Origin of the sequence: Saccharothrix sp. CB00851, from assembly GCF_001905065.1 — a bacterium.
In the GTDB taxonomy this organism is placed as follows: Bacteria; Actinomycetota; Actinomycetes; order Mycobacteriales; family Pseudonocardiaceae; genus Actinosynnema.
In genome coordinates this window covers 1-57,671 of the sequence record NZ_LWLC01000024.1, presented here as the reverse complement: position 1 = coordinate 57,671, position 57,671 = coordinate 1, and the positions used below count along the sequence as shown (strand labels likewise).

Genomic DNA, 57,671 nt, shown 5'->3' with positions numbered 1-57,671 from the left:
GCAGGTGCTGGAGCGCGGCGACACGCCGTCGCTGGCCGAGCTGCGGCTGCACAACGGCACGATCTACCGCTGGAACCGGCCGGTGTACGACGTGGTGCGCGACCAGCCGCACCTGCGGGTGGAGAACCGGACCCTGCCGTCCGGGCCGACCGTGGTCGACATGCTGGCCAACGGCGCGTTCTACTACGGCCTGGTGCGCGTGCTGGCCGAGGAGGAACGGCCGCTGTGGTCGCAGATGTCGTTCAGCGCGGCGGAGGAGAACTTCACCGCGGGCGCCCGGTCCGGGATCGACGCGCAGGTCTACTGGCCGGGTCTGGGCACGGTGCCGGTGGCGGAACTGGTGCTGCGCCGACTGCTGCCGATGGCGCACGAGGGCCTGGTGCGGCTGAAGGTGGACCAGGCCGAACGCGACCGCCTGCTCGGCGTGATCGAGCAGCGCTGCCTGACCGGCGTGAACGGGGCGACGTGGCAGGCACGTGCCTTCCACCGGCACTACGACCACACCGCCCTGGACCGGCCCGAGGCGCTGCGCCGGATGCTGCGCACCTACCGCGACCTGATGCACAGCAACGAACCGGTGCACACCTGGCCGGTGTCCTGACCGGGTCAGGTGGGCTTGCCCAGCGCCATGACCGCGTCGGGGTGGCCGAGTTCGGCGGCTCGGGCGAACCACGGCCGGGGGACGTCAGCGGGCGACGGGATCGCCCGACCGGGTCGGTGTGGCTCCTTCGCCTGTGCACGAGCGGTCGCGCCGCCCCACCTCGTCAGCAGCATCCCCAGCTCGTACATGGCCTGCGCGTCACCGGCGTCGGCCGCGCGCCGGAAGCAGTGCTCGGCCCGGTCGACGTCACCGCGCCGTGCGGCCAGCACACCCAGGACGACCAGCACCCGGCGCCGGCCCGCGCCCGCGGCGTCGCGTTCCCGGAGGTCGAGTTCACCGGCGTCCGGTTCGGGCAGCGCGGCCCACAGCTGCCCGTCCACGTCGACGCCACGCGCGTCCGACGCCTCGGCCAGCCGGCGCTCGGCCTCGGCGGTCTCGCCGCGGTGGACGAGGAGCAGTGCGAGGTCGACCATCGCGGGCCTGCTCCCGAACCCGGCCGCCAGCCGGTACCACTGTTCGGCCTCACCGGTCCGGCCGGTCGCCACGAGCAGCGCACCGAGGTGGCTCATCGCGGTGACGTGACCGCCGTCCGCGGCCCGGCGGTACCAGTACTCGGCCTCTTCCAGCTCGCCCCGGGCGGCGAGCAGCTCACCCAGTTCGACCAGGAAGAACGGCACGTCGCCCGCTTCCACGGCCCGCCGCAGCCACCGTTCGGCCTCGGCGTCCTCGCCCCGCACCCGCAGCCGGGTGGTGATGACCGCGAGAGCACGGGGGTGACCCACTTCGGCCGCCGAGCGGTACCACCGCTCGTCCTCTTCGCCGGCCGGGCCGCCGGACGAGATCAGGTCGGCCAGCGCGACCATGGCCTCCGCGTCACCGCGGTCGGCGGCACGGCGCAGCTCCGCCTCCCGCCGCCCGGCCGAACGATCCTTGCGCAACCACCGCACGCTTGCCCCTTCCCCCTTGGTGGAACGAGCCGGTACCGACGATCGTTCCATGAAGGTGCGGCGTACGCTCAAGTACGCGTACGCCGCACCTTCATGGGATCGAGTCAGCTGGTCGGGAAGTTGTCCGGGGTCCGCATGCGGTCGCGGATCCAGACGCCGGCGGGCTTCAGCACGCCCGTGCCGGTGAAGGCGGAACCGGCGCAGGTGCCCTGCTTGAACACCGCGCCCGAGCGGAAGTCGTCGGAGAAGTTCCAGTTCGTCCAGCCGATCTTGTTGGCGGCCAGGAAGTCCAGGTACTTCTGGCTGTACGCGAAGTCGTTGGCACCGTCACCGGTGTAGGTCTGGGTGCCGAACTCGGTCACGAAGATCGGCAGCCGCGCCGCCGCCCGCTGCAGCGCGGCGAAGTACTCGTCCTGGTGCGAGGCCGCGTAGAAGTGGAACGTGTACATGAAATTCGTGGCCCTGATGGGATTGGCGATGATGTCCTGCTCGCTGCGCCCGTCGGAGATGCCCAGCGACCCCCAGCCGTGCGTGCCGACGAACACCACGCCGTCCGGGTCCTGCGCCCGGATCACCGGGATCATCTGCTCGGCGTAGGACTTGATGCCCGCCCACGACACGTTGTTCGGCTCGTTGGCGATGTCGTAGATGATGTTGGTCTTGTCCCGGTGCCGCTGCGCGATCTCGGTGAAGAACGTGCGCGCCAACGAGATGTTCGCGTTCGGGTCGCCCGGGTCGAGCTGGTGCCAGTCGACCAGCGCGTACAGGCCGCGCCGCGTCGCCTCCTCGATGTAGCCGTGCACCAGGTCGGTGAACTTGCGCGGGTTGGTCTCGTACCCGCCCTCCTGCACGTACAGCGAGATCCGCAGGACGTCGGCGCCCCAGTCTCCCGCCAACGCGTCCAGGGACGCGGGCTTCACGCAGTGCGCGTACCACTGGATGCCGTGCGTGCTCATGCCGCGCAGCTGGATCGGCTTGCCGTACCGGTTGCACAGCTTCAGGCCGCACACGCGCAGCTGGCCGTTGATGTCGGCGGGCCTGCCGGCGGCGTTGGCGGTGGCGAGTCGGTGCTCCGGAACGGCCGACGTGCCGACGTCGGCAGATGCCGTCGGCACGGACAGGACTGCCGCGACGAGCGGCACCAGCAGGGTCAAGGCGGGCCATCGGGTTGCCACGGGGCGCCTCCCACGGTTCAGGGGTGAGGTGGAGCACGGCGGCGGCGGTTCGGTGCGGATCAGTTAGGAAAGTTTCCTATCTGTTGATGGATCACAGCACCCCGGCCGGCTCGCTGTCAACGGTTCGAGCGACCGGAACCCGGACACCGGCGCGGCGCGCGCAAGTGGGTGCTCGCGCTCCACGCCGACGTCAACCCACTAGTAGTCGTCGCCGCCGAAGAACGTTTCCTCCAGCCGGTCCGCCGTGCCCGCGAGCAGCGCCAGCGGCTCGGTGAACTCGTGGATGTCCAGGTCCGACAACGGCAACGAGTGCCGCAGCACGACGTGCTCGCCCATGATCGCCGCGCCGCACGCGATGGTCGAGTTGCCCACCTCGGACAGGAACGCGTGCAGGTCGACGTCCACCGCCAGCCCGATCGGCGACGCGATCTGCACCCACTCGTGCAGCTTGTCGAGCACCTCGCGGACCAGGATGACCACCTGGGTCCGCTCGTCGTCCTCGTCGTACTGCTCGAAGTTGAACAGGATCCGGATCTCGCCCTCGTTCTCCGCGATCACGTCATAGGTGTCGTGCACGTACGCGGCTAGGTCGCCCCAAGTGGCCATGGTGATCACCCTACGGGCGAGACCGACGCCCACACCGCATCACCGACCAGATCGCGGGCCGCGGCCAGGTCGAGCGCACCCATCAGGTAGCGGCGGGCGCACTCGTGCGCGGGTCCCATCACCACGGGGTCCAACGCCCACAACGGGATCTCGCGCAGCTCGCCCGCCGCCATCCGGGCCGCGAACCAACGTGCGACCGGCTTGAACACCTCGGATTTCACCACCGGGTCGGCGGTGGACGGCGCGGCGTAGAGGAACCTGGCCCGGCCGGGGTGATCGGCGACCCAGCCGAGGTAGCGGGCCACGAGGGCGCGCACGGCCTTCTCCGCGTCACCGAGGTCCAGCGCCGGGACCACCGCCGCCACGCAGTGCGCGAAGCTCTCCCCGTACAGCACCGCGAACAGGCCCGCCCGGCTGCCGAAGTGGTGGTAGACGCTGCCGTTGGACACCCCGGAACGGGCGGTCAGGGCGCTGATCGTGACCGCGTCCAGCCCGCCCTCCTCGACCAGCGCGAGGGCCGCGTCGAGCACTGCCCGCTGACCGGTCGCTCTCACGGGGCTAGAGTACCGCTCTAGAGCGCCGCTCCCCTGGAGGTCACCGTGGCCCGTTCCATCCCCGATCTGCTCCGCGAACGCGTGCGCGAGACCCCGGACGCCGAGGCGCTGCGCCACCGCACCGGCGACACCTGGACGTCGTTGACCTGGGCCGAGGTCGGCGAGCACGTGCGCAGGCGGGCGCTGGGCTTTCGCGAGCTCGGCGTGCGGGACGAGGCACGGGTCGCGATCATGGCCGCCACCAGCGTGGACTGGATCCTCACCGACCTGGCCGTGCTCGCCGCCGGCGGTGTCACGACGACCATCTACCCCAGCAGCACGCCGGACGTCGTGGCGCACATCGTGCGTGATTCGCAGAGCGTGCTCGTGGTCGCCGACCCGGGGTTGGCGGACGAGGTCGACGCGAAGGTCATCACGCCCGACTGGGAGCCGGACGAGGTCGGTGGGGGTGACTACGACGCGATGGTGGACGAGCTGACGCCCGACCGGCTGGCCACGTTGATCTACACGTCGGGGACCACTGGCACGCCCAAGGGCGTGGAGCTGACGCACGACAACTGGCTCCACACGGCCGAGGCGATCCGCGAGCTGGGCGTGCTGACGCCGGACGAACTGCACTTCCTGTGGCTGCCCATGTCGCACGCGTTCGGCAAGGTGCTGCAGGTCGGGATGCTGGCGACCGGTGTGCCCACCGCCGTGGACGGTGACGTGGACCGGATCGCGGCCAACCTGCTCGAACTGCGGCCGACCGTGGTGGCCGCCGCGCCGAGGATCTTCGAGAAGATCCACCAGCGGGTGGTGGCGTCCATGCGTGAAGCGGGCGGGGTGAAGGCGAAGCTGTTCGACTGGGCGTTGTCCGTGTCCGAGCACCCCGAGTGGAAGGTGCGCCGCAAGATCGCCGACAAGCTCGTGTTCAGCAAGCTGCGGGACCGGGTGGGCGGCCGGATCAAGTACTTCGTGTCCGGCTCGGCGCCGCTGTCCCGGCCGGTGGGCGAGTTCTTCGACCGGGCGGGCATCACGATCCTGGAGGGCTACGGGCTGACCGAGTCGTCGGCGGCGTCGTTCGTGAACCGGCCCGGCGCGAACAAGCTCGGCACGGTCGGCAAGCCGTTGGTGGGCACCGAGGTGCGCATCGCCGACGACGGCGAGGTGTTGATCGGCGGGCGCGGGATCATGCGCGGCTACCACGGGCTGCCCGAGGAGACCGCCGCGACGTTGCGGGACGGCTGGCTGCACACCGGTGACATCGGGGAGCTGGACGAGGCGGGCCGGTTGCGGATCACCGACCGGAAGAAGGAGCTGATCAAGACCTCCGGCGGCAAGTACGTCGCGCCGCAGGCGGTGGAGGGCCTGGTCAAGGCGGGCAGCCCGTACATCGGCAACGTGCTCGTGCACGGCGACGGCCGCAACTACTGCGTCGCCCTGGTCACCATCGACGCCGACCTCGCACCCGACGGGTTGGACGCGGAGGCCGAGGTCGGGCGTGCCGTCGAGGAGGCGAACCGGAAGTTGGCGCGGCACGAGACGATCAAGAAGTTCGCCGTGCTGCCGAAGGACTTCTCGGTCGAGGACGAGACGTTGACGGCCAGCCTGAAGATGCGCCGCAAGGAGATCGAGTCGCGTTACAAGGACGTGCTGGACGGCTTGTACACCTGATCGGGTGTTGCCGGCCGGTGTGCCACTGCTATGGCCCACGCGCCGGCCACGAGCACGGCGACCACCTCGGTCAGGACCAGGACCCGCTCCACGTAGCCGAGCGGGATGACGCGCCACCAGGACGTGCCCACGACCGCGTTCACGCCGATCGCGTACAGGATCGGCGTGAACGCCAGGGCCGACAGCAGGCCGAACCGGAACGTCCAGCGTGCGTGCGCGCCCCACACCGGGTCGCGTCGCCACGGTCGGGCCAGCAGCGTCGCGGCGATCGGCAGCGCGATGAACGCGAGCAGGCTGCCGAAGCGGTGGATGCTGCCGCTCATGCTCGGCCCGATCGCCCAGTTGTTCTTGGGGAAGATCACGACCAGCGTCAACCCGACCGACCACGCCCCGAACGCCACCGCGCCCACCGAGTTCCACTTCGCCACGCCGTGGCGGACCAGCACGGCCAGGATCGCGACCGACCCCGCGACGAGCAGCAGCACCCCGGTGTCGAACACCCAGCGGTACGGGCCGAGGGCGTATTCGCTGATGGTGCGGCGCAGGTGCCTGGTGGACTCGCCGAGCCGGTAGAGGTCGAGGCCGCCGACGAGGGCGACGGTCAGCACGACGGCGGCAGCGCCCGCGAGGGCGACGAAGCGGGTCGGGGTGCGGGTCGGAGTGGGTTCAGCGGTCAGCACAACGGGCAGAACGGACGGCACCCCGGGTGTTGTTCCTGCGTTGGGCGAATCGACAGGTTGTCGACAGGGGGCGGGTTCTCAGCTGGACTGGCGGATCACCAGGGTCGGGGCGAACACGACGGAGCTGACCGGGCGGTCGGGGCGGTCGACCCGGTCCACCAGCAGGCGGGCCATTTCGGCGGCCATGTCCTCCACTGGTTGGCGCACCGTGGTCAGTGGTGGGTCGCACTCGACGGCGGGGCTGCTGTCGTCGAAGCCGACCACCTTGAGGTCTTCCGGTACCCGCCGACCGCCTTGGCGCAGCACCGGCAGTGCGCCGGTCGCCATCAGGTCGGAGGCGACGAACAGGCCGTCGACGTCCACCGCCGCCAGCAGTTCCTGGGCGGCTTTGGCGCCGCCCTCGCGGGAGAAGTCGCCCTCGACCACGACGGGTTCGGGCAGGCCGTGGCGGGCCGCCGCTTCGAGGAAGCCGCGCAGCCGGTCCTGGCCGGCGGGGGTTTCCAGTGGACCGGTGATGGTGGCCAGGTGGCGGCAGCCCGACGAGATCAAGTGGTCGGCGGCGAGGGCGGCGCCGGCGGCTTGGTCGACGTCGACGTAGGTGATCGACATCGGGCGGACCGGGCGGGCGGCCAGGACGACCGGGAGGTTGGCCTCGATCAGCTGGCGAGGGAGGGGGTCGGTGCCGTGGGTGTGGATCAGGATCACGCCGTCGAGCCTGCGTTGGCGGATGTCGTCCACGACCTCGCGGTGGTCGCCGGTGGTCAGCACGAGTTGCACGCCCAGTGGCCGGATCACCGGCAGGACGCCGCTCACCACCCGGCCGAAGTACGGGTCGTGCACGGTCCGGCCCTCTTCCGGCAGGACGAGGCCGATGGCTCCCGCCCGGCGGGTGACGAGCGAACGCGCCGCGCGGTTGGGTGTGTACCCGGTCGTGGAGATCGCCTTCTCCACGACTTGGCGCAGCTCACGGTCCACCGTGGCGACCCCGTTGACGACCCGGGACACCGTGGCCCGGGAAACCCCCGCGATCCGCGCGACCTCTTCCAACGTGACTGGTCTGCGGTCCACGTCAGCCTTTATACCGGGAGGTGCGGCCACGCCGAGGCGTGACCGCACCCACCCTTCACTGGTAGACGCGGACGTAGTCGACCAGCATTCGCTGCGGGAAGACCGTGGTGGCGTCCGGCGGACCGGGCCAGTCACCGCCCACCGCGTTGTTGAGCAGGATGAAGAACGGCTTGTCGAACACCCACGGGCCGCGGGTCGCCTCCACCGTCGCCTTGTCGATGGTGAGCACGGTCACGTCGTCGATGCTGAACACCATGCCCCTGCTGTTCCAGTCGACCCGGAACACGTGGAACGCGTTGGCGTAGTCCTGGCCGATGTCGTGCATCTTCCCGATGCCACCGCCGCCGAAGTACGCCGGGCCGTGGATCGTCTGGTAAGCGGTGTTCGGCTCACGGCCCAGGTGCTCCATGATGTCGATCTCACCGCTCGCGGGCCACGGGGTGCCCTTGAAGATGTCCGTGCCGAGCATCCAGAACGCGGGCCACAGGCCCTTGGTGCCCGAGACCTTGACGCGCGCCTCGAACCGGCCGTAGGTCCACGACGCCTTGCCCTCGGTGATGAGCCGGGCCGACGTGTACTGGCACGTGCCGGAACCGCTGACCGGGTCGACCGGGCACGCCGAGCCCGGCGTGACCTCCCGCCTGGCCTCCAGCACCATGTTCCCGGCGCCGTCGGTGAACGCGTTGCGGTTGTCGGTGTAGTACTGCAGCTCCGCGTTCTGCCCGGTGCCGATCTCCGGGCGCCACTTGGTCGAGTCCGGCCGGGTGCCCGCGGCGGCGTTGAACTCGTCGCTCCACACCAGCCGCAACGGGTTGCCCGGGTCCGGTGCCTGCGGCGGTGGCGGTGTGGGGCTGCCGCCGGTGCCGTAGACCTGGAACTCCCACAGCGAGTAGCCGTACTGGCTGCTGCGCTTGGTCAGGTTCACCCGCACGTACCGGCCCGTACCGTTCACGGTGAACGTCTGCTTGAACCCGGTACCCGCCGTGACGGTGTGGATCGTGGTCCAGCTCGACGCGTTCGCCGAGGTCTGGATCTCGAACCCGGTGGCGAACGCCGGGTCCCACTGCAGCACGACCTTGCTGACCTGCGCGGTGGCGCCCAGGTCGACGTAGATCCAGCCCGGGTCGACCCAGCCGGTGGTGGCGCTGGTGGCCCACCGGGTGGCCGGGTTGAAGTCCAGCGCCTTGGCCGGCGTGCAGGCCGGGCACGCGCCGTCGTCCTGGAACGACGAGGCGAACGCGGGCTTGTTGTAGGACAGCAGGCCCTCGGTGGGCGTCGAGTTCGTGCCCGTGCGGACGGCGAACTCCCACAACGACACGCCGTACTGCGTGGCGCGGGCCGTGGTGTAGAGGCGGAGGTAGCGGCCCGTGCCGGTGAAGGTGACGTTCTGCGTGCCGCCGGTGCCGGTGGTGGTCTGGTGGACCGTGGTCCACGTCGAGCCGTCCGCCGAGACCTGGAGCTGGAACGCCGTCGCGTACGCGGCCTCCCACTGCAGGGTCGCACCGCACACCTCGCGGTTCGCGCCCAGGTCGACGCGCAGCCACTGCGGGTCGCTGAACGCGCTGGACCAGCGAGTGCCGGCGTTGCCGTCCACCGCCGAGGCGGCCACGAACGGGCTGCCCGTCTCGACCGACGACGCGGTGACCGGTGCGTTGAGCGCCGCGTTGGCCGTGCCGCACTCGGCCGCCTGGGCGGTGCCGGTGGGCACGGCGGGCGCGACCAGCGCGCCGAGCAGGGCGACCGCGGTGATCAGGCGCTTCACGGGCGGCCGTCCGCGCCGCACTTGATGATCGGGTTGATGCAGTCGCGCACCCGGCGGGCGAGTTCCGCCTCCGGCCACGCGTTGAAGAAGTCGCCGTGCATGGTGAAGCCGGGCCCGGACGCCAGCCGGAACCGCGACGGGTCGCCGTTCACCGGGTAGCGCAGCACCTGGCGCAGCTTCGGCACGGGCACCGGGTGGGTCGACGGGCAGTCCGCGTTGACCGGGTACGCCATGTGGCTCTTGTGGTCCGGCGAGTCGAGGTCGCGGCCGTTCCAGCACTGCGGGAAGTCCAGGTAGGACTCCAGCATGGTGCCTGCCGGGCAGTTCACGAAGTCCTTGGACGCGCCCACGTGCCCGGCGTGCAGGCAGGACCAGCGCGAGATCGTGCTGGCGTCGGGCTGGGTGGCCTTGGCGTTGCCCGCCACGATCCGCAGGCCCAGCGGGAACGGCTGGATGCGGGCGATCACGTCGTCGCGCACGCCTTCGCCCAGGTAGTAGAACGTGGTGCCGGTGGGCTCGACGGGCTGGTTGTCCGCGTACAGCGTCGGCACCCAGTACGACGACAGGTCGGTGCCCGGGTTGCAGTTGCTCGTGCCGGCCAGCAGGGACTGCACGGTGGAGTGGGCGTTGGTCGTGCGGTTGCCGAAGAAGCTGTGCATGTGCGAGCCGCCGGGCAGGTTCGGCGCGACGATCGGGTCGTCCGGCAGGCGGTGGCTGTAGGGGCAGTCCGCGAGGAACTCGGCGACGCGCACGATCGGGCCGCTGGAGTTGGGGACGCCGAACACCTGGAACTCCCACAGCGACACGCCCCACTGGGTGGCGCGGGCGGTCGTGTAGACGCGGACGTACCGGGCGGTGGCCGAGACGGTCACGTTCTGCACGCCGACGTTGCCGGACGCGGTGGCGACGGTGGTCCAGGCGTTGCCGTCGGCCGAGGTCTGGAGCTGGAAGGAGCGCGCGTAGGCGGCCTCCCAGTTCAGCGTGACCTGGCTGATCGCGGTGGACGTGCCGAGGTCCACGCGGAGCCACTGCGGGTCGGCCGCGGCGCTGGACCAGCGGGTGCCGGTGTTGCCGTCGACGGCGGCGGAGGCGGGCGTGCCGCCGTTCTCGGTGGAGGAGGCGGTCACCGGCTTGCCCTGGGAGAGCAGTTCCGGCGCCGCGGAGGCGGGAGAGGTGACGAAGGACAGGGCGGACGCGGTCAGCACCGCGACGGTGGTGGCGGTGACCAGTCGACGCCATCGGCGAATGGTGGGGATCACGACTCCCCTTTCGGAGGGCGTTGCAGGGAGGGTGTCAGAGAGCGCTCTCACAGCGGAACGTAAGCCCGACCACCAGGGCAGTCAAGGAAAGCGACGAGTTACGGTCATCCCGCAACACCAGCGAGAGAGCGCTCTCTGACCTGAGCGTTGAATTCGGGGTACGCGAACGTAGGACACACGCGTTCTGAACGTAGGACTCGCGCGTGTGTCCTACGTTCGGAACGCGTGTGTCCTACGTTCGGGACGGGTGAGGTGAGCGTTCAGGAGAGGCGGGCGGCGGTGGGAAGGGCGGTCGGGGAGGCCGTCGGCCAGGCCAGCGGGTCGGGGCCCAGCTCCCACAGCTCGGCGACCTGGAGGGCGCACCACGGGGAGACGGGGCGGGCGCCGGCCAGGACGGCGGGGGCGAACTCGGACCACGGGACCCACTCGAACGAGTCCACCTCGTCCGGGTTCGGGTGCGGGTCACCGGAGACGCGGCCGCGGAAGACCGGGCACATCTCGTTCTCCGTGACGCCGTTCTCCATCACCGCCCGGTAGCGGAACGCGGGCAGCACCAGGTCCAGCGTCACGTCACCGAGCCCCAGCTCGTCGACCAGCCGCCGCGCCACCGCAGCCACCATCGGCTCGTCGGGCGCCGGGTGGCCGCAGCACGAGTTGGTCCAGACACCCGGCCACGTCTTCTTGTGCAGCGCACGCCTGGTCAGCAGCAGCCTGCCCGCCGCGTCGAACAGGTACGACGAGAACGCCAGGTGCAGCGGGGTGGACGCGTGGTGCACGGAAGCCTTGTCGGCCACGCCGATCCCGGCACCGGACTCGTCCAGGAGCACGACTTGTTCCACGCCTCCACCCTGCCACACCCGCGATCACCGCGCTTCGGCGAGCACCCTGGGGTTGCGCACCAGCTTGCCTGCGGCCGTGCGCGGCAACGCCCGCAGCACGTGCACCCGCTGCGGCTGCTTGAACTCGGCCAACCGCTCGGCGCACCACGCGGACACCTGCTCCGGGGTGAGCGTGTCGGACCCGGTCGAGACGTAGGCCTCGATCACCTCGTCGTGCACCGCGATCGCCTCGGTCACCAGCGGGTGGGCGCGCAGTGCCGCCTCGACCTGGGTCAGGTCCACGTTGCTGCCGCGCACCACCACGAGCGAGTCCGCCCGGCCGAGCAGCCGCAGGTTGCCGTGCGCGTCGAACTCGCCCCGGTCACCCGTTCGGAACCACCCGTCCAGGTAACGGGTGGGGTCGCCCTCGTCGAGGTACGGCGACTGGTCCAGCGCCACCTCGACCAGCCCGTCGCGCACCCGGATCGTGGTGTCGGACAGGGGCTTGCCCACCGCCGGCCGCGTCACGCCCGCCACGTCCATGGTGAGCGCGCCGGTCTCGGTGGTGCCGAAGCACTCGCCGACCGTGAAGCCGTAGGCGTCGGCGAACCGCTCCGCCACGTCCGGCCGCATCAGCTCACCGCCCGCGAACGCGCCGCGCACCGTGCGCAGCGCCGACCGGTCGGCGGCGGAGGCGAGCAGGTCGAAGTGGAACGGCACGCCGGTGATGAAGTCGACCTCGTGCCGCGCGGCGGTGCGCAGGATGTCCTCCGCCGACAGCTTCCCGGCGAACACCAGGTGCACGCCCGCGGCCAGCGCGTGCAGCAGCCCGCCCATCAGGCCGAAGCTCTGCGCGGTGGAGTTGAGCAGGAGCAGCCGCTCGCCGTGCCCCGGCATGCCCTCGGCCGCGCCGAACCGCAGCACCTCGCGGATGATCGACTCGGTGCTGCGGCCGACGACCTTGGGCCGCCCGGTGGAGCCGGAGGTGAACTGGACCAGCCGGTGCCTGGTCGCCGCGGGCCGCCCGTCGGACCTGGGTTCGGTGACCAGCTCGTAGCGCTCGCGGAACACGCCGGACCAGCCGGACGCGCGCACGACGAACTGCGGCCGGGTGAGCTCGCGCACCACCTCGACCTCGGAGGGCTTGAGCCGGTGGTCGATCGAGATCACCCTGGCGCCGAGGCTCCACAGCGCCAGCACCGCCTCCAGCTGGGTGAAGCTCGGCGGCACGTGCAGTGCGACCGTGCTGCCCTCGCCCACCCCGGAAGCGGCGAACAGGCTCGCCTCGGCGGCGACCGAGGCCCGCAACGCGCCGTGCGTCACGGTGTGGTCGTGGCTGAACACCGGCACGTCGTCGCCTTGGCGGCGCAACAGGTCGGTGACGAACTCGCGCATCGTGGCTCAGGTCTCCTTGCAGAACTCGCCGATGGGGATGCCCACGTGCCGCTGCTCGGTCGCGATGTAGCCGAGCAGTTCGTCACCGCGTTGCAGCTCGGTGACGTTGCGGACCTTCCCGCCGGGGCCGAGCACCCGCACGTGCCAGTCGTCCTGCACGGTCAGGCTCACCTCGACGCCCTCGGGCGAGTGCGCGGTGATGGTCAGGATCGGGCGTGATTCGAGCTTGGCCCGGCCGACGGTGAGCTTGCGGGTGCGTCCCTCGGAGTTGACGGCGAGCACCGTGCTGCCCGAACGCAGTTCGGACAGGTAGTTGGTGCGGTTGTCCGGGCCGAGCACGTAGGAGTGCAGGGCGCCGGCGTTGACCCGGAACGGCCGGGTCGGCATGTAGGGCAGCGGGTGGGTCTCGCTGCAGCACAGGATGAAGCCGGAGGAGAAGGAGCCGACGAGGATGCCCTCGTCCTCCTCGAAGTGCGAGGCGGTGTCCACGCAGACGCGGTCGCCGAGGCCGTTGTGGGTGATGCCGTCGACGACGAGCGTGGTGAGGTTCAGCGGCGGGGTGGTCGCCTCCAGCAGCCGGGCCAGCTTGAACACGTCGTTGGCGTCGCGCGGTGCCATCAGCACGCCGTCCGAGCCGTGCTCCAGCACGTCGAGCACGATCGCGGCCTCTTCGAGGTCGGCCACGACGGTGACGAGCTTGCCGGCCGCGCCGTCGGCGGCGGCGATGACGATCTCCAGCGGGATCTTCGTCGGATCGGTGAACGCGACCACGGTGTGCCCGAGCTTCACGGCCGCCGCGCACGCGAGCTTGAGCGTGCGGTCGTCGCGGACCTGCACGAACGCCGCGTCGGTGGTGAGCCGGTCCAGCGCGTCCTGGTCGTCCACGACCACGGTGACCAGGTGCGGGCTGTCGACCGCCGCGTCGGTGACGAGCACCCGGGTGATCGTGGGCGGCAGCGTGTCCAGCAGCGCGGGGTCGTCGGAGACGACGCCGGCGAGGCGGGCGTGCACGGCGGCGTCCACGACGGCCTCGCGGTGCGCTTCCGGGACGGTTCGGAGGTCGATCCAGGCGAACTTCAACGGTTCTCCAAGGGGTGAGAGCCCGATCGGCGTGCGGACGCCCCGCCGCTGGTCGGGGGACCGGCGGCGGGCGCGGGCGACGAGGTCATGACGAGGCCACGACGCCCGTCATCGCGCGGACCAGGTCCGCTTCGGTGTCGTCGTGGACGATCGAGGCCAGTTCCGCGACCAGCGACATCGGCGCGGGCGCGGTGAACACGCGGCGGCCGACGGCCAGGCCCGCGCAGCCGACGGCCATCGCGGTGCGGGCGTGGTCGACCACGCTGCCGCCGGTGGCCGGTCCGCCCGCGACGAGCACCGGGATCGGGCAGCTGGCGATGACGTCGGCCATCCGCTGGGCGGGCCGCGCGAGGTTGGTCTTGACGATGTCGGCGCCGAGGTCGACCGCGATGTTGACCACGTGCGCGAGCAGCGCGGGGTCGTTCGGGTCGGCGATGCGCGGACCGCGCGGGTAGACCATGGCGATCAGCGGCACGTTCCACTCGTCGCACGCCTTCGCGACCACGCCGAAGTCGGCGAGCTGGCGCTCCTCGGTGTCCGAGCCGATGTTGACGTGCACGCTCACCGCGTCGGCGCCCAGTCGCAGCGCCTCGTCCACCTCGCCGACGATGACCTTGGCGTTGGTGTCGGCGGCGTGCGCGGTGCCCGCGCTGAGGTGCACGACCAGCGCGCAGCCCGCCAGCACGCCCGGGTCGATGGTGCGCACGCGTCCTTTGTGGACGATGATGGCGTCGGCGCCGCCGACGACCACCGAGTCGATGAGCTCGTGCCACCGGTCGCGCGGCACCACCGGGCCGTCCGAGACGCTGTGGTCGAGCGGGACGAAGAGGTACCTGTCGTCGCGCGGACGGGAGAGGCGTCGCAGCCTCAACGCTTTCGTCATGTCGCTCACACCTCCTCGGTCCGCGGTGCCGGCCACTTGGCAGGGTGGTCGAACCGGTGAGCGCGGCGGGAGGTGTGAGGTGGCGATAACTCGTCAGTTATGCACCTGTTGGAGCAATCGACCGGGGGTCGTCACGACACGTCGTGGACGCCCCCGCCACACGCTCGGTCGGTGTCCGGTTTGCCCCACTGCCCTAGGCTGCCGCAGTGAACATGGAGCTCAGGCATCTCCACGTCGTGCTGACCGTGGCGGAAGCGGGCAGCATCAGTCGAGCCGCCTCACTGCTCAAGATCGCGCAGGCCGGGTTGACCGCGCAGTTGCGCCGCATCGAGCGGGGGTTCGGTGGTCCGTTGTTCCTGCGGCGCACCGACGGGGTCGAGCTGACCGAACTCGGCCGCCACGTCGTGCTGCGATCGCGTGACCTGGTGGAACGGTTCGACGACCTGCTGGTGACCGCGCGCAAGCTGGCCGAGGAGAGCGACGCCACCGGCATCCGGCTGGGCGGGGTGGCCGGTTCGCTGACGCCGTTGCTGGTGGCGGTGGTGCGCTCGCTGCTGCCGACGCACCCGCAGACCACCCACATCGAACGCACCAGCGACGCCGTGCTCGACCTGGTGCGCACCGGGAAGCTGGACATCGCGCTGGTCACGGAGTTCCCCGAGAGCCCTCTGCGGATTCCCGAACAGGTGGACTGCCGGACCGTCGTCACGGAACCGATGTTGGTCGGGATCGCGGTCGGGCACCGGCTGTCGTCGCGCACCGAGATTCGGCTGTCCGAACTGGCCGACGAGGAGTGGGCGGTGTCCGACGAGGGCTACGGCGGCGGGAGGTTGAACCTGCACCTGGCGTGCGAGGCGGCCGGGTTCACGCCGCGGTGCGCGCACTTCGGGGTCGACCCGGCGTCGGCCGCGGAACTGGTGCGTTCGGCGCACACGGTGGCGTGCTTCTTCCCGACCGGGCACGACTTACCCGGCGTGCTGCTGAAACCGATCGTGGGCAACCCCGTGCACCGGCGGGTGACGGTGGTGTGGCGGCGGGACTGCGCGGCGGCGGAGTACGTCGACGAGATCCACGCGCAGTTCCTGCGCGCCTACCAGGAGCGGATCTGGGCGCACGGCCCGCGCACGGCGAAGCTCGCCGCCACCGGGCTGACCGTGGCGGCCAGCTGACGTCCCCGCGTGAGGTCCGAGGTCCCGGGCCGTGGGCCTCGGTGCCGCCCAGCACTGACCACGGCCCGGATTCCACTGCCACCGGGAATCCGGCGACCCGACTGTGACGAATCCTCTCGTTCGCCGGTTCCAGACCTAGAGGTCGAGGTGCGCGGCGGCCACGCGCTTGGGCACGCACATCCGCCACGCGTCCACGACGAGTCCGGTCAGCTCGTCCTCGTCGATCGCGGCCAGGGTGCACTCGACCCAGTTGTACCGCAGGTCGGCGGGCGCGGGCAGGTGGAACTTGGCGGGCTCGGCGGCCACCAGCGCGTCCCGCTCCTCCTTCGGGAACGCGAAACCCAGCGTCCGCTCGTCGCGCGACAGCGCCAGGTACACGATCCGGCCGATCCGGAACTTCACCCGATCCCGGACCACCGCCTCCTCCGTGCGCGGCAGCGACCGCGCGATGCGGCGCACGTCGTCAACGGCCGACACCGGCCGTCACCGGTCCGCGTGCCGCAGCACGCTCTCCACCTCGGTGCGGAACGCGTTGACGCCGTCCTCGCCGTCCGGCGCGCCGTGGGCCTGCAGCAGGTGCAACAACGCCACGCCGTCGGCGGACCGGCGGGACAACGCGCGGAACGAGAACGCCGCCTCGTACACGGTGATCGCGGTAGCGAGCGCGGCCGCCACCGTGGCCAGGAACGCCCACAGCGCGCGCCGCCCGTCGTCGGCCACGGCCACCGCGCCCAACGCCGCCGCGCCGGTGAACAGCAGCACGGTGAGGCCCGTGGTCCAGCGTCGTGCCGTCGTGTAGCGGGCCTGTGCCTGCTCGAACCCGGCGAGCCGTTCGGCGACCCGGTGGCGCAGGTAGGCGCGGAGGAACTGCTCGCGGTGGTCGTCGGTCGCGGTCGGCGGGGCCGATGATCCGGTACTGGTCGGCGGGGCCGACGATCCGGCGACGGTCGGTGGGGCCGACGATCCGGTGTTGGTCATGTGCGGCTCACCGATTCGTGCCGGAGCCGTGCCACGGCCGTCGCCAACTCGCGGGCGCGCTCGTCGCGCTCGGCTTCGTCGACGGCGGGTGGTGCGGCCAGGTGGTCGAAGTACAGGGCGCGCAGCTGCTCGGCGCGGACCTTGGCGTCGGGGTCCTCGCCGCCGCGCGCCACCACCGCGAGCACGGCCGCCGCCGCGCCGGACACGGCGAGCAGCACACCGGGCCACGGCTGGTCGCGCAGCCAGACCTGCAAGGCGGCGAACACCGTGGTGCCGAACCCGGCGGCGATGGCGAGCACCACCAGCAGGCGTGCGCGTTCACGTGAGCTGAGGGCGGCGACCTCGCACTCGTGCAGCGCAGGCGCCACCGCCTGGTTTGCCTCGTGGATCGCGTCGGCGAGCAGCGGGTAGTCCAGCACGTAGCCGGGGTCGATCACCGGGTGCGGCTCGGGCGCCCGGAACCGCACCCGCGGCCACACCGCGGGCGGCGGCACGTCGGCGTGCAGCTTGGCGCCGGGCCGGTTGCCCAGCACCCGCCGCACCACGGCAGTCACCTTGTCCGCGCCTTCGTCCAAATGCACCACGGCGACCTGGCCGCTGCGGACGAGCACGGCGAGGTCGTCGTCGCGCTCGGTGGCACCGGTCTCGGCACCGGTCTCGACCGCGACGACCTCGGCAGCGGCGGCGGCGACGTCGGTCTGCGCGGCTGTCGGGGCGGCGGCGCGTGGCGGGCCACCGGCGATCTCGTCCGCCAGGCCGCCCGTGCCGGCGAGCACGAGCAGCGGCCGGTCGCGGCCCAGGTGGTCGACCAGCGCGGCCCGCGCCAGGTCGTCACCGCCGATCAGCAGCGCGAGCGCCGGGCGCTTGGCCCCGGCGACGGCGTCCACCGCGCGGAACAGCGCGGGCCGTTCCTCGCCCCACCGCGAGCCCGGCACGAGCACCGCCGTGTCGTGGTTCACGTTGAGCCGTAGCTCACCGTCCGCGGGCTCCGCGTCCTCCGCGGCCACCCGGCCGGACGGTGCGACGCCGACCATCCGCGGCCACCGCCCGTCCAGCGACTCGGCGGCCAGGCCGACCAGGTGCGTGACGCCGACGTCGGCGCCCGCCGTGATCACGACCGCGTCCGCGCCGGCCGCCGCCGCGAGCACCGCACGCAGCACCGGGAGCACAGCGGCGGCGAGTTCGGTGTCCGGGGTGTCGGCCGAGCCGAACACCGCGAGGACCGGGCGTCCGCGCGGCAGGCCGAGGGCGCGCGCCCGGATGTCGGCATCGGGATGGGCCAGTCGCCGCACCCGTGGGCCGGTACCCGCTGTAGGCATGCCGGGCACCCTAGCGGTGCCTCACGCGAATTTCACCCGTCCGGGCGCGAATTCCTCGCAGGTAGAGTGCTCGGCGTGTCGATTGACCCCGCCGAACTGGAAATCGCCCTAAGGGTGCTCGCCCAAGTGGACGAACTGGACACCGAGCACCCCGACGCGGTAGCCGTCCGCCGGGCCACCGCCGGCATCTGGAAGAGCCTGCGCAAACGCCGCAAGGCCGACCGGCGCGCCTCGGTCACGGCCGCCGACCGCGCCGTCATCGAGGCGACCGCGACCGGCTCACCGTCCCGCATCGACGACGAGACCCGCGGCCTGCTGCTGCGCGAGCCGGAGCCGGGCGCGAAGGCGGGCACGCTGCTGCGCGCCCGGTCCTGCTACACGTGCAAGAAGCGGTACACCGAGGTGGACGCCTTCTACCACCAGCTGTGCCCGGACTGCGCGGCGTTGAACCGGGCCAAGCGCGACCAGGGCGCGGACCTCACCGGCAAGCGCGCCCTGCTCACCGGCGGCCGGGCCAAGATCGGCATGTACATCGCGCTGCGGCTGCTCCGCGACGGCGCGCACACCACCATCACCACCAGGTTCCCGCGTGACGCGGTGCGCCGGTTCGCGTCCATGCCCGACAGCGCCGACTGGCTGCACCGGCTGCGCGTGGTCGGCATCGACCTGCGCGACCCGGCCCAGGTGGTGCAGCTGGCCGACGAGGTGGCCGCCGCCGGCCCGCTGGACATCCTGATCAACAACGCCGCGCAGACCGTGCGCCGGTCGGCGGGCGCCTACGCGCCGCTGGTCGAGGCCGAGTCCGCCGCGCTCCCGTCCGGTCCCCTGCCGGAGCTGGTGACCTTCGGGCACACCCTGTCCGCGCACCCGGTGGCGTTGGCGGGCACGCTGGCCGACACGATCCCCGCGGTCACCGCGCTGGCGCTCACCGCCGGGTCCAAGGAGATCGACGCGGGCGGCCTGGTGCCCGACGAGGCGCCGGTCAACAGCTGGGTGCAGCGGGTCGAGGAGGTCGACCCGGTGGAGCTGCTGGAAGTGCAGCTGTGCAACAGCACCGCGCCGTTCATCCTGATCTCCCGGCTGCGCCCGGCGATGGCCGCCTCGCCCGCGCGCCGCAAGTACGTGGTGAACGTGTCGGCGATGGAAGGCCAGTTCAGCCGCGCCTACAAGGGGCCGGGCCACCCGCACACCAACATGGCCAAGGCCGCGCTGAACATGCTGACCCGCACCAGCGCCGAGGAGATGCTGACCGCCGACGGCATCCTGATGACCGCCGTCGACACCGGCTGGATCACCGACGAACGGCCGCACCCGACCAAGATGCGGCTGGCCGCGGAGGGTTTCCACGCGCCGCTGGACCTGGTCGACGGCGCGGCCAGGGTGTACGACCCGATCGTGCGCGGCGAACTGGGTGAAGACCTGCACGGCTGCTTCCTGAAGGACTACGCGCCCGCCCCTTGGTGAGCCGATCGGCGCACCCGTTCACCGCAGTGTTCGCACGCCCATTCCGGTCATTCCCGACCGCAGTAATCCGAATGGGCCGAACGGGGTGCACCGGTTAACGGATCCGTGCCCGTGTGCGACTCTCCGCCGGTACGCTGAAGCTTTCGCTAGGCCGCCGCGAGGCGACGGGGGTGGGCATGGACGGCGGGCGGGCCGGTCGAGCCGCCGTGCTGCCGCGCGTGACCGGGTCGGGAGGGCCGCGGTGACCGCGCCCCGGGTCAACCCGTTCCCGCTGCCGGGCTGGGAGGCCACCCCGATGCGCCCGCTGCGGCCGTGGCACCGGCAGGCGCACCGCGACTACTACGTGCCCGTGGACGGCACCGAGGCCGCGTTCGAGCACTTCCGCCACACGATGGGCGACCTGGCCGTGATGCTGGAGTACGGCCGGCTCGCGCTGGTCACCGGCGAGTCGGGCTGCGGCAAGACGGCGCTGGTCAACCGGTGCGCGGACTGGGTCGTCGGCGAGCTGGAGCGGCGCGGGATGCGCGGCGTGGTGCTGGACCTGACCGGCTGCCTGCCGACCGACCGGGAGCTGTCCATCGACGAGCGCACCGCCGAGGTGTGCGACCGGATGTTCGACCTGCTGGTGGACCACGGCGCGCTGCGCCAGGACAGCGAGGACCGGCTGGCGTCGGTGCGGGACGTGCCGAGCCGCGTGTTCCCGCGCCTGGGCCGGGCGCTGCGCGACGAGGTCGCGCTGGTGCTGCTGCTGCCGAGCCCGAACGAGCTGGTCGGCGAGGTGATCCGGTACGCGCGGACGCTCAACAGCGCGAAAGTGCTGTTCCTGACCGAATCCGCCTATTTGGGCACGGACGAGGTGGCGGACGTGGTGCGCCAACTGGAAACGTGGGTGCCGCCGATCTCCCTGCACGTCGGCCCGCTCGATCCCGGTGACGCGCAGCGGTTCGCCGAGGACCGGCTGACCCGGCACGCGGGAACGGGCACCTATCCGCGGTTGAGCGACGACGCGATCAAATTGGTGGAGAAGCACTGCCAATCGGTCGCGATGTTGCAGAGGTTCTTGCACGGCACCTACGAACACAAACGTGGCACGGGACTGGGCTACACCGAGACCGACCTGGTGACCGTCGAGGACATCAGGGCGTTCTTGAACCACAAGTCCCGGAATGGACCGGTGAATGGGCCATGAGCGCTCGCAGCGATCTACCGCCCCCGCGGAAGAACCCCTTCTCGCCGATGGCGGTCGCGCGGATCACGGACTTCGACGCCGATCCCGACGCGGTCGACGTGGCGATCACCACCGACGCGACGCGGCAGGCGCTCGCGCACCTCACGTCGTACCTCGACGCGCCGCCCACGCGCGGCGGACGTGACCGCACCGGCACCGTGGTGGCCGTGCTGGGCGACTACGGCACCGGTAAGACGCACCTGGCCGTGCGGCTGGTCCGGCACGCCCGGCAGGTGCTGGCCGACCCGACGCACGCGCTCTACCTCGACGCGACCGCGGAGAGCTTCATCGAGCTGTACCGGCGGTTCATGCAGAAGCTCGGCCGCGAGGGCGTGCGGGCGCAGGTCAGCGAGTACTACGCGGACATCGTCGCGGACTCGTTGCAGAGCAGCGGCCTGACCAGCGACATGCTGGAGTGGCTCGGCAGCAGGCAGCTGGAGCCGCAGGAGGTCGTGGAACGGCTGGGCCTGATGGAGAGCGCGTTGCTGCGCAAGGTCCAGGACACGCTGCGCGAGGTCACCAACAACAAGGACTTCGGCACCGCGCTCACGCTGCTGCTGCGGCCGGGGTTCGAGCACTCGGTGTGGTCGTGGCTGCTCGGCGGCACGCCGGACCAGGTGCTGGTGGAACGCGGCATCACCACGCCGATCGACACCGAGGTGGCCGCGCTGGAGGCCATGGGCGTGTTCGCCCTGCTGTTCGGCGGCAGGCAGCGGCGGTTCGTGCTGGCGGTCGACGAGCTGGACAAGATCTTCTCCGCGGACAGCCGGCCGCAGGCCGGGACCATGGCCGCGTTCCAGACGTTGCTGCAGGTGTTCGCCAAGGCCGGGGCGTGCCTGGTGCTGTGCGGGCTGCCGGACTTCAAGTCCGTGCTGCCGCCCGCCGTGCGGCAGCGCATCCCGTACACGGTGGTGATGTCCGGGCTGAGCCAGCGCGAGGTGCGCGAGTTCGTCGAGCTGGCGCAGCAGCAGGTGTTCGGCACGCGGCAGCTGGCGCCGTTCACCGTCGACACCACGCGGTACCTGCGGGACATCGCGCGGGGCAACGCGCGCAACGTGATCAGGTTGTGCCACCGGGTGTTCCGGATGGCCGACGACCTGTCCCACGCGCCCGGCCACGAGTTCGCCGTCACCGAGGACATGGTGCGGCAGGCGGCGCGTGACCTGTTCGGGTCGTTGAGCTCGGACGACATCGACGGCGTGGTGCGCAGGCTGCTCGACGCGGGCGGACTGGACTACCTGCACCGGCACCTGCTCGGCGTGGCCGAGGAGTCGCTGGCGGACTTCTGGGTCACCTTCCCCGAGCACCCCGGCGGGTGCGCCGTGCTGATCACCCGGTCGCTGCTGGACAACGCGGACGTGGCCGCCGTGCTGCGGCGGGTGTCGGCGGTGCGCGAGGCCGAGCCGGACGCCGAGCTGATCCTGCTGGTCAACGGCGTGGTGGCGGACGGCGTGGCGATCCAGTTGCGCGAGCTGCTGGGCAGGGAGCCGCTGGTGTACGTCGACCGGACGTTCGCCGACGACTTCAAGGCGCTGGTGAGCGCGACGGGACGGCGGCTGGGCGGCGACACGGACCCGATGTCGGCGCTGCGGTGGCGGATGGACCAGCTGGCCAAGCAGCAGTCCAGCATCTACGGGTTCATCGAGCACTTGGCCGAGCACATGGACGGCGTGCGCGCGTCGTCGGACCGGCAGCTCGGCGCGATCCAACGGCAGCTGGCCGCGTTGGCGGGCGGTGCGGCGGGGACGTCGGGTGGCACGCCGGGCCGTGCGGTGGAGCCGTCGGCGAGCAGGCTGCCGGGTGAGGTGGAACGGCTGTTCCGGGACGCGGTGGACGCGTTGGAAGACCTGACGCAGGTCGACGTGATGTTCGAGGAGGCGTTCGACCACGCGCCGACCACCACCCAGGAGGCGGTGCACCGGCGGCTGCGGACACCGGAGTTCACCCAGGCCGCGACACAGGCGGTGTTCATGCAGAAGGCCGTGCAGGCATTCCGGGCGGCGGTCTCGCAGTGGTACTACTCGGCCGAGGACGCCGACGCGGAGGACCGGCTGGAGGAGCTGTGCGGCATCTACGACGGGATCGTGGAGTTCCTGCCGCTGTTCCTGCTGGAACCGCTGTTCAAGCTGCCACCGTGGTCGGCCCGGTCGGGTGCGCTGGTGGCCGAGGTGAGCCAGGGCTCTCGACGGACCCGCGTGCACGACGCTCTGCGCAACCTGAGCCCCCGCGTCCGCCGCGCCGTCTTCCGTTCGTCCCGCCTGACCTGAACGTTCAACTCGGGGTGCGGCAACGTAGGACACGCGCGTTCCGGGCGTTGGACACGCGCGCGTGTCCTACGTTCGGAACAGGCGTGTCCTACGTTCGGAACGGGTGAGTTGAACGGTCAGGGGGTGGGCTTCACCCGGTAGGGCGCGGCGACCTGTGGCGCGGGGGGCGGGTTGAGCGGCACGCGAGGGATGCGCTTCGGGGCGGGCTTGGGCGCGGGACGGGGAGCGGTCGCGCGGTCGTAGGAGCCGTTCGCCAAGGCGTGCAGCAGGTTCACCACGACGACACCCGGCGCGACCACGGCGATCGTCCCCGGGAACGTCGGTTCCAGCAACAACGCCAAGATGATCGCGGTCAGCCCGTTCTGCTGTCCCAGTGCCAGCCGCACCCGGTCGCCGCGCCACCGCTTCGGCACCGTCAACGCGAACGCCACCACGGCCTGCGCCCCGAAAGCCGCCACGCCCAGCACCGCGCCGATCCCGGCCAACACCCAACTGAACTCCGCCGCCAGCACCAACCCGACCGCGGCGATCGCCAGGAACATGCCCGTCTCCGCCAGCCCGTCGACCCACCGGCCCAGGTTCGGCCGGAAGAACAGGCCCAGCAGCGCCAACGCCAGCAGCAGCGAGTACTGCACGGCGACGAACCCGAGGGCCAGCACCGCGACCACCATCAAGGCGCGCACCGCGTACCGGACCGCACGCCCACCGGCCTCGGCCCGCCGCACCCGTCCGCCCACCAGCGTCCACAGCATGAACGCGACCCCGGCCAACGCCAGGTTCAGCACCAGGTTGACCGCGAACGACCCCACGCCGCCGACCGCGCCGCCGTTGAGCGCGAACGCGGTGATGTACACGGTGAGCAGCACGGTGATCGGGTCGTCGAACGACGCCCACGCCGACAGCAGCGCCTTCGCCGAGTCCGACATCCGCGACTTGGCCCGCATCGCGGCGACCGACAGCGGGTCGATCTGCGCGACCGCCACCGCCAGGATCAGGTGGCTCGGATCGCGGAACACGAAGAACATCACGCCGAAGATCAGCGCGACTTTCGCCAACACACCGAGAGTGACCGCGATCACTACTGTGCGGAGTTGCCGGCGGAATTCCGAGATCACGATGCCGCTCGTGCTCGCGTACAAACCGAAACCGAGCAACGCGGTGATGAAGAATCCGTACACCGGTGAGCGATCGACTTCGCGCAGGCCGAACTGCCACGCGACGAGCCAGCCCGCGGCCAGGGCCGAGAGAAGAGCGGCCGAACGGATCACGGGCGTCACCATTCCACGGTAGGCAGCGGTGGATGAGCGTTCAAGGACCGATTGGAGTGAGTTCTTCGGCCAAAGCGGACATTCGATCATCCGCCGCCCGCACCCGCGATTGATCGATCGTCACGCCTACCAGGTATTCGCCGGAACGCAACCGGTAGTAGTAGATCGCGCCCATCTCGACGTCGAACACGAGCCGTGCCATCAGGCCGCCGACGACGGGGCTCACCGCGCGGTTCAGCTTGGTCGTCAACGCGCCCAGCTCCTGCACGAACCCGTGGTAGAACCGGCGCCGCGCGTCCACCGTGACCTGCTTGAAGAACGGCGCCAGCGACGGGTCGCCCAGGCAGTCCACCATCGCCCGCACCTCACCATCGACGACGTGCGCGACCAGGTGCAGGTCCTGCGCCCGCACCGCCGCCAGGCACGCCGTCAGCGGCCCCTCCCCCGCCGTCACGTGCGCGCTCAGGTCGTCCTCCACCGGCAGCGGCACGACGTCCGCCGCGCTGTCCCACCCGCCGGGGTTGAGCGAGCCGAGGCTCAGCTGGGCGCGCAGCCGGGTGGCGAGCGCGGCCACCGCCCGGTCCGCCTCGTCCACCGCGGGGTGACCGAACAGCGGCCCCGCGCCCGCGTGGTCGAGCACCAGGCCGACGACGTGCTCGGTCGGCACGACGGAGTCGCAGAACAGCGCGCCCTCCTCGGTGTGCAGCACGGTCCGGATCAGCCGACCGGTGCGCACCTCCTGCAACGCCCGGTCCAGCGTGGCGACCTGGAACGTCAGGTGCCTGCCCAGCCGCTTGAGCTCCTCCCGCCGGGTGCCGCCGGGCAACGTGTCCGGTGCGAGCGGCGGATCGCCGAGGGCGTCGACGCCGAAGTCGAACACGCCGCTGCTGTAGTGCGCGAGGTAGTGCAGCGCCGGGGTGTCCGCGATCGCCTCGCGGCACGCCCGCCTGGCCAGGTCGAACTCCGGGCCGACGTGCTCGGCCTGCTCCTCGTGCAGCTCCACGCCGGTCCCTCCTGCGCGCTCAGGTGTGCGGGATGTCGACATCGCACTCCCGCCAGTCCTGGTCGGTCGGGTTGCCCTGGTCGGTCAGGTACGCCGCGAGCCGCAGGTTGTGCGCCGCCGCGGCGGTGTGCGGGTGATCGAGCCCCAGGAACTCCAGGCAGTCGGTGTGGGTTTCGGCGATCAGTTCGGCCGCCCGGTCCGCCTCACCGGCCCCGGCGAGCACCCGTGCCTCGTCCACGGCCGCCGCCAGCGTCCACGGGTGCGTGTCACCGAGCCGCGAGCGCAACGTCGCCGTCGCGGCCTCCACCTGGCCCACCGCGCCCGCCGGGTCACCGGCCGCCCGCAGCGCCAGGCCGAGGCCGAGCCGACAAAGCGCCACGAACGGGTGATCGTCGCGGAGCCCGACGTGCTGCTGGAAGCCGTTCAACGCGGTGCGCGCGAGTTCCGCCGCCAGCTCGGGGTCGACGCCGACCCGGCGGTGGTCGGCGGCGAAGCTCAACGCGCAGCCCAGCGTGTACGGGTGGTGCGGGCCGAGGACTTCGCGGTAGTCCCGCAGCGCCTTGCCGGTGCGTTCCTTGGCCTCCTTGGCCCGGCCGACCAGCCGCAACGCGATCGCGCGGTGCCACTGCACGCCGATCTGCACCTGGTTCAGCTCGTGCCGCAACGCCTGCAGCTGCTGCGACGCGTACAGCAGCGAGTCCAGCGCCTCCGGGTAGCGGCCGAGTTCCCGCTGGTACAGCCCGATCTGCGCGAGCGAGGCCCAGGTGCGCGGGTCGCCCGTGCCGAACAGCCGACGCCGCCTGCGGTAGTTGTCCTCCTCCAGCGCGAGCGCGCCCGCCGCGTCACCGGACAGGAACATCGAGGACGCCAGGTTGTTCGCCGCGCGGCGGGTGTCCGGGTGGTCCTCGCCGAGCACCGTGCGCAGGCTCTCCCAGGTGGCCTGGTCCTCGGCCAGCGCCTCGGCGAACAGGCCGAGCCCGCGCAGGTCGCCGCCCCGGCCGCGGGCCGTGATCAGCGGACGGGGGTGGGTGAGGTCGAGGGTGCGCCGCTGCTGGGCCAGCGCCAGGTCGTCCAGCCGCAGCGCCTCGGTCGGCTCGCCCAGCACGCGGTGCACGTTGGCCAGCTCGGCGGCCAGCCGGTTGCGCAGCGGGTCGGCCGGGCCGAACCGCCGGGTCCACGCGTCCAGCAGGGCGCGCCCCGGTCCCAGCGCGGCCCGCCGCACGCCCGCGCCGCCGTCGGTGTAGAGGAACCGCACCTGGTTGACCAGCCAGCGGCGCACCTTCGGGTCGCCGCTGCCCAGCGCGCCGGACGGGATGACGTGCTTCTGCAGCTCGGCGAACCGGGCGTGCCGGGTCGGCGACTTGTCCTCCACCTCGGTCGGCGCCGACGCGGCCAGCGCCGCCAGCACGTCGGCCTGCCGCTGTTCCCGTTCGGCGGGGCTCATCCGGTCGCGCAACGCGCGCTGCACCACGCGGTGCAGCCGCAGCGAGTACTGGTCGCCCCAGTCGACGCGGAACAGCCCGTACCGCGCGCCGTACCAGAGCACCCGGTCGATCTCGGCGGCGTCCAGCTCCAGCGGCTCGGCGTCCACGCCGCCCGCGGCGACCACCCGGCCCAGGAACGCGGGCGAGCGCACCAGCCCGAGGTCGGCGCCTTCCGCCGAGAGGAACGAGCACAGCTGGGCGACCAGCACCGCCAGCCGACCGGTGGCGTTGTCCCGCAACGCGTCCACCGCGACGTCGACGACCCGCGCAACACCGTCCACTTCGGACTCGGCGAGGCGTTCGAACAGCGTGCGGGTGGCCCAGGTCGCGGCGTCGGCGTCCCGGGAACCCGCGCCGACCTCGGCCCGCGCCGTCTCACCGAGCCAGCACGACACCAGGTCGAGTGCCAGCGGCAGGTGGTCGACGGCGTCCGCGACCCGGCTCGCGTCGACCCCGGTCAGCCCCGGCACGCGGTCCAGCAGCAGCCGCACGCTGTCGTCGGCGCGCATCGGCACCAGCTCGACGGCCTGCCCGTCCGCGGGCGCCGAGGTGATCAGCACGTGCCCGGTGGCGCCCGACGGCAGCAGGTCGGCGATCACGTCCGGGTCGTCGGCGTTGTCGTAGACCAGCAGGAACCGCGCGTACGCCGGGTCGTTGGCGAGCCGGTCCAGCGCGGACAGCGTGCCGTAGTCGGTCGAGCCTGGCTGGCGCAGCCGCACCGCCAGCTCCGCCAGACCGGTCAGCACCGACTGCCGGTCGTGCGCGGACAACCACCACACCGCCGCGTAGTCCGACGAGAACCGGTAGGCGTACTCCAGCGCCAACTCGCTCTTGCCGACGCCCGGCACACCGTTGACCGTGACCACCACGCGCCCGTCGCCCGCCGCCGTGAACTGGTCGCGCAACGCCTCCAGGTCCTCGTCACGGCCCACGAAGCCGCGGTGGCGCGGCGGCAGGTCGAACACCGCCGGGTCGCTGCCCGGCACCCGCATGCCCGGCTCGTGCACCGTGCCGGGCCGGTCGATCAGGCCGAAGTGGCTGAGCAGCCGGGCGCTCAACGTCTCCGGGGTGTGGTCGTGCACGGCCAACCCGCCGTCGTCGGCGGCGTCCTCCGATAACCGCAGCCGCAACACGGTCAGCGGCAGGGCGGGCAGCTCCACCGGTCCCGAGTGCGGCGACGACAGGATCACCACGCCCGGTGGCACGTCGGCGGTGAACCACTCGCCCGCGTCGGACAGGCGGCGCACCTGCGCGCCCGCGCGTTCCAACTGGCCACGCACCCAGTCCGCCCAGGCCCGGTCGCGCGGCGCGTGCACGAGCACCACGCGGTCCGGCTCGGTGGTCGACGTCAGCCCGAACACCCGCCGGTAGCGGGCCCGCAGCACCGGCGACACCGGCACCACCTCGGTGACCGCGCCGCCGCTGACCGCCGCGGCGAGCCTGCCGTACTGGGCTTCCAGCGCGCCGCCGCTGGTCGGCTCCTCCACCAGGATCGCCAGCAGCGGGTCGAACGCGTCGAACGGGCGGTACGGGATCTCGATCGTGCCGCCGTCGGGCACCCGCTTCACCTGGCCCGCCAGCAGTTCGGCGAACGCGGCGTGGATCGCCGACCGGATGCGCTGCGCCCGCGACAGCTCGTCGGCGTCGTCGAACAGCGTCGCCACCGGCACCACGTCGATCCGGATCGGCGCCCGCTTGCGCAGCCGCGCGGCCAGGTCCGCCGCGTCCGCGATCGCCCGCGGCCGGGGGCGGAAGCACACCACGGCCAGCTCGCACAGCGTCGCGATCAGCGTCAACGTCTCTTCGCCCGCACCGGTCGGCGCGTCGATCAGCACCTGGTCGTAGTCGGACTCGGCCAGCCGCGCGCGCAGCTCGGCGATCACGCCCGCGTCACCGTGCCGCGTCTCGGGCCTCGGCCGGCCCGCCGCGTCGACCGGCATCGGCGACACCACGTCGATGTGGCCGGGCGCCGTGACGTCGCCCGCCGGCGGCGCGAACCGCTCGACGACGGGCGCCGGGTCGTCCTCGCCCACCGGATCGGCCCGGTAGGCGGCCGACAGCCCGCGGCCCAACGCGTCCGGCAGGCCGAGGCGGGCCACCAGGAACGGCTCCAGGTACTCGCGCACCCGCGGCACCTCCGAACCCCAGTCCACGACCAGGACCCGCTGCCCGGCGGCGGCCAGCGTCCACGCCAGGTTGGCCACCGCGCTGGTGCGGCCGGTTCCGCCGGTCGCCGACAGGAAGGCGGTGACGCCGAGGTGGGCCGCCGCCGTTCTCACAGAGAACTCTCAAAAGCCGCGAAACGGTCGGGCAGTTCGGCGTTCTCCGCGAGGATCCGGTGCAGCGCGGCGCGCAGCGCGGTGTCCGGCAGATCGGCCAACCGGTCCAGGTCGATGCCCGTGACGTCCAGGAGTTCGGACTCCAGGACTGGTTCGGCTGCCATGTCCGACATACCCCCTCACCGCAATGCTGCGGTTTTCACCGCAGTCGCCTGATTGCCGGCAACGCCGGCGGCGCACTCGCCATCGTAGTGAACGACAACGGTCACCGTGGTGAATCCTCCGATTGGCGGAGGCAGCGGGCGGCGCACTGTGTTTGATTGCAGGAGGGGTCTCGATTGCGCGTGGTGTGGCCGGAATATCCGGGGGGTGGGGAAAGCGTTGCCGTTCCGCCAGTTCGTGCTCAAGGTGCACAGCAGGTGCAACCTCGCGTGCGACTACTGCTACGTCTACGAACTGGCCGACCAGCGGTGGCGTTCCCGGCCGCGGGCGATGTCGCCGGAGATCGTCGCGCACACCGCCGAACGGGTGGCCGAACACGTGCGCGGGCACGGGTTGTCCGACGTGGAAGTGGTGCTGCACGGCGGTGAGCCGCTGCTGGCCGGACGTGCCGCGATCGAGTCGCTGATCACGCGGTTCCGCTCGGTGGTGCCCGCGCGGGTGCGGTTCACCGTGCAGACGAACGGGACTTTGCTCGACCGTGAATTCCTGGAGCTGTTCTCCGCGCACGGTGTTCGGGTCGGCGTGAGCGTGGACGGCACACCGGAGGCGCACGACCGGCACCGCGTGCGGCCGGACGGCACCGGTAGTTGGGCGGCGGTGCGCGCGGCGTTGACGTCGTTGCGCGCGTTCCCGGAGGTGTACGGCGGCCTGCTGTGCGTGGTGGACGTGGACGCGGACCCGTCGCGGGTCTACGGGTCGTTGTTGGAATTCGCGCCGCCCGCGGTGGATTTCCTGCTGCCGCACGGCAACTGGTCGGCGCCGCCACCGGGACGGGTCGCCGATCCGGCGGTCACGCCGTACGCGGACTGGCTGATCGCCGTGTTCGACGTCTGGTACGACCGGCCGGTGACCCGCGTGCGGCTGTTCGAGGAGTTGCTGTCGGTGTTGCTGGGCGGGCGTTCCGGGGTGGAGGGGATCGGGTTGACCCCGTCGGCCCAGGTGGTGGTGGAGGCCGACGGCACGATCGAGGTGTCGGACATCCTGGCGTCGTCCTCGCCGGAGGCTTCGGCGACCGGGCTGCACGTGGCGCGCGACCCGTTCGACGCGGCGTGGGACCTGCCGGACGTGCGCGCCGGGCGTTCGGGTTCGGCGGGGTTGTCCGCGCGGTGCCGCCGGTGCCCGGTGGTGTCGGCGTGCGGCGGCGGGCTGCGGGCGCACCGGTTCCTGGCGGGCGCCGGGTTCGACCGGCCATCGGTGTACTGCCCGGACCTGCTCCGGCTGATCGGGCACGTGCGGTCGCGGGTGGCGGCGGACCTGGCGGCGTTGGCGTGACCGTCGGGCCGTTCCGGGTGTCGGACTCGGACTTCACCGCTCTCGCGCGCGGCGGTGGCGGTGCGTCGGCGGTGCGCACGCTGCGGCTGGCGCGGCGCAGCCGGACGTTGCTGCTGATCAGGTCCATCGCGGCGGAACCGGCGGCGCGGGAGGCGTTCGCGCTGCTGTGCGAGGTGGCGCGGGTGGCGCCGGACGCGGTGGACCGGGTGCTGGACCACCCCTCGGTCGGCGCGTGGGCGACGCGCACGGCATTGGCGCTGCGGCGGGGAGATGCCGAGGCCCGTCCGGCGGAGTTGGCGTTCACGGCGGCCGCGGCGGCGGTGCGGGCGGGTGTGCCGGTGGACTTGGAGTTCCCGCCGGTGGACGTGTTCTCGCTGCCGTCGTTGGGCGTGGTGGAGGGGCCGGGGTTGGCTTATCGGCCGTTGCCGGAGATCGACGTGGGCGGGTTGTCGTTGCAGGTGGACCCGTGGGCCGGTGGCGGTGTGCCGGACGAACTGCCGGTGGCCGATTCGGTCGACCTGCCGTGGTGGCGTGCCGCGGTCGGCTCGGCGTGGGACCTGCTGTCGGGCGACCACCCGGCGTCGGCCGCGGAGGTCGCCGAGGTCGTGTCGGTGCTGACGCCGATGCCGTCGTCGCCGTCGGGGACGAGCAGCGCGACGCTGGCCGACGCGTTCGGGTGCGTGTTCCTGTCGCCGATGCCGGACGCGGAGACGTTGGCCGTGACGCTCGTGCACGAGGCGCAGCACAGCAAGCTGGTCGCGTTGATGGACCTGTTCGCGCTGGTCAAGCCGGGGCGGGAGGCGTTGTTCTACGCGCCGTGGCGGGAAGATCCGCGGCCGGCGGCGGGCCTGCTGCACGGCACGTACGCGCACTTGGGCGTGGCCGGGTTCTGGCGTTCGCGCACCGGGCCCGCGGCGCAGGTCGAGTACGCGCGCTGGCGTTCGGCGGCCCTGATCACCGCCGAGACGCTGCTGGCGGGCGACGAGCTGACGCCGACCGGCACCCGTTTCGTCGCCGAACTGGCCGGCGTGCTGCGTGCGTGGTGCGCCGAACCGCTCCCGCCGGCCGCGCTGGCGGTCGCCGAAGCCGAGTCGTCCGCCCACCAGGCCCGCTGGCGAGCCGCCCACGGCCCCCTTCCCGAACGGGGCACTCGGGGGTCCTGAACGTTCGAGTCGCGGGACCTGAACGTTCGACACGCGGGACCTGAACGTTCGACACGCGGGACCGGAAGGTTCGACACACGGGTCCTGAAGGTTCGACACGCGCGGGGCAGGCGCGGTCCGCGGGGTTGGCCGGTCCGGCCGCGATACTGCCGGCCATGCTCACCGCCGACGGCCACCTGGTGCACTCCCCCGCGGACCTGGTGGACCTGTTGGAGTGCGACCACCGGAGCAAGCTCTCCTTGGCGCTGGCCGTCGGCCTGCCCGACGCACCGGTGCCGGACGTCACCACGAACACCCTGGCCACCCGGCACGGCCACGCGCACGAGCAGGCCGTGCTGGCCCGGTTCCGCGCCGAGCACGACGTCGTCGAGATCCCCCAACCAGCGCCGACCCACGAAGCGCTCACGCAGGCCGCCGCGCAGACGGCACGGGCCATCGAGGACCGCGCGCCGGTGATCTACCAGGCCGTCTTCTACGCCGACGGCTTCCACGGCCGCGCCGACTTCCTCGTCGCCACCGACCGCGGCTACGAGCCGCACGACGCCAAGCTCGCCCGGCACGCGACCCCGGCCGCCGTCGTCCAGCTCACCGCCTACGCCAACGCGCTGGGCCACCACGCGGGCCCCGCCATGCACCTCCTGCTCGGCGACGGCACCACCAAGACGTTCCAGGTCGCCGACTTCCTCCCGCTGGTCCGCGACCTGCGGACCCGCCTCGAAGCCCGCCTCGCCGCACCCGCCACCCTGCCCGCGCGGCTGTGGGACGACGAACGCCCGGCGTGCGCCACCTGCCGGTTCGGCAAGCACTGCGCCACCGGCCGGGAAGCCGACCGCGACCTGTCCCTGGTCGCCGGCATCCGCACCGACCAGCGCCGCAAGCTCGTCGCCGCCGGTCTCGGCACGATCGACGCCCTGGCCAACGCCACCCGCGCCGACCGTCCCGCGACGATGTCCGCGGCCACGTTCACCGGCCTGCGCGCCCAGGCCGCGCTCCAGGTCATCCAGGACGACTCGCGCACCGACGACGACCCGATCGGCAAGGTCGCCTACGAGGTCGTCGCGCCGGAAGCCCTGGCCGCGCTGCCCGTGCCCAGTCCGGGCGACCTGTTCTTCGACATGGAGGGTGACCCGTTCGCGCTGGGCGGCGAGGGTTTGGAGTACCTGTTCGGCGTGGTCGACGCGGACGAGCGCTTCACGCCGTTCTGGGCGCACACCCGCCCGCAGGAGAAGGCGGCGTTCGAGCGGTTCGTCGACCACGCCACGAAGGCGCTGGAAGATCACCCGGAAGCGCACATCTACCACTACGCGCCGTACGAGGTGAACGCGCTCAAGAAGCTCGCCGCCCTGCACGGCACGCGCGAGGACGCCGTCGACCACCTGCTGCGCTCCGGCGCGCTGGTCGACCTGTACGCCGTGGTGCGCAAGGCCCTGCGCGTGTCCCAGCGGTCGTACTCGATCAAGTACCTGGAACCGCTGTACATGCCGGACGCCCGTGCGGGCGAGGTCACCACGGCCGTGTCCAGCATCGAGGCCTACGAGGAGTTCCTGGCGCTGCGGGACGTCGACCCGGCGCGCGCCGAGGACGTGCTCACCGGCATCGCCGACTACAACACCTACGACTGCGTCTCCACGCTGCGGCTCTACCGGTTCCTGCTGGAGGTGCGCGCGGAGGCGGGCATCGAACCGCACGTGCCGGAGCCGTCGTTCACCGCGGAGATCGAGGACGAGATCGCCGCCCAACGCCGGGCCGAACGCGCCGAACGCCTCGCCGCCGTGGTCGACCCGCTGCTGGAGGGCCTGCCGGACAACCCGGCGGAGGCGACCGATGACGAACGGGCGCGGGCGCTGCTGGCCGCCGCCGTCGGCTACCACCGGCGGGAGACGAACCCGGCCTGGTGGGACTTCTTCCGGCAGGTGGCGGCGCCGTTGAGCGAACTGGAGTCCGACAGCGCGTGCGCGGTGCCGGTGTCCGTGCGGGCGCAGGACTGGGCGATGCCGTCCGGTCGGGTCCGCAAGGCCAAGCGGGAGCTGCGGGTGTGGTGCGACCCCGACCGGCCGCACCCGTTCGCGGCGGGCGACCAGGTGCGGCTGCTCTACCCCGGCACGCCCGCGAACGTGACCCGTGACGCGGTCGTGGTCAAGGAGTCCGCCGAGGACATGGTGGTGCTGGAGAGCGTCGCACCCGACGAGGTGCACGGTGAGCACCCCATCGCGGTGCTGCCCGGCAGCCCGGTCCGGCCGACGCCGAAGGACGAAGCCGTCTACGACCTGGCCCGCGCGGTGGTGGACGGGTTGCCCGAGCTACCGCCGCACCCCGGCATCGACCTGATCCGCCGCACGCCGCCGCGGCTGAAGACCGGCGCGCTGCCGCGTGGCGACGACCTGATCGCCGACGTGATCGCGGCGGTGGACGCGCTGGACGGGTCTGCGCTGGCCGTGCAGGGGCCGCCCGGCGCGGGTAAGACGTACCTGGCGGGACGGTTGATCGCGCACCTGATCCGCGGTGGTCGCAGCGTCGGCGTGACGTCGACCAGCCACAAGGCCGTGGAGAACGTGCTCAGCGCGGCCTTGGCGGCGGGCCGTGAGCTGGGCGTGCCGATCCCGACGGCCAAGCGGGCGAAGGGCGCGCCCGCCAAGGATTGCGCGTGGGAGCAGCCGCGCGACAACCCGGCGCTGGTGCGGTGGCGCAACGACCAGGGCGGTGGGCACCTGGTCGGCGGCACGGCGTGGACGTTCGCCAACACGGCGCTGCGCGAGCAGCCGTTCGACGTGCTGATCGTGGACGAGGCCGGGCAGTTCGCGCTGGCCGACGCGCTGGCCGTGTCGACGTGCGCGCGCAACCTGGTGCTGCTGGGCGACCCGCAGCAGTTGCCGCAGGTCGTGCAGGGGACGCACCCGGCCGGTGCGGAGGCGTCGGCGTTGGGGCACCTGATCGGTGACGCGGACGTGATCGGGCCTGAGTTGGGCTACTTCCTGGACCAGACGCGGCGGATGCACCCGGCGGTGTGCGCGCCGGTGTCGAACCTGTCGTACGCGGGGCTGCTGCACGCGCACCCCAGTGCCGCCGCCCGAGGGATCGACGGCGTGCCGTCCGGTGTGTACGTCCACTCGGTGCCGCACTCGCACAACACCACGTCGTCCATGGAGGAGGCGACAGCGGTGGTGGGCGTGGTGCGGTCGCTGATGGGTCGCATGTGGACGGACGGGCCGGACGCGCGGGCGTTGGACGACTCGGACATCCTGGTGGTGGCGCCGTACAACCTGCAGGTGCGCCTGGTGCGGCGGGAGTTGGAGAAGCACGGGTTCGAGGAGGTGCGGGTCGGCACGGTGGACCGGTTCCAGGGCCAGGAGGCGCCCGTGGTGATCACCACCATGACGTCGTCGGCCGCCGTCGACCTGCCGCGCGGGCTGGACTTCCTGTTGTCGCGCAACCGGTTGAACGTGGCGTTGTCGCGGGCGCAGGCCGTCGCGGTCGTGGTGTGCTCGCCGCGGTTGGTGGAGGCCGACATCCGTGACGTGGACCAGTTGCGGCTGGTCTCCGGGATGATCGGGTTGATGGCGGACGCCGAACGGTGGGACCACGCCGGGCGGTAGGACATCGACGGCGTGTATGCCCAAACCCCATGCCGTTGCTTCGGACCCCCACGCCTCGGCCGACACACCGTGAAAGATCAAAAGCGTCCTCGCCGGACGGGCAGATCAGCAGGATGACATCCCCCGGTTCCGTGTCGCTCTTGTCCCGTTGGGAACGCCCGTTGGGTTGGTGGTCCCGGGGTGCGTGTCATCCCACCGACCTCCCTCCGGGCTACCACACGCGTCAAGGGGGCCCCGAAGTTGGAGTATCAGGCAACGCTCGCACGAGGCCCCCTTGACACGTGCGGTAGGGCAAAGCCAGGTCGGCGGGATGACACGAACCCCTCCCCTGTGAAAGCGAGAGCATCCCGGCCGCACACGCCCCGGCGCCGTTCGACCCCGCGCTCGTCGGCGACCCGGATGTCTGACGCGTTAGGTCACAATCTCACGGTAAGTAGTTATCGAACCCCAGATCGTGTTGTGACCTACCCCCCGATAGGGTGGCGCGGTTCTCCTCAGACCTTCCCTCAGGAGCCCTCACATGCAGTTCGCCAGAGTCGGCGCCCTGGTTGGCGCAGTCACCGCCGCCGTCGCCGCCACCGTCTTCACCGCTGGTCCCGCCTTCGCGCACACCCCGAACCTCACCGCCAAGTGCGAGGACGGCACCACGACCCTCAGCGTGAAGCTCACGGCGTACGCCGAGAGCAGCCAGGGGAAGACCAACCACATCACGGTCTCCCTGGACGGCAAGGAGCTGGAGAACAAGGACTTCGGCCGCAGCTTCGAGGGTTCCTACTCGGCCAGTGGTGACGCCAAGCGCGTGTTCGTCGTCAAGGTGACCGCGCACGACGGCGACCAGTACTCCTTCGAGAAGACGAAGACCGTCGAGGCGTGCGTCGTGCCGACGACCACCACGACGACCACCACGACGACCGCCGAGACCACCTCGATCCCGACCTCGGCGCCGAGCACCACCACTCTGCCGCCGGACACGACCGAGCCGCCGGCGCAGTCCTCGGTGCCCGCCACCACGACCACGACCACGACCCCGGCGGTCGTGGCGGTCGGTGACACGGGTGACGGGCTGGCCAACACGGGTGCGAGCATCGCGATCCCGCTGGTGATCGGTGCCGTGCTGCTGGGCGGCGGTGCGGCGCTGCTGATCGTGTTGCGCCGGCGCGCGGCCAACGACTAGTTGGTACCGGTGGTTCGGCCCCGGTCACGAGCGCGTGGCCGGGGCCGAGCCGTTCCTACGGCAGTACCTGGATCTTGCGGCCCTGACCGGCCTGGAAGCGCGCCAGCGCCGGCGCGTAGTCCGTGAGCGGGAGGCGGTGGCTGATGAAGACCTCCGGGTCGAGCACGCCCGTGGCGAACAGGTCGGCCGCTCGCTCGAACGAGTGCAGCACCGCCATCGACCCGGTGATGGTGATCTCCTGGTTGTAGATGCGGTACGGGTCGATGGTCACCCGGGCCGCGTAGTCGGAGACGCCGAACTGCAGGAACGTGCCGCCTTTCGCGACCCGGGCCAGTCCGTCCTGGATCGCCTGCGCGTTGCCGGTGGCGTCGATGACGACGTCCCAGCCCCCCGGGCGGTCCAGTTCGTCCGGTGACGTCGCGGTGGCCGTGACGCCCAGCCGTTCGGCCGTGGCCAGGCGGTCCGGGTTGAGGTCGACCACCTCGATGGACGACGCGCCGGTGAGCTTGCCGAGCTGCAGCATCATCAGGCCCATCGTGCCCGAGCCGTAGATCAGCACCCGGCTCGCCAACCGCGAGCGCAGCACGTCGTACCCGCGCACCGCGCACGACAGCGGTTCGATCAGCGCGGCGTCCTCGGTCCGCACGTGGTCGGGCAGCGTCACGCAGTTCGCCACCGGCGCCAGTGCGTACTCGGCCGCGCCGCCGCCGGTCGTGACGCCGATCGCGGCCCACCGCTCGCACAGGTTGTTGCGCCCGGACCGGCACATCCGACACTCGTGGCAGTACAGCGAGGGGTCCACGGCGACCCGGTCGCCGACCGCGACCTCGGTGACCGCCGACCCGGTCTCGACGACCACCCCCGCGAACTCGTGCCCCGGCACGACGGGCAGCGTCGGCGCGAACTCGCCTTGGAGGATGTGCAGGTCGGTGCCGCACAGCCCGCACGCCGCGACGTCCACGACGACCTGGCGCGGGCCGGGTGCCGGGTCGGGCACCTCGGCCACCTCCACCGCGCCGACCCCGGTGATCACGGCTGCTTTCACTTCACGGCTCCCAGCGACAGGCCCTGGACCAGCTTGTCCTGGGCGGCGAACCCGGCGACGAGCACCGGCAGCGACACCACCACGGCGGCGGCGCACACCTTGGCCAGGAACAACCCCTGGCTGGTGACGAACCCGGTGAGGTGGACCGGCGCGGTGCCCGCGACCACGCCGGTCAGCACGCGGGCGAACAGCAGCTCGTTCCAGCTGAAGATGAAGCAGATCAACGAGGTCGCGGCGATGCCGGGCAGGGCCACCGGCGCGACGACCCGGCGCAGCGTGGTGATCAGGCCGGCACCGTCGAGCGCGGCGGCCTCCAGGATCTCGCCCGGGACCTCGGCCAGGAACGACCGCATCAGCCACACGGCGATCGGCAGGTTCATCGACGTGTAGAGCACGACCAGGAACGAGATGTTGTCCAGCATCCCGGTGTACCGCGCGACCAGGTAGACCGGCAGCAGACCGGCCACGACCGGCAGCATCTTGGTGGACAGGAAGAAGAACAGCACGTCCGCCCACTTCTCGACCTTCTTGATCGAGAGCGCGTACGCCGCCGGGATCGCCAGCAGCAGCACCAGCGCCGTGGAGCCGATCGACGCGCTCAGCGAGTTGATCAGGGGCGGCCACGGGTTGGAGTCGAAGAACTCGGCGTAGCCGTCGAACGTGATCGGCGCGGCCAGGGACGGCGGGTTGGTCGCCGCGTCCGGCTCGCTGTGCAGCGACGTGAGCACCATCCACGCCACCGGCGCGAAGAACAGCAGGCCGGCGGCCCACGCGGCCAAGCCCAGCAGCCGCCTCATGCCCGCACCTCTTCCCGCAGCAGCGACGACACGACGCGCAGGGCGAACGTGGCGATGACGATCGAGCCGACCACCACGACCACACCGGCCGCGGACGCCTGGCCGTAGTCGTGCGCCTGGTAGAAGGTCTGGTAGATCGTGTACGGCAGGTTGGCCGTGCCCAGGCCGCCCGAGGTGATGGTGAAGACGGCGTCGAAGTTCTGCACGACGTAGATCGAGCCGAGCAGCGCGCCCAGCTCCAGGTACTGCCGCAGGTGCGGCAGCGTGAGGTGGCGGAACACCTGCCACGTCGTGGCGCCGTCGATCCGCGCGGCCTCCACCGCGTCCTGCGGGCGGCTTTGCAGGCCCGCCAACAGGATCAGCATCATGAACGGCGTCCACTGCCACACCAGCGACGCCTCCACCGCGAGCAGCGGCATCCCGCCGATCCACTCCGGTTGCGGCGCGTCGGCGCCGAACAGCCACGTCAGCACACCGTTGAACAGGCCGTACTCGGGGTTGTAGAGCGCGTGCTTCCACAGCAGCGCGGCGGCGACGGGCACCACCAGGAACGGCGCGATGAGCATGGTGCGCACCACGCCGCGCCCGAAGAACCTCCGGTCCAGCAGCAGCGCCAACCCGAGCCCGAGGACCAGGCTGACCAGCACCACGGTCGCGGTCAGCACGACCGTGACCCCGATGGCCGACCGCAGGTCCGGGTCGGTGAACACGGCGGTGTAGTTGTCCAGGCCCGCGAACCCGCGGTTGGCCGGGTCCAGCGAGTTCCAGCGCATCAAAGAGATCACCAGCGTGGCCACGAACGGCAGCTGGGTGACCACGATCGTGAAGACGAGGGCGGGCAGGAGCGGTGCGCGCCGGGCCCAGCGCGCCGCCACCACCAACTGCTTCGTCCGAACCGGCGGCGGTGCCTCGACCTCCCGCAGGGCGGTCACCGGGTCCTCCCGATGGGGGTGGGGTTCGTCATCACTTCCCCCGGTACTTCTCGGCGACGGTCTCGGCCAGCGCCTGGCTCTCGTCCAGCGCGGCGTCGACCGTGGTGGAGCCCGCGATGGCGGCGCTGATCTTCTGCGACACCTGCGTGCCCAGGTCGGTGAACTCCGGGATGCCGACGAACTGGATGCCGCTCGCGGGCCGCTCCTGCACGCCGGGGTCGGTGGGCTTGGCGCCCGCGATGGCCGCTTCCGCCTGCTTGGCGAACGAGCCGCCCGCGGCCAGGTACTCGGGCCGCTGGTAGGTCGACTTCCGCTTGCCGTCCGGCAGCTTGGACCAGCCCAGCGTCCGGCCGACCAGCTTCTCGTAGCCCTTGCCGGACGCCCACGACACGAACTTCCAGGCGTGATCGGCCTTCTTGCTCGCCTTCTGGATGCCGAACGCCCACGTGTACAGCCACGCCGAGCTGTCGGTCCTCACCACCGGCGCCTGGGCGAAGCCGAGCTTGCCCTTCACCGGCGAGTCGTCGGCCTCCAGCAGCCCGGCCGCGACCGTGGCGTCGTACCACAGGGCGACCTTGCCCTGGGTCATGTTGTTCAGGCACTCGGCGAACCCGGCCTGCGGTGCGCCCGCCTCGCCGTGCGCGCGGACCAGGTCCACGTAGAACTTGGTGGCCTCCTTGAACTCCGGCGCGTTCAGCCGCGCCTGCCAGTCCTTGGTGAACCACGTGCCGCCGAACGTGTTGACCACCGTGGTCAGCGGCGCCATCAGCTGGCCCCAGCCGGGCTGGCCGCGCAGGCAGATGCCCTTCATGCCGGGCTGCGCGCCGTCCACCGCCGCGGCGATCTCGGCGACCTGCTGCCACGTCGGCTTGTCCGGCATGGTCAGGCCCTTGGCGTCCAGCACGTCCTTGCGGTACATGAGGAACGACGACTCGCCGTAGAACGGCTGGGCGTACACCTTGCCGTCGGCGGCGGTCAGCGACTGGCGGATCGGTTCGAGGACGTCGTCCTGGTCGAAGCCGGTGTCCTTGGCGACGTAGTCGTCCAGCGGGGTGAGCCAGCCGTTCTTGGCGTAGATCGGCGTCTCGTAGTTGCTGATCGTGGCCACGTCGTACTGGCCCGCCTGGCTGGAGAAGTCCTGGCTGATCTTGTCGCGGACGTCGTTCTCGGGCAGCACGGTGAAGTTGACCGTGATGCCGGTGTCCTTGGTGAAGTTGTCCGCGGTGAGCTCCTGCAGGTCCTGCAGCTGCGGGTTGTTCACCATCAGCACGTTGATCGAGTTCCCGGTGCCGCCACCACCGCCGCCCGCGCCGGCGCACGCGGTCGTGGCCAGGAGCACCGCGGCCAGCAGGCCGCCATACCGCAATGACTTCATCGTCTTGCCTTCCTCGAGGCGAGCGGAACCAGGCCCCTGGTGCGCGGGGCCTTTCGGGATCAAGGTGTGCGGTTAGGCCCGGACGACCTTCGGTCCGAGCAGGGAGTAGCGGTGCGCCTCGCCGGCGGGCAGCACGGAGTCGGTGACGACCGCCTCCAGCTCGGCGATGCCGCCGAACCGGTGGAAGCTCGACACGCCGAACTTCGTGTGCACGCCGACGAAGATCCGCCTGCGGGCCGAGGCCAGGGCCTGCGCCTTGACCGCGCCCACCGCCGGGTCGGGGGTGGTGAGGCCGTACTCGCGGGAGATGCCGTTCGCCCCGATGTAGGCCAGGTCGATCACCATCTCCGCGAGCATCCGGGTCGACCAGTGGTCCACCGTGGCGAGCGTCCGGCCGCGCACCCGCCCGCCGAGCAGCAGCACGGTCACCGACGGCACCTCCGACAGCACGGCCGCGGTCGGCAAGGACGCCGTGACCACCGTCAGCGGCCTGCCGGTCGGCAGCGCCTCGGCGACCAGCTGGGGTGTGTAGCCCTCGTCGATGAACACCGTCTCCGCGTCACCGAGCCGGTCGGCGGCGGCCCGGGCGATCCGGCGCTTCTCCGGCACCCTCGACGCGGAGCGGAACTTCAGCCCGGTCTCGTACCCGGCGCTCTCCACCGGGAACGCGCCGCCGTGCGTGCGGCGGACCAGGCCGTGCTCGTCCAGCACGCGCAGGTCGCGCCGCACGGTCTCCGGCGCGACCTCCAGCTCGGCCGCGATCTCGGCCACGTCGACCCGGCCGTCCGACCTAGCCCTGGCCAGGATGCGCCGCTTGCGCTCGTCCGCCCGCACGTCGCCTCCTGCCCGCTCGGACCGTCGCTGCCCGTTCGGGCCGCGCCTCAGGTTTAACACCGTCGAATCGGTGTGGCCAGCACCACGACGAGACCGACGATGCCCGGTTCTCGCCCGATTACCCAGACCGAACGCAGGCGACCGGGAGTTCTCTGCCCGATCGGTCCTCTCCTCGTGCCCGTTCCCACTCACCGCGAACGCGACAGGCCCCCGGGTCGGCGGACTCGGGGGCCTGGACCGGTGGTGGGGTCAGGCGTCGACGCTCGCGAGGGCGGGGTAGTCGGTGTAGCCCTTCTCGGAGCCCATGTAGAAGCTCGACGGGTCCGGCGTGTTGAACGGGCCGCCGTTGGCCAGGCGGACCGGCAGGTCCGGGTTGGCCAGGAACAGGGCGCCGAAGCTGATGGCGTCCGCCGTGCCGTCGTCCACCAGGGCCAGGTGCTCCGGGCCGGTGGAGCCCTCCGGCGTGAACGGGTTGAGGATCAGGGTGCCGGAGAAGCGCTTGCGCAGCTCCAGCGTCAACGCCCGCTCGCCCTGCTCGCCGATGTGCAGGTACGCCAGGCCGAACGGGTCGATGGCGTCGACCAGTGCCGGGTACAGCTCGTCGTGCGTCTCCTCGGCCATGTCGTTGTACGTGCCGGCCGGGGAGATCCGCAGGCCGACGCGGTGCGCGCCGATCGCCTCGGACGTCGCGCGGACGACCTCGACCACGAACCGGATCCGGTTCTCGATCGAGCCGCCCCACTGGTCGTCGCGCAGGTTCGTGTTGTCGGCCAGGAACTGGTGCAGCAGGTAGCCGTTGGCGCCGTGCAGCTCGATGCCGTCGAACCCGGCCTCGACGGCGTTGCGGGCCGCGGTGGCGAAGTCGGCGATGGTGGACTCGATCTCGGCGTGCGTCAGCACGCGCGGCGTCACGTAGTCCTGCATCCCCTTGCCGGTGAACAGCTGACCGGCCGCGCGCACCGGCGACACGCCGACGGGGTGCAGGTCGCCGGGCAGCACGTCCGGGTGGCCGATCCGACCGGTGTGCATGAGCTGCGCGAAGATCCGGCCGCCCGCCGCGTGCACCGCGTCGGTCACGCCGCGCCAGCCCTCGACCTGCTCGTCGCTGTGCAGCCCCGGCGTGTGCGGGTACCCCTGGCCGACGACGGACGGCTGGATGCCCTCGCTGATGATCAACCCGGCACCGGCCCTCTGGGCGTAGTACTCGGCCATCAACGGCGTCGGCACCGTGTCGTACGCGCGGCTGCGGGTCATCGGCGACATCACGACGCGGTTCGGCAGCTCGGTGCCGGCCAGGTCCAACGGCTCGAACGCGGTGCCCATGTCTTCCTCCAGGTTGCGCGGGTTTACCTGTCCGAACAGCTATCCCTGCGGAACCCATTCCGACATACCGCTGTGACGGCGCTCACCATTCACGGCAGCTAGACTGGAGCCATGGCCACGACCGGACAAAATCCCACGTCAGTGCCTGTTCCGCAGGCCGCCGCACAGGCGCGGATCAGCCACGCCATCTTCCGCGTCGCCCGCCTGCACCGCCTGCTCGCCGGCCAACTGCTCAGGCAGGCAGGGCTGCACCCGGGCCAGGAGGTGGTGATGATGCACCTCTGGGACTGCGGCCCGCAGCGGCAGTCCGACCTGTGCGGCGTGCTGGGCTCCGACTCGCCGACCATGACCAGGACCGTGCAGCGGCTGGAACGCGCCGGTTTCGTGCGCCGCTCCCCCGACCCGACCGACGGCCGCGCCACGCTGGTCGAGCCGACCGCCGCGAGCCAGGCCCTGCGGCACGAGGTCGAACGCATGTGGCGCGAGCTGGAGGAGGCCACGCTCGGGGACCTGGACGAAGACCAGCAGGCCGAGACCCTGAGGGTGCTCGGCCTGCTGGAGTGCAACCTGGCGATCCGGACGAACCGGTACGTCCCGCCCGACGGGACTACCGGGCCGGCCTGATCCACACCGCGGTGTCCGGCGGCACGGCGTCGTCCGCGAGCGGTCCGCTGGCCAGCAGCACGGCGTCGTGCGCGGGCAGCGCGACCGGCTCGGCGGACAGGTTCAGCACGCAGGCGAAGTCGTCGCCCCGGCGGAACGCGACCACGCCCGGACCGAGGTCCAGCCACGCCATCGGCCCGTCACCCAGCGACGGCTCGGACCGCCGCAGCGCCAGCACGGTGCGGTAGTGCGCGAGCATCGAGTCGGGGTCGCCGGTCTGCGTGGCCACCGACAGCGACCGCCAGTGCTCCGGCCGCGGCAGCCACGACGGACCGTCGTCACCCCACGGGATCGGCACCCGGCACCCGTCACGTCCCCGGTCGGTGTGGCCCGACCGCACCCACACCGGGTCCTCGCGCAGCTCGTCCGGCAGGTCGTCGACCTCCTCCAGCCCCAGCTCCTCCCCCTGGTAGACGTACACGCAGCCGGGCAGGGCGGTGGTCAGCATGATCGCCGCACGGGCCCGCTTGGTGCCCAGCTCCAGGTCCGTCGGCGTGAGGTGCTGCCGCCGGCCGAAGTCGAACGACGTGTCCTCCCGCCCCATCCGCGACACGTGCCGCGTCACGTCGTGGTTGGACAGCACCCACGTGGGCGGCGCACCGACCGGCGCGTGCGCGGCCAGCGTGGCGTCGATGACCCGCCGCAGCTCGCCGGGTTCCCACGGGCAGCACAGGAAGTCGAAGTTGAACGCCGAGTGCAGCTCGTCGGCACGCAGGTAGCGGGCGAACCGCTCCGGGTCGGGCAACCACATCTCGCCGACGAACACCCGCTCGTCCGGGTACTCGTCCAGCACCCGCCGCCACGCCCGGTAGATGTCGTGCACGCCGTCCTGGTCGGAGTAGGGCAGCTCGGCGTCCGGCTTGGAGAAGTCCTTGACCAGCCCGTCGGCCACGTCGATGCGGAACCCGTCCACGCCCCGGTCCAGCCAGAACCGCAGGATCGACTCGAACTCGGCCCGCACCTCCGGGTTGGTCCAGTTCAGGTCGGGCTGCTCCGGGCTGTACAGGTGCAGGTACCACGAGCCGTCCGGCGCCTGCGACCACGCCGGCCCGCCGAACCGCGACTGCCAGTCGTTCGGCGGCTCGTCGCCCTCGTGGAACCAGAACCGGTCCCGCCCCACGCCCCGCAACGCCTCCTGGAACCACGGGTGCCGGTCGGAGCAGTGGTTGGGCACGATGTCGATGATCACCCGCAGGCCCACCGCGTGCGCCTCGCCGATCAGCTTCTCCGCCTCCACGAGCGTGCCGAACACCGGCTCGATGTCGCGGTAGTCGGCGACGTCGTAGCCGCCGTCCGCCAGCGGCGACGGGTACCAGGGGCTGAGCCAGATCGCGTCCACACCCAACTCGGCGAGGTACGGGAGCCTCTGGCGCAGACCCGCCAGGTCCCCGACTCCGTCCCCGTTGCCGTCGGCGAAGCTGCGCGGGTACACCTGGTAGATGGCCGCACCGCGCCACCAGTTCATGTGGATCCTCCCTCGGTTGTGGCGTCAGCCCTTCACGCTGCCGGCGGTGAGCCCCGCCAGGACGTGCCGCTGGAACACCAGGAACAGGCCGATCATCGGCACGCTGGACAGCACGAGACCGGCCAGCAGCAGGTTGACCGGTGTGTCGGGCGCGAAGCGCTGCAACGCGACGCTGAGCGTCTGCCGCGCCGGGTCGGAGAACACCAGCAGCGGCCAGATGAAGTCCTTCCACGCGGCCACGACCGCGAAGATGGACACGACCGCCAGGATCGGCCTGGACAGCGGCAGCACGATCCGCCACAGCATGGTGAACTGGCCGGCGCCGTCGATCCGCGCCGCCTCCAGCACTTCCGCGGGCAACTGGTCGAAGAACCGCTTGAGCAGGAACACCGTGAACGCGTTGGCCGCGCCCAGCAGCCACAGCGCCAGCGGGTTGTTGAGCAGCCCCAGGTCGGCGATCGTCAGGTAGGTCGGGACCAGCAGCACCGCGGCGGGCATCATCAGGGTCAGCAGCATCATGCCGAGGATCCCCTTGCCCAGCACGGGTTTGAGCCGCGACAGCGCGTACGCCGCGGGCACGTCCACCGCGAGCTGCACCGCCCACACGCCCACCGCCACGACGATCGTGTTGAGGAAGTACCGGCCGAGGTCCATCAGGTCCCACGCCTCGGCGTACGTGCCGGGCGTCCACGTCCGCGGGAGCACCGTCGGCGGCACGCGGGCCAGTTCCACGGCCGGTTTCATGGCCGAGAGCGCGACCCACACCAACGGCACCACGAACACCGCGGTCAGCACGACGGTCGTGACCGCCAGCGCGATGTAGTAGCCGGCCCGGTGGCGGCCCGGCGCGATCAACGTCCTCACGCGTCCGCCTTCCGCGTCACCCGCAGGTACAGCGCGGTGAACGCGCCGAGCACCAGCAGCAGCAACAGGCTCAGGGCACTCGCCGTGCCGAAGTCGTTGTAGTAGAAGGCGTACCGGTACAGCAGGAGCAGCACGGTGACCGTGGAGTCCTCCGGACCGCCGCCGGTCATCACGTACGGCTCGGTGAACACCTGCATCGTCGCCACGATCTGGAGCAGCAGCAGCACCAGCAGCACGAACCGGGTCTGCGGCACGGTGACGTGCCACAGCCTGCGCAGCACACCCGCGCCGTCCAGCTCGGCCGCCTCGTACAGGTCACCGGGGATGCCCTGCAACGCGGCCAGGTAGATCAACGTGGCCGTGCCCAGGTTCGCCCAGGTCGCCACGATCACCAGCGACAGCATGGAAGTGTCCGCGCTGTCCAGCCACGCAGCCCCCTCCAGCCCGAGCCCGCGCAACGCGGTGTTGAGCAGGCCCGGACCGGGGTCGTACATCCACTTCCAGATCAGCGCGGCCACCACCGGCGGCAGCATCACGGGCAAGTACACGATGAGCCGGAAGTACGCCTTGAAGTGCCGCAGCTCGTTGAGCACGACCGCGAGCAGGAACGGCACCACGAAGCCGAACACCAGCGCCAGCGCGGTGAACAGCAGGGTGTTGCGCCACGCCGTGGCGAACAGGGGGTCGGCGAAGAGTCGTTCGAAGTTCTCCCAGCCGACCCACGCGGGGTCGGTGACGAAGTCGACCTGCTGGAAGCCCAGCACGGCCCCGCGCGCGATCGGGTACCAGGAGAACACCGCGAAGCAGACCAGCGCGGCGGACAGGAACCCGTACGCGGCCAGGTTCTCCGCGACGCGGCGGCGCATCACTTGACCTGGGCCAGGACGGGGTTCACCTTGGCTTCCGCGTCGGCCAGGAGTTGGCTGACGTCGGCGTCGCGGTTGGTGAGCACGGCCTGCATGACGTTGTCGAGGATCGCGTAGACCTGCTGGGCGTTCGGCGGCTCGATCCGGCCCTCGGGCTCGGCGTCCACGTAGGACTTGAAGTTCGCCACCGGCACGGTCGCGAGCTTCTCCTTCAGCTCGGTCTGCTTGGCCGCGATGTCACCGGTCCAGACGTCGGCGACGGGCGGCACGGGCAGGCCGATCGGCTGGCCCTGGTCCTTGTAGCGCTGGAGGTTGCGCTCGAACCGGTCCGGGTTGAGGAACTTCCACTGGATCCACTTGAGGCCCGCTTTGATCTTCTCCGGCGACGCCTTCGGGTTGAGCATGTAGCCCTCGCCGCCGATGAGCGTGCCCTCGCCGTCCGGGATGCCGGTCAGGCCGTAGTCGGCGTAGTCGCCCTTGAACTGGTTGACCAGGGTCGGCACGTTGTCCGGCGCGGCCAGGTACATGCCGAGCTGGCCCGCGCCCATCATCTGCTGGACGTCCTCGATGACGAGCAGCTGCTTCTCGCCCATCGTGTTGTCGGTCCAGCGCATGTCCTTGAGGTGCTGGAGGACTTCACGGCCCTTGTCGTTGTTGAAGTCGGCGACCCACTTGTCACCGTCCTGGCGGGCGACCTGGCCGCCCACGGAGTACATCCACGCGGTGAAGTGCCAGCCGCCCTGGTTGTTCTTGCTGTACTCGGCGAAGCCGACCTTGCCGTCGCCCAGCGCGGTGATCTTCCTGGCCGCCTCGCGGACCTCGTCCCACGTCTTCGGCGGCTGGTCGGGGTTCAGGCCCGCCTGCGTGAACAGGGCGCGGTTGTAGAGCAGGCCCATCGAGTAGTTTGCGGTCGGGACGCCGTAGACCTTGCCGTCCTTGCTGAACACGTCGCGCAGCTCGGGTCGGATGGCGTCGTAGTGCGGCACGTCCTTGACGTACTCGGTGATGTCCGCGGCCTGTCGGCGGGCGATGAGGTTCGCCGGGTCGGTGAAGTAGGCGTAGAAGACGTCTTCCAGCTGGCCGCCGGCGAGCTTCGCGGAGAACGTCTTGGGGTCCATGAACCCCTCGTGCGGCTCGATGTCGATGTCGGGGTTCGCGGCCTCGAACTCGGCCACGTCCTCGTCGAAGACCTTGCGCTCGAACGGCTGGGTCTGCGGCGGCTGGCCGTTGACCGAGATCGTGACCTTGCCGCCGGCGGCCGTGCCGCCGTCGTCAGCTTGCGAGCACGCGACGGCGGTGAGGCCCAGGCTGCCTGCCAGCAGCAACCCCGCCGCTCTGCGGAGGCTGAATGAGTTCATGGGGGCGGACCCTCCTCGGGTGTGGTGTGCCGCACACGCTAAATCTCCCGCACACCGTCCCGCAAGATGTCTACGAAAATCCGCAACTTCCCGACATGAACCCGTAAGCACCTCGAGCCAAAACCGCGCGTGTCCTACGTCCGCGTCACGCGTGTCCTACGTTCAGGACACCCGTGTTGAACGCTCAGAACAGCTGATCTTGTTCTGAGCGTTCAACACGGGGTACGGGAACGTAGGACACGCGCGTTCCGGACGTAGGACACGCGCGGGGGTGAGAGTTAGCGGGGGGCGGGGGCGGTGGAGGAGCGGACGACCAGTTCGGGTTCGAAGAGCAGTTCCTCGTCGGGGACCGGGGTGCCCGCGATCTGGTTGGCCAGCAGCTCGACGGCGGCGCGGCCCATCGCCTCGATCGGCTGGCGGACCGTGGTCAACGGCGGCTCGGTGCAGGTCATGAGCGGTGAGTCGTCGTAGCCGACGACGGACACGTCGTGCGGCACCTTGAGCCCGTGCCGCCGCACGGCCCGCACGGCGCCCAACGCCAACGGGTCCGAGGCGCACAGGATCGCGGTCACGCCGCGGTTCAGCAGCCGGGTCGCCGCGGCCTGCCCGCCCTCCAGCGAGAACATCGCGTGCTCCTCGAACAGCTCCACCCCCGCCGCCGACGCGCACGACGTCAACGCGGTGAGCTTGCGCCTCGACGGCATGTGGTCCGACGGACCCAGCACCGCGCCGATCCGCACGTGCCCCAACGCCACCAAGTGCCCGAACGCCTGCTCGACCGCCACCGCGTCGTCGCACGACACCCGCGGGAACCCGAGGTCGTCTATGGCGGCGTTCACCAGCACCGCGGGCAGCTTGCGCCGCGTCATCTGCCGGTAGTGCTCGTGCGACGCGTCCGCCTGCGCGTACTGCCCGCCGGCGAACACCACACCGGACACGTGCTGCTCGAACAGCAGCTCCAGGTAGTCCGCCTCGGTCACGCCGCCCGCCGTGCGGGTGCACAGCACGGGGGTGAACCCGCGTTGCGCCAGGGCGTTGCCGACCACGTCGGCGAACGCCGGGAAGATCGGGTTCTGCAGCTCCGGCAGCACCAGGCCGACCAGCCGAGCACGCTCGCCGCGCAGCTGCGTCGGCCGTTCGTACCCCAGCACGTCCAGCGCGGTGAGCACGGCCGACCGCGTCGCGTCAGACACACCCGGCTTGCCGTTGAGGACCCGGCTGACCGTCGCCTCGCTCACGCCGACCTTCGCGGCCACTTCCGCCAACCGCCGTTGCGTCATGGAGCAACTATACGGCAGGACTTACGTTCGGCTTGCGTTGACTTGCACTCGTTTGCGAGTTCGACGGCCGCCCGCAACACCGACGACGGCGGCACGACCCGGTCCACCAACCCCGTGCGCAACGCCTCGTCGGCGGTCACGCGCCGTGCCACCAGCACCTGACCGCCCGTCACCCCGCAGTCGGTCACCCACCCGAGGCCACCGTCGGAGGAGAGGACCCTCAGGTCGCACGCCATGGCCAGTTCCGCCGCCTCGCCGGACGGGCTGCCGCCGATCGCCGCGACCACCGGCACGGGCAGGTTCGCCACCTCGTCGCGCACGCCGCGCAACGACGCCGCCACCGCCTCCCGCTGCGCCGCCGACACCCGGACCAGCCGTTTGATGTCGATGGCGCACAGGCCCGGGTCGACCAGCAGCACGACGGCACGGGCACTGGCCACCACGGGCAGCAACGCGCGCACGTCGGACAGCACGGTGTCCGACGGCTCGCCGATCCGGATGACCGCGATCCCGCCGGAGACATCGAGTGAGACGGTCATGAGGCCGACATCGTGGCCGACGGTTCCCCCGGTTGTCATGTTCCACCCCACTATCGGGTGACAGCGGGGTACAAATCCCCTGTGAAGCGGTGGTTGATGGCGGTGGCGTTGGTCGGGCTGGTGACCGGGTGCGCGGTGCCCGTGGCGGGACAGCCCGCCCCCGGCCCGACGTCGTCCGTCGCCGGGGCGGCCCCCGAGGTCGTGCGCTGGGTGAACAACTTCTGCGGCGTGGCCAAGTACATGATCGCCTCGGGCGGGGTGTCGTTCGACCAGACGCAGGCCCAGGCCGACCCGGCGCAGGCGAAGAAGTCCGTCAGCGACTCGCTCGGCCGCGTGGTCGACGTGCTCGACGTCGTGCTGCACGACCTGGACGAGCTGACCCCGGCACCGGTGCCCGCCGCCGACACCGCGGTCGAGGTCATCAGCGAGCCGCTGACCAGGGCGCGGGACAAGTTCGCCGCGGCCAAGTCGGCCGTCGACGCCGCGCCGGAGATGACCGTCGACCTCTTCTCCACCGTCATCCAGGACATGACCGAGGCGGTCACCGTGATGAACGAGGCCGTGGAGAAGATGGCCGTCGTCTCCCTGCCGGACGAGGTCCGCGACGCCGCCGACCAAGCCGAGAACTGTGTTTGATGGCTGTGTTTGATGGCCGCTGTGTTTGATGGCCGCTGCTCCGCAGACGGCGGGCGAGGTCGCCTGGAAGTCGATCGCTCGCGCCTGATTTCCGGCGATCGAAAAGCGTGATCGCCGGAAATCAGGCGCGAACGATCGACGCGACCTCGCGGGGAGCGGGAACGGAGGCGGGAGCGGAAGCGGGGAGCGCGAGCGGGGAGCGCGAGCGGGGAGCGCGAGCGGGGAGCGGGAGCGCGAGCGGGGAGCGCGAGCGGGGAGCGAGGAGCGAGGAGCGAGGAGCGAGGAGCGAGGAGCGAGGAGCGAGGAGCGGGGAGCGTTCCGCACATCTGCGGTCTCGCGGTTGTTCGCCGCAAATCTGGGGGCACGGCCCCCATGTGCGCCGCCGCACGTCCGTGACAGGTTGTGCGCGTGTTCCCCTCCGCCGTCGACCGGCCTCCAGCGTGGTGGCTCAGCGGCGTGCGCGGGAACACCCAGGAGCTGGTCGTCCCCCGTGGACGGCCCTCATGGGCCGCGTTCGTGGAACGCGCCACCACGACCGCGGCCCGTGCAGACCTCACCCGCGGCGGCTGGGACACCGTCGACGAAGCCGACAACCCGGCCGAGGCGTTCGCGTTCGCGCTGAGACCCCTGGTGCGCGCGGCCGTGGCGCTCGACCCGCGGCTGGACGCCGACTTCGCCCGCGCGCTGGGCAAGCGGCTGGCCGGGATCGCCGCGCGCACCCTCGTGCTGGAGCTGAACCTCGACCGGGTCGGTGGGCGGCTGGTCGGCGGCACGCCGCGGGAGCGGTTCGCCGACTTCGTCCGGCACGTCGACCTGCCCGCGCTGTTCGCCCGGTACCCGGTGCTGGCCCGGCTGCTCGGCCAGGCCTGCCTGCACGCCGTCGCCGCGCACCGGGAGCTGCTGGACCGGTTCGCCGCGGACCGCGCTCAGATCGTGCGCACCCTGCTCGACGGCCGCGACCCCGGTGCACTCGTGCACGTGGAGACCGGCAAGGGCGACCCGCACGAGCGCGGACGCTCGGTGGCCGTGCTGACGTTCACCGACGGCCGCCGGGTGGTCTACAAGCCGCGGCCCGTGTCGCTGCACTCGGCGTTCGCCGACCTGGTCACCTGGTTCGACCGCCACACCGGCCTCGACCTGCGGCTACCGCGCGTCCTCGGTCGGGGCGGGCACGGCTGGCTGGAGTTCGTCGAGCACCGCCCGTGCGCGGACGTCACCGAGGTCGGCCGGTTCTACCAGCGGCTCGGCGGGCTGATCGCGCTGCTGTACGCGGTGGACGGCACCGACATGCACTACGAGAACCTGATCGCGGCGGGCGACCAGCCGGTGCTGGTCGACGTGGAGACCCTGTTCCACCCCACGGTCGCGGCACCGGCCGACCCGGCGGTCCGGGCGCTGGCCCGGTCCGTGCACCGCACCGCCGTGCTGCCGCGCGTGATGCTGGGCGAGCACGGCGCGTTGGACGTCGGCGGCATGGGCGGCGACCACGGCGACCGGCCGGCCGCCGACGGCGTGGCGTGGCTGCACCCCGGCACCGACCGGATGCGGCTGGTGCGCAGGCCCGCGCCGCTGCCACCCGCGCACAACCGGCCCGTGGTGGACGGTCGCGAGGCCGAGCCCGCCGACTACCAGGGCGCGCTGCTGGCCGGGTTCCGGATCGGCTACGACGCCCTCTACGACCACCGCACCGAACTCCTCGGCCCCGACGGGCTGCTGAACCGCTTCGCCGACCTGCCGGTGCGGTTCGTGCCGCGGATGACCCAGCTGTACTCGACGCTGCTGGACGAGTCGACGCACCCGGACGCGCTGCGCGGCGCGTCGGCCCGCCAGGACGTCCTGGACCTGCTGTGGGACGGCGCCGCGGACGACGACCTGATCCGCGCCCTGGTGCCGCACGAGATGCTCGACCTGTGGGCGGGCGACGTGCCGCTGTTCACCACCCGGCCGGGCAGCCGCGACGTGTGGACCTCGACCGGGCAGCGGCTGCCGGGCCTGCTGCCCGCGTCCGCACTGGACGCCGTCACGGCCAAGGTCGCCGCGCTGGACGAAGTGGACAAGCACGACCAGCAGTGGCTGATCAGCGCCGGGCTGGCGAGCAGGCCCCGCCCGGTGGACCACCGCACCGGACGCGGGGTGGCCGCGCCGGTCGAAGCGGGCGTGCCGGACCCGCAACGGCTGCTGGTGGCCGCGTGCGGGATCGCCGACGAGGTGCTGGCGCACGCCACGACCGCCGACGGCCGGGTCAACTGGGTCGGCCTGGAACTGGTGGACGACCGGCACTGGGCGGTCGCGCCGATGGGCGCGGGACTGTCCAACGGCTACACCGGTGTCGCGCTGTTCCTGGCGCAGTTGGGCAAGGTCACCGGCGCCGCCCGGTACACCGAGTACGCGCGGGACGCGCTCAAGCCGATCCCCGGCCTGCTGGCCGCGTTCGCCGAGGACGTCGAGATGGCCACGGCCGTCGGCAGCGGTGCGTTCCACGGGCTGGGCGGTATCTGCTACGCGTTGGCGCGCATGGCGAACCTGCTCGACGACCGCGAGCTGGACGGCTGGCTGCGTGCCGCGCTGGACGTCGCGGCCGCGGTGGAAGCGGTCGGCGAGGATTCGGCGAACGTGGTCGAGGGCTGGGCGGGCGGCCTGGCCGCGATGCTGGCGGTGCGGGCGGAGAGCGGCTCGCCCGCCGCCGCGGCGCTGGCCCGCGCCTACGCCGACCGGCTGGTCGCCGCCGCTCCCGGAGGTGACGGCTTCGCCCGCGGCCGGGCCGGTGTCGGCTGGGCTTTGCTGCGTTACGCGCGGTTCGCGGGCGATGACCGCTACGGTGTGGTCGGTCGCGCGAACCTGCGTGCCGATCACGCGCTGCGGCAACGCCTGCTCGACGTGGCCGAAGCGGATCACAGTTGGTGCTCCGGGCTTTCCGGCGCGGTGCTCGCGCACTGCGCCCGCCCGGATCAACCGGTCGACGCGCACACCCTGCACCTCGACCGGTGCCTGAACGCCTTGGCGGTGCACGAACCCTTGCGAGACCTGAGCCTGTGCCACGGTGAGCTGGGCGTGATCGAGGCCTTGACCGTCCTCGCGGAACGCGGGCACGGTCTGGCACCGGCCATGCAGACCCGGCGCGCCGGGTTGGTCCTCGGCGCGCTGGACCAGTACGGGGCGCGCTGCGGCACGCCCGGTGGCGTGCCGTCGGCCGGTCTGCTCACCGGGCTCTCCGGCATCGGGTACGGCTTGCTCCGCCTCGGTTTCCCCGAGCAGGTGCCTTCGGTGCTCCTGCTCGGTTCCACGCACGACATCCACCCCCGCGAGGAGAACACCCGATGAACGACGCCAACCGCGACGAGGTCACCACCTGGAGCGAGGACCAGGACGGCGATCACCCCGCCGGCGAGATGGCGCTGTCCCGCAAGGCCAAGGCGGGCGCCCGCGCCCGTGCGCTGGCGGGCCTGACCATGGCCGTCGGCGTGTACGCCGCGGTCGCCGTGGGCGAGACCACCATGACCACGGTGAGCGCGCCCGGTGTCCTGTAACGACCGGTAACGACCCTCTCCCGCCGCCGAACTGCCCGCCCGCACTGGGGGTGCGGGCAGTTTGGCATGCGGCCGTTCGGCTTGACTAAGGTCGGCGCATGCACACCCGCGCGCCGGTCGTGGTCGGCCGCGACGAAGAACTCCGCGTGCTCGACCGAGTGCTGGCCGACGCCGGCGCCCACCGCGGGCGCGCCGTGTTCCTCGTCGGCGAGCCGGGCATCGGGAAGACCCGGTTGGCGCGCTTCGCCGCCGGCGCCGCGTTCGACCGCGGCATGCGGGTGCTGCGCGGACGGGGCAGCACGATCGGGCCGATCGTGCCGTTCCGGCCGCTGGCCGAGGCCCTGATGTCGCTGCTGCGCCCGGGAGACGGCCTGGACCTGCGCGAACTCGGCCCCTACCAGTCGGCGCTGGGCAGGCTCGTGCCCGAGTGGGGCGCCGACGAACCGCGGGCCGCGCACTCCGTGCTGGTGCTCGCCGAGGCCGTGCTGCGGCTGCTGGCCGTGGTCGGCCGTGCGCAACCGTGCCTGCTGGTGCTGGAGGACCTGCACGACGCGGACGCCGAGACGCTGGCCGTCGTCGACTACCTCGTGGACAACCTCGACCAGGCGCCCGCCGCGCTGCTGGTGACCACCCGCGCCGACCCCGGCCCCACGCTGGACGTGGTCCTCTCGGCCGCGCAACGGCAGGCCGGCGTGCTGGTGGAGCTGCGCCGCCTGGAGGAGCGCCAGGTGCGCCGGATGGTGGCGCTGTGCCTGGAGGCGGAGGAGCACGAGGTGCCCGCCGAGGTCGTGCAACGGCTGTGGGCCGACAGCGCGGGGAACCCGTTCGTGGTCGAGGAGATGGTGCACGGCCTGGTCAACGGCGGCCTGCTGGTGCGCGGTCCGGGCGGCTGGCAGGTGCTCGGCGAACTGCGCATCGACGTGCCGTCGGCGCTGGTGCGGCTGGTCGCGCACCGCACCGACCGGCTCGGGCCGCAGGGGCGCGAGGTGCTGTCGGTGGCGGCCGTGCTGGGCCACCGGTTCCCGTTGTCGGTGCTGCGCCGGGTGACCGGCATGGACGACCGCGCCCTGCTGTCGCACCTGCACGCCGGCGTGGCCGCGCAGCTCGTCACGCCGGACGAGCCCGTGCCCGACTGGTACGCGTTCCGCCACCCGCTGACCGCCGAGGCGCTGCGGGCGCAACTGCCGCCGCCGCACCGGGCCGAGCTGGCCCGCCGGACCGCGGACGCCGTGCAGGAGTTGCACCCCGGCCTGCCCGGCGAGTGGTGCGCCCTGGTGGCGTCGCTGCGGCTGGACGCCGGGCAGACCGCCGAGGCGGGCGCGTTACTGGCCGAGGCGGGACGGCGGGCGCTGGCCGACGGCGCGGCCGGGTCGGCGGTGCGGCTGCTCGACCACGCGCACCGGCTGCTGGCCAGCGAGGTCGACGTGGCGATCCGCGCCGACGTGCTGGACTCGCTGCTGCCCGCGCTGGCCGAGGCGGGCCAGTTCGAGCGGGCGTTCGCGCTGGTCGACGCGGTGACCGAGCTGAGCGCCGCCGGGCTGGGCCGGGTGCGGCGGGCCGAGCTGCACACCAAGCTCGCGCAGGTGGCCAACACCGCCGGTCGCTGGACGGACGGCATGGCGCACGTGGAGACGGCACGGGCGCTGCTCGGCGCGCACGCCGCCGACGAGCACACCGCGCGGCTCGACGCGGTGGCCGCGTTCCTGACGTTGAACCTGGAGGTGCCGGACCGGATCTCCTCGGCCGAGTTCCTGGCCAGGCGCGCGGCCGACGCGGCGAAGCGGGTGCCGCTGCCCGAGGTGGGCTGCGAGACGTGGCAGCTGCTCGGCGTGCTGGCCCGCGACCGCGACCTGGACGAGGCGACCGAGTGCTTCAGCCGGGCCAGGGCGCTGGCCGAGGAGCACGGGCTGCCCATCCAGCGGGCGTACGCGGTGATCCGGCAGGCCGGACTGGGCTGGCTGGCCGAGGGCAAGGCGGCGGAGCTGGCCGAGGCGCGCGAGGAGGCGATGCTGATCGGCGCGGTCGCCGCGGCGTACAACGTGGACGCGATCCTCGGGCTGGACGCCGTGCTGCGCGGGCAGTACGCCGCCGCCGCGGAACAGCTGCCGCGGATCATCGCCGACACCCGGCGGCTGCAGCTGCGCAACCTCACCCTGTACGGGCTGATGGCGCAGGCGACCGCGGCGGCCCACCAGGGCAGGCGGGCCGAGATGGACGCGGCGATCGAGGCGTTCGACGAGGTCGGCGGGGTCGGCTCGCAGGAACGGCCGCTGTGCTTCGGGCTGGCGCGGGCGTTCTGCGCGCTCTTGGAGGAGGACCGCGCGACGGCCGGGCACGACCTGGCGCGGGCGATCGCGTACGAGGCGGAGACGCCGACGGTGTACCACCTGTCCGGCCGGCACGGGCTGCTCCTGCTGCTGGAGGCGGTGTCCGGGGCGCTGGACCTGGACGGCTACCTCGCCGTGACGCGGTCGGCGGCGGCCCGGATGCGCTGGAACCGGGTGTTCGCGCAGTTCGCGCTGGCCGTGCTGCTGGGCAGGCTGGGCCGGGAGGCGGAGGCGGCGCAGGCCGTGCGGGCGGCGCGCGAGGCGGCGGCGATCCACCCGCTGGCCCGTCATCTGGGGCTGCGGCTGGTGGCCGAGGCGGCGGTGGCCGACGGGTGGGGCGAGCCGGTGGCCTGGCTGCGCGGCGCGGAGGAGTACTTCCACCAGGCCGGTCAGCCGGCCGTGGCCAGCGCGTGCCGGGGGCTGCTGCGGCAGGTGGGCGCGTCGGTGCCGCAGCGGCGGACCGGGTCCGACCAGGTGCCGCGCGCGCTGCGGGCGCTGGGCGTGACGGTGCGCGAGTTCGAGGTGTTCCGGCTGCTGGCGGGCCGGTTGGGCAACAAGGCGATCGCGAACCGGCTGCACATCTCGCCGCGCACGGTGGAGAAGCACGTGGCGAGCCTGATCACGAAGACCGCGCAGCCGGACCGGGAGTCGCTCAGCGCGTTCGCCGCGTCACTCGGACCCGCCGACCGGCCCTAGCACGGCGGTGCCGGGTCCGTTAGACCTGGTGCGGTGAGAATCCTGGTGGCAGTGGCGCTGACGGTGGTCCTGGGCGGCGGGGTGGCGCAGGCGTCGTCCCCGACGGTGACCGACACGACCCGCGGGCCGTGCGCGTACGAGGTGACGCCGGACGAGCCGGCCGCCCGTCCCGTGCCGCTGCCGCCCGATCCGCGGCACACGCCCGACCGCGGTCACCCCGATGTGCTGCTGTGGACCAACCAGGGCCCCGTGCCGCTCGTGCTGGACCGCGCGCAGGCGCCGTGCACCGTCCAGAGCTTCCTGCACCTGGTGCGGAAGAAGTTCTACGACGACACGACGTGCCACCGGCTGACCGCGTACCCGACGCTGAAGGTGCTGCAGTGCGGCGACCCGTCCGACACCGGTGCAGGCGGTCCGGGCTACAGGTATAAGGACGAGCTGCCGACCGACCTGGCGCCCGCCCCGAACGACCCCACCGGCCTGCGCCGGATCTACCCGCGCGGCACGCTCGCCATGGCCAACGCGGGCCCCGACACCAACGGCAGCCAGTTCTTCCTGGTCACGTCGGATTCCGTGCTGCGGCCCAACTACACCGTGTTCGGCCGCGTCACGCCCGCCGGGCTCGCCACGCTGGACAAGGTCGCGGCCGGCGGCATCCTGCCGAACCCGGACAGCGAGGTCGACGGCCGTCCCGCCCTGACCACGGACATCGAGCGGGCCAAGCGGACCGGCTAGGGCGTGTCTCCAAATCTTCGGCCTGGTAGTAGGTCATGATTG

Annotated in this window: 47 protein-coding genes (1 of these 47 running past the window's edge); 16 read left to right on the top strand and 31 right to left on the bottom strand. The window is 72.0% G+C overall.

Going from position 1 to position 57,671, the window contains the following annotated elements; all coding sequences use genetic code 11:
• A protein-coding gene (locus A6A25_RS23725) for a glutamate--cysteine ligase (RefSeq protein ID WP_073893379.1) crosses the window boundary here: on the top strand, positions 1 to 601 show its 3' portion. The gene continues 878 nt to the left of window position 1, outside the view; the window shows 601 of its 1,479 coding nt (coding positions 879-1,479); its start codon lies off the left edge, out of view; its stop codon occupies positions 599 to 601.
• A 5-nt stretch (positions 602 to 606) separates the two neighbouring features.
• Here A6A25_RS23725 and A6A25_RS23720 read toward each other — a convergent pair whose 3' ends face one another.
• The 4 genes from A6A25_RS23720 to A6A25_RS23705 all read right to left on the bottom strand — a co-directional run bounded on the left by A6A25_RS23720 (position 607) and on the right by A6A25_RS23705 (position 3,883).
• A complete protein-coding gene (locus A6A25_RS23720; RefSeq protein WP_158073801.1) occupies positions 607 to 1,539 on the bottom strand; it encodes an SEL1-like repeat protein in 933 nt (310 codons plus the stop codon).
• A 113-nt stretch (positions 1,540 to 1,652) separates the two neighbouring features.
• The gene (locus A6A25_RS23715) at positions 1,653 to 2,723 is read right to left on the bottom strand and encodes a glycoside hydrolase family 5 protein (RefSeq protein ID WP_073893376.1); all 1,071 of its coding nucleotides are present in this window, start codon (positions 2,721 to 2,723) and stop codon (positions 1,653 to 1,655) included.
• 198 nt (positions 2,724 to 2,921) lie between these two features.
• Entirely contained in the window at positions 2,922 to 3,329 is a 408-nt protein-coding gene (locus tag A6A25_RS23710; protein WP_073893549.1) for a hypothetical protein, read from the bottom strand.
• A 5-nt stretch (positions 3,330 to 3,334) separates the two neighbouring features.
• Positions 3,335 to 3,883, bottom strand: a complete 549-nt coding sequence (locus tag A6A25_RS23705; RefSeq protein WP_158073800.1) for a TetR/AcrR family transcriptional regulator — start codon at positions 3,881 to 3,883, stop codon at positions 3,335 to 3,337.
• 45 nt (positions 3,884 to 3,928) lie between these two features.
• On the opposite strand from A6A25_RS23705, the gene A6A25_RS23700 reads away from it, so the two are divergent.
• Complete coding sequence (locus A6A25_RS23700) at positions 3,929 to 5,539, top strand: AMP-dependent synthetase/ligase (RefSeq protein WP_083668604.1); 1,611 nt, start codon at positions 3,929 to 3,931, stop codon at positions 5,537 to 5,539.
• On the opposite strand, the gene A6A25_RS23695 is transcribed toward A6A25_RS23700, so the two are convergent.
• The 8 genes from A6A25_RS23695 to A6A25_RS23660 form a co-directional block, all read right to left on the bottom strand.
• Complete coding sequence (locus tag A6A25_RS23695; RefSeq protein ID WP_241828877.1) at positions 5,506 to 6,219, bottom strand: DUF998 domain-containing protein; 714 nt, start codon at positions 6,217 to 6,219, stop codon at positions 5,506 to 5,508. The genes A6A25_RS23700 and A6A25_RS23695 overlap by 34 nt on opposite strands.
• Positions 6,220 to 6,297: 78 nt before the next feature.
• The gene (locus A6A25_RS23690) at positions 6,298 to 7,287 is read right to left on the bottom strand and encodes a LacI family DNA-binding transcriptional regulator (RefSeq protein WP_198932831.1); all 990 of its coding nucleotides are present in this window, start codon (positions 7,285 to 7,287) and stop codon (positions 6,298 to 6,300) included.
• Between the two features lie 55 nt (positions 7,288 to 7,342).
• Positions 7,343 to 9,049 carry a discoidin domain-containing protein gene (locus A6A25_RS23685; RefSeq protein ID WP_338013230.1) on the bottom strand — a complete coding sequence of 569 codons (1,707 nt, stop codon included), beginning with the start codon at positions 9,047 to 9,049 and terminating at the stop codon, positions 7,343 to 7,345.
• On the bottom strand, positions 9,046 to 10,308 hold the full coding sequence (locus A6A25_RS46670) for a DUF1996 domain-containing protein (RefSeq protein WP_073893370.1): 1,263 nt from the start codon (positions 10,306 to 10,308) through the stop codon (positions 9,046 to 9,048). Before A6A25_RS46670 ends, A6A25_RS23685 begins: the two co-directional genes overlap by 4 nt.
• A 260-nt stretch (positions 10,309 to 10,568) precedes the next feature.
• Positions 10,569 to 11,147, bottom strand: coding sequence for an isopentenyl-diphosphate Delta-isomerase (gene idi, locus A6A25_RS23675; RefSeq protein WP_073893368.1), 579 nt, complete (start codon positions 11,145 to 11,147; stop codon positions 10,569 to 10,571).
• A 24-nt stretch (positions 11,148 to 11,171) separates the two neighbouring features.
• Positions 11,172 to 12,521 carry a class I adenylate-forming enzyme family protein gene (locus A6A25_RS23670; RefSeq protein WP_073893367.1) on the bottom strand — a complete coding sequence of 450 codons (1,350 nt, stop codon included), beginning with the start codon at positions 12,519 to 12,521 and terminating at the stop codon, positions 11,172 to 11,174.
• A 6-nt stretch (positions 12,522 to 12,527) separates the two neighbouring features.
• Positions 12,528 to 13,601 (bottom strand): 3-dehydroquinate synthase II family protein, encoded by a 1,074-nt coding sequence (locus tag A6A25_RS23665; RefSeq protein WP_073893365.1) that lies wholly within the window; start codon positions 13,599 to 13,601, stop codon positions 12,528 to 12,530.
• A gap of 85 nt (positions 13,602 to 13,686) precedes the next feature.
• On the bottom strand, positions 13,687 to 14,484 hold the full coding sequence (locus A6A25_RS23660; protein ID WP_073893364.1) for a 2-amino-3,7-dideoxy-D-threo-hept-6-ulosonate synthase: 798 nt from the start codon (positions 14,482 to 14,484) through the stop codon (positions 13,687 to 13,689).
• A gap of 212 nt (positions 14,485 to 14,696) precedes the next feature.
• Here A6A25_RS23660 and A6A25_RS23655 point away from each other — a divergent pair, with 212 nt between their 5' ends.
• A complete protein-coding gene (locus tag A6A25_RS23655; protein ID WP_083668603.1) occupies positions 14,697 to 15,653 on the top strand; it encodes a LysR family transcriptional regulator in 957 nt (318 codons plus the stop codon).
• A 135-nt stretch (positions 15,654 to 15,788) separates the two neighbouring features.
• Here A6A25_RS23655 and A6A25_RS23650 read toward each other — a convergent pair whose 3' ends face one another.
• The 3 genes from A6A25_RS23650 to A6A25_RS23640 are packed head-to-tail and all read right to left on the bottom strand — an operon-like array spanning position 15,789 to position 17,950.
• Complete coding sequence (locus A6A25_RS23650; protein ID WP_073893361.1) at positions 15,789 to 16,130, bottom strand: MmcQ/YjbR family DNA-binding protein; 342 nt, start codon at positions 16,128 to 16,130, stop codon at positions 15,789 to 15,791.
• A gap of 6 nt (positions 16,131 to 16,136) precedes the next feature.
• Positions 16,137 to 16,631, bottom strand: a complete 495-nt coding sequence (locus A6A25_RS23645) for a hypothetical protein (protein WP_073893359.1) — start codon at positions 16,629 to 16,631, stop codon at positions 16,137 to 16,139.
• Complete coding sequence (locus tag A6A25_RS23640; RefSeq protein ID WP_073893357.1) at positions 16,628 to 17,950, bottom strand: hypothetical protein; 1,323 nt, start codon at positions 17,948 to 17,950, stop codon at positions 16,628 to 16,630. The genes A6A25_RS23645 and A6A25_RS23640 overlap by 4 nt, the downstream gene beginning before the upstream one ends.
• A gap of 75 nt (positions 17,951 to 18,025) precedes the next feature.
• Here A6A25_RS23640 and A6A25_RS23635 point away from each other — a divergent pair, with 75 nt between their 5' ends.
• The 3 genes from A6A25_RS23635 (at position 18,026) to A6A25_RS23625 (ending at position 22,909) form a co-directional block, all read left to right on the top strand.
• The gene (locus A6A25_RS23635) at positions 18,026 to 19,414 is read left to right on the top strand and encodes an SDR family NAD(P)-dependent oxidoreductase (protein WP_073893545.1); all 1,389 of its coding nucleotides are present in this window, start codon (positions 18,026 to 18,028) and stop codon (positions 19,412 to 19,414) included.
• 241 nt (positions 19,415 to 19,655) lie between these two features.
• Positions 19,656 to 20,603 (top strand): ATP-binding protein, encoded by a 948-nt coding sequence (locus A6A25_RS23630; protein ID WP_073893355.1) that lies wholly within the window; start codon positions 19,656 to 19,658, stop codon positions 20,601 to 20,603.
• Positions 20,600 to 22,909 carry a hypothetical protein gene (locus A6A25_RS23625; protein WP_073893354.1) on the top strand — a complete coding sequence of 770 codons (2,310 nt, stop codon included), beginning with the start codon at positions 20,600 to 20,602 and terminating at the stop codon, positions 22,907 to 22,909. Before A6A25_RS23630 ends, A6A25_RS23625 begins: the two co-directional genes overlap by 4 nt.
• A gap of 116 nt (positions 22,910 to 23,025) precedes the next feature.
• Here the strand turns inward: A6A25_RS23625 and A6A25_RS23620 are convergent, their stop codons facing one another.
• Genes A6A25_RS23620 through fxsA form a run of 4 tightly spaced genes read right to left on the bottom strand, consistent with a single transcriptional unit; the run spans position 23,026 to position 29,107 of the window.
• A complete protein-coding gene (locus tag A6A25_RS23620; RefSeq protein ID WP_143193352.1) occupies positions 23,026 to 24,186 on the bottom strand; it encodes a hypothetical protein in 1,161 nt (386 codons plus the stop codon).
• Positions 24,187 to 24,217: 31 nt separating this feature from the next.
• The gene (locus A6A25_RS23615; protein ID WP_073893350.1) at positions 24,218 to 25,180 is read right to left on the bottom strand and encodes a hypothetical protein; all 963 of its coding nucleotides are present in this window, start codon (positions 25,178 to 25,180) and stop codon (positions 24,218 to 24,220) included.
• 19 nt (positions 25,181 to 25,199) lie between these two features.
• Complete coding sequence (gene fxsT, locus A6A25_RS23610; protein WP_073893348.1) at positions 25,200 to 28,943, bottom strand: FxSxx-COOH system tetratricopeptide repeat protein; 3,744 nt, start codon at positions 28,941 to 28,943, stop codon at positions 25,200 to 25,202.
• Positions 28,940 to 29,107 (bottom strand): FxSxx-COOH cyclophane-containing RiPP peptide, encoded by a 168-nt coding sequence (fxsA, locus tag A6A25_RS23605; RefSeq protein ID WP_158073799.1) that lies wholly within the window; start codon positions 29,105 to 29,107, stop codon positions 28,940 to 28,942. The genes fxsT and fxsA overlap by 4 nt, the downstream gene beginning before the upstream one ends.
• Positions 29,108 to 29,312: 205 nt before the next feature.
• On the opposite strand from fxsA, the gene A6A25_RS23600 reads away from it, so the two are divergent.
• The 4 genes from A6A25_RS23600 (at position 29,313) to A6A25_RS23585 (ending at position 36,367) form a co-directional block, all read left to right on the top strand.
• Entirely contained in the window at positions 29,313 to 30,437 is a 1,125-nt protein-coding gene (locus A6A25_RS23600; RefSeq protein WP_083668600.1) for an FxsB family cyclophane-forming radical SAM/SPASM peptide maturase, read from the top strand.
• Complete coding sequence (locus A6A25_RS46420; RefSeq protein ID WP_073893344.1) at positions 30,434 to 31,600, top strand: aKG-HExxH-type peptide beta-hydroxylase; 1,167 nt, start codon at positions 30,434 to 30,436, stop codon at positions 31,598 to 31,600. The genes A6A25_RS23600 and A6A25_RS46420 overlap by 4 nt, the downstream gene beginning before the upstream one ends.
• A 179-nt stretch (positions 31,601 to 31,779) precedes the next feature.
• A complete protein-coding gene (locus tag A6A25_RS23590; RefSeq protein WP_073893541.1) occupies positions 31,780 to 35,193 on the top strand; it encodes a TM0106 family RecB-like putative nuclease in 3,414 nt (1,137 codons plus the stop codon).
• A gap of 520 nt (positions 35,194 to 35,713) precedes the next feature.
• Complete coding sequence (locus A6A25_RS23585) at positions 35,714 to 36,367, top strand: hypothetical protein (protein WP_073893343.1); 654 nt, start codon at positions 35,714 to 35,716, stop codon at positions 36,365 to 36,367.
• Between the two features lie 55 nt (positions 36,368 to 36,422).
• Here A6A25_RS23585 and A6A25_RS23580 read toward each other — a convergent pair whose 3' ends face one another.
• The 6 genes from A6A25_RS23580 to A6A25_RS23555 all read right to left on the bottom strand — a co-directional run bounded on the left by A6A25_RS23580 (position 36,423) and on the right by A6A25_RS23555 (position 42,673).
• Positions 36,423 to 37,412 carry a zinc-dependent alcohol dehydrogenase family protein gene (locus A6A25_RS23580; protein ID WP_073893341.1) on the bottom strand — a complete coding sequence of 330 codons (990 nt, stop codon included), beginning with the start codon at positions 37,410 to 37,412 and terminating at the stop codon, positions 36,423 to 36,425.
• A complete protein-coding gene (locus A6A25_RS23575; protein WP_073893340.1) occupies positions 37,409 to 38,209 on the bottom strand; it encodes a carbohydrate ABC transporter permease in 801 nt (266 codons plus the stop codon). The genes A6A25_RS23580 and A6A25_RS23575 overlap by 4 nt, the downstream gene beginning before the upstream one ends.
• Positions 38,206 to 39,141, bottom strand: a complete 936-nt coding sequence (locus tag A6A25_RS23570) for a carbohydrate ABC transporter permease (protein ID WP_083668598.1) — start codon at positions 39,139 to 39,141, stop codon at positions 38,206 to 38,208. The genes A6A25_RS23575 and A6A25_RS23570 overlap by 4 nt, the downstream gene beginning before the upstream one ends.
• A 31-nt stretch (positions 39,142 to 39,172) precedes the next feature.
• Positions 39,173 to 40,516, bottom strand: coding sequence for an ABC transporter substrate-binding protein (locus tag A6A25_RS23565; protein WP_073893338.1), 1,344 nt, complete (start codon positions 40,514 to 40,516; stop codon positions 39,173 to 39,175).
• Positions 40,517 to 40,588: 72 nt separating this feature from the next.
• Positions 40,589 to 41,350, bottom strand: a complete 762-nt coding sequence (locus A6A25_RS23560) for a DeoR/GlpR family DNA-binding transcription regulator (protein WP_073893337.1) — start codon at positions 41,348 to 41,350, stop codon at positions 40,589 to 40,591.
• Positions 41,351 to 41,599: 249 nt separating this feature from the next.
• A complete protein-coding gene (locus A6A25_RS23555; RefSeq protein WP_073893335.1) occupies positions 41,600 to 42,673 on the bottom strand; it encodes an alkene reductase in 1,074 nt (357 codons plus the stop codon).
• A gap of 141 nt (positions 42,674 to 42,814) precedes the next feature.
• On the opposite strand from A6A25_RS23555, the gene A6A25_RS23550 reads away from it, so the two are divergent.
• Complete coding sequence (locus tag A6A25_RS23550) at positions 42,815 to 43,297, top strand: MarR family winged helix-turn-helix transcriptional regulator (protein ID WP_241828876.1); 483 nt, start codon at positions 42,815 to 42,817, stop codon at positions 43,295 to 43,297.
• On the opposite strand, the gene A6A25_RS23545 is transcribed toward A6A25_RS23550, so the two are convergent.
• From A6A25_RS23545 to A6A25_RS23520, 6 genes are all read right to left on the bottom strand, one after another.
• Positions 43,281 to 44,801, bottom strand: coding sequence for a glycoside hydrolase family 13 protein (locus tag A6A25_RS23545; protein WP_073893332.1), 1,521 nt, complete (start codon positions 44,799 to 44,801; stop codon positions 43,281 to 43,283). The genes A6A25_RS23550 and A6A25_RS23545 overlap by 17 nt on opposite strands.
• A 24-nt stretch (positions 44,802 to 44,825) precedes the next feature.
• Complete coding sequence (locus A6A25_RS23540) at positions 44,826 to 45,665, bottom strand: carbohydrate ABC transporter permease (protein WP_073893331.1); 840 nt, start codon at positions 45,663 to 45,665, stop codon at positions 44,826 to 44,828.
• Positions 45,662 to 46,531, bottom strand: coding sequence for a carbohydrate ABC transporter permease (locus tag A6A25_RS23535; protein WP_073893329.1), 870 nt, complete (start codon positions 46,529 to 46,531; stop codon positions 45,662 to 45,664). The genes A6A25_RS23540 and A6A25_RS23535 overlap by 4 nt, the downstream gene beginning before the upstream one ends.
• Positions 46,531 to 47,889 carry an ABC transporter substrate-binding protein gene (locus tag A6A25_RS23530; RefSeq protein ID WP_073893328.1) on the bottom strand — a complete coding sequence of 453 codons (1,359 nt, stop codon included), beginning with the start codon at positions 47,887 to 47,889 and terminating at the stop codon, positions 46,531 to 46,533. Before A6A25_RS23530 ends, A6A25_RS23535 begins: the two co-directional genes overlap by 1 nt.
• 278 nt (positions 47,890 to 48,167) lie before the next feature.
• Positions 48,168 to 49,169 carry a LacI family DNA-binding transcriptional regulator gene (locus A6A25_RS23525; RefSeq protein ID WP_073893326.1) on the bottom strand — a complete coding sequence of 334 codons (1,002 nt, stop codon included), beginning with the start codon at positions 49,167 to 49,169 and terminating at the stop codon, positions 48,168 to 48,170.
• Positions 49,166 to 49,708: an enoyl-CoA hydratase/isomerase family protein gene (locus A6A25_RS23520; protein WP_073893325.1), complete on the bottom strand. Its 543-nt coding sequence runs from the start codon at positions 49,706 to 49,708 to the stop codon at positions 49,166 to 49,168. The genes A6A25_RS23525 and A6A25_RS23520 overlap by 4 nt, the downstream gene beginning before the upstream one ends.
• A gap of 81 nt (positions 49,709 to 49,789) precedes the next feature.
• Here A6A25_RS23520 and A6A25_RS23515 point away from each other — a divergent pair, with 81 nt between their 5' ends.
• The 5 genes from A6A25_RS23515 (at position 49,790) to A6A25_RS23495 (ending at position 57,629) form a co-directional block, all read left to right on the top strand.
• Positions 49,790 to 50,344: a hypothetical protein gene (locus A6A25_RS23515; protein ID WP_073893323.1), complete on the top strand. Its 555-nt coding sequence runs from the start codon at positions 49,790 to 49,792 to the stop codon at positions 50,342 to 50,344.
• A gap of 408 nt (positions 50,345 to 50,752) precedes the next feature.
• Positions 50,753 to 53,665, top strand: a complete 2,913-nt coding sequence (locus A6A25_RS23510; RefSeq protein WP_073893537.1) for a type 2 lanthipeptide synthetase LanM family protein — start codon at positions 50,753 to 50,755, stop codon at positions 53,663 to 53,665.
• Positions 53,662 to 53,871 (top strand): hypothetical protein, encoded by a 210-nt coding sequence (locus A6A25_RS23505; RefSeq protein ID WP_073893322.1) that lies wholly within the window; start codon positions 53,662 to 53,664, stop codon positions 53,869 to 53,871. The genes A6A25_RS23510 and A6A25_RS23505 overlap by 4 nt, the downstream gene beginning before the upstream one ends.
• Before the next feature lie 98 nt (positions 53,872 to 53,969).
• Positions 53,970 to 56,894 carry a helix-turn-helix transcriptional regulator gene (locus tag A6A25_RS23500; protein WP_073893320.1) on the top strand — a complete coding sequence of 975 codons (2,925 nt, stop codon included), beginning with the start codon at positions 53,970 to 53,972 and terminating at the stop codon, positions 56,892 to 56,894.
• 33 nt (positions 56,895 to 56,927) lie between these two features.
• Positions 56,928 to 57,629: a peptidylprolyl isomerase gene (locus tag A6A25_RS23495; RefSeq protein WP_073893318.1), complete on the top strand. Its 702-nt coding sequence runs from the start codon at positions 56,928 to 56,930 to the stop codon at positions 57,627 to 57,629.
• Positions 57,630 to 57,671: the final 42 nt, after the last annotated feature.

Excerpts from the sequence above, each read along its gene's own strand:
- A6A25_RS23710 (WP_073893549.1), bottom strand. The coding sequence starts at position 3,329 with ATGGCCACTTGGGGCGACCTAGCCGCGTACGTGCACGACACCTATGAC.
- A6A25_RS23670 (WP_073893367.1), bottom strand. The coding sequence starts at position 12,521 with ATGCGCGAGTTCGTCACCGACCTGTTGCGCCGCCAAGGCGACGACGTG.
- A6A25_RS23660 (WP_073893364.1), bottom strand. The coding sequence starts at position 14,484 with ATGACGAAAGCGTTGAGGCTGCGACGCCTCTCCCGTCCGCGCGACGAC.
- A6A25_RS23655 (WP_083668603.1), top strand. The coding sequence starts at position 14,697 with ATGGAGCTCAGGCATCTCCACGTCGTGCTGACCGTGGCGGAAGCGGGC.
- A6A25_RS23645 (WP_073893359.1), bottom strand. The coding sequence starts at position 16,631 with ATGACCAACACCGGATCGTCGGCCCCACCGACCGTCGCCGGATCGTCG.
- A6A25_RS23640 (WP_073893357.1), bottom strand. The coding sequence starts at position 17,950 with ATGCCTACAGCGGGTACCGGCCCACGGGTGCGGCGACTGGCCCATCCC.
- A6A25_RS23625 (WP_073893354.1), top strand. The coding sequence starts at position 20,600 with ATGAGCGCTCGCAGCGATCTACCGCCCCCGCGGAAGAACCCCTTCTCG.
- fxsA (WP_158073799.1), bottom strand. The coding sequence starts at position 29,107 with ATGGCAGCCGAACCAGTCCTGGAGTCCGAACTCCTGGACGTCACGGGC.
- A6A25_RS23585 (WP_073893343.1), top strand. The coding sequence starts at position 35,714 with ATGCAGTTCGCCAGAGTCGGCGCCCTGGTTGGCGCAGTCACCGCCGCC.
- A6A25_RS23575 (WP_073893340.1), bottom strand. The coding sequence starts at position 38,209 with ATGAGGCGGCTGCTGGGCTTGGCCGCGTGGGCCGCCGGCCTGCTGTTC.
- A6A25_RS23565 (WP_073893338.1), bottom strand. The coding sequence starts at position 40,516 with ATGAAGTCATTGCGGTATGGCGGCCTGCTGGCCGCGGTGCTCCTGGCC.
- A6A25_RS23555 (WP_073893335.1), bottom strand. The coding sequence starts at position 42,673 with ATGGGCACCGCGTTCGAGCCGTTGGACCTGGCCGGCACCGAGCTGCCG.
- A6A25_RS23545 (WP_073893332.1), bottom strand. The coding sequence starts at position 44,801 with ATGAACTGGTGGCGCGGTGCGGCCATCTACCAGGTGTACCCGCGCAGC.
- A6A25_RS23535 (WP_073893329.1), bottom strand. The coding sequence starts at position 46,531 with ATGCGCCGCCGCGTCGCGGAGAACCTGGCCGCGTACGGGTTCCTGTCC.
- A6A25_RS23530 (WP_073893328.1), bottom strand. The coding sequence starts at position 47,889 with ATGAACTCATTCAGCCTCCGCAGAGCGGCGGGGTTGCTGCTGGCAGGC.
- A6A25_RS23525 (WP_073893326.1), bottom strand. The coding sequence starts at position 49,169 with ATGACGCAACGGCGGTTGGCGGAAGTGGCCGCGAAGGTCGGCGTGAGC.
- A6A25_RS23520 (WP_073893325.1), bottom strand. The coding sequence starts at position 49,708 with ATGACCGTCTCACTCGATGTCTCCGGCGGGATCGCGGTCATCCGGATC.
- A6A25_RS23505 (WP_073893322.1), top strand. The coding sequence starts at position 53,662 with ATGAACGACGCCAACCGCGACGAGGTCACCACCTGGAGCGAGGACCAG.
- A6A25_RS23500 (WP_073893320.1), top strand. The coding sequence starts at position 53,970 with ATGCACACCCGCGCGCCGGTCGTGGTCGGCCGCGACGAAGAACTCCGC.